Annotated in this window: 48 protein-coding genes and 2 pseudogenes (1 of these 50 running past the window's edge); 25 read left to right on the plus strand and 25 right to left on the minus strand. The window is 60.3% G+C overall.

Translation table 11 applies throughout. The features are described from left to right. Positions 1-85: 85 nt before the first annotated feature. From MFF62_RS26975 to MFF62_RS27005, 7 genes and pseudogenes are all read right to left on the minus strand, one after another. Positions 86-409, minus strand: coding sequence for a hypothetical protein (locus MFF62_RS26975; protein WP_238266279.1), 324 nt, complete (start codon positions 407-409; stop codon positions 86-88). Positions 410-541: 132 nt separating this feature from the next. Then, complete coding sequence (locus MFF62_RS26980) at positions 542-994, minus strand: hydroxyquinol 1,2-dioxygenase (protein WP_238266280.1); 453 nt, start codon at positions 992-994, stop codon at positions 542-544. 718 nt (positions 995-1,712) lie between these two features. Further along, the gene (locus MFF62_RS26985; RefSeq protein ID WP_238266282.1) at positions 1,713-2,633 is read right to left on the minus strand and encodes a fimbrial protein; all 921 of its coding nucleotides are present in this window, start codon (positions 2,631-2,633) and stop codon (positions 1,713-1,715) included. Positions 2,634-2,767: 134 nt separating this feature from the next. Next, positions 2,768-5,293 (minus strand): fimbria/pilus outer membrane usher protein, encoded by a 2,526-nt coding sequence (locus tag MFF62_RS26990; protein WP_238266284.1) that lies wholly within the window; start codon positions 5,291-5,293, stop codon positions 2,768-2,770. A gap of 181 nt (positions 5,294-5,474) precedes the next feature. Beyond that, a complete protein-coding gene (locus MFF62_RS26995; protein ID WP_238266285.1) occupies positions 5,475-6,212 on the minus strand; it encodes a fimbrial biogenesis chaperone in 738 nt (245 codons plus the stop codon). Positions 6,213-6,244: 32 nt separating this feature from the next. Next, positions 6,245-6,778: a fimbrial protein gene (locus MFF62_RS27000; protein WP_238266286.1), complete on the minus strand. Its 534-nt coding sequence runs from the start codon at positions 6,776-6,778 to the stop codon at positions 6,245-6,247. A 614-nt stretch (positions 6,779-7,392) separates the two neighbouring features. Continuing rightward, positions 7,393-7,635: pseudogene (locus MFF62_RS27005) on the minus strand (TolC family protein); the annotation flags it as partial. A 232-nt stretch (positions 7,636-7,867) separates the two neighbouring features. On the opposite strand from MFF62_RS27005, the gene MFF62_RS27010 reads away from it, so the two are divergent. Together MFF62_RS27010 and MFF62_RS27015 are read left to right on the plus strand one after the other, a co-directional pair. Further along, a complete protein-coding gene (locus MFF62_RS27010; RefSeq protein WP_404990843.1) occupies positions 7,868-9,847 on the plus strand; it encodes an acid phosphatase in 1,980 nt (659 codons plus the stop codon). 389 nt (positions 9,848-10,236) lie between these two features. After that, on the plus strand, positions 10,237-10,551 hold the full coding sequence (locus MFF62_RS27015; RefSeq protein ID WP_238266293.1) for a hypothetical protein: 315 nt from the start codon (positions 10,237-10,239) through the stop codon (positions 10,549-10,551). Positions 10,552-10,674: 123 nt separating this feature from the next. Here MFF62_RS27015 and MFF62_RS27020 read toward each other — a convergent pair whose 3' ends face one another. Together MFF62_RS27020 and MFF62_RS27025 are read right to left on the minus strand one after the other, a co-directional pair. After that, positions 10,675-10,941 carry a hypothetical protein gene (locus MFF62_RS27020; RefSeq protein ID WP_238266294.1) on the minus strand — a complete coding sequence of 89 codons (267 nt, stop codon included), beginning with the start codon at positions 10,939-10,941 and terminating at the stop codon, positions 10,675-10,677. Then, positions 10,902-11,312 (minus strand): hypothetical protein, encoded by a 411-nt coding sequence (locus MFF62_RS27025; protein WP_309295919.1) that lies wholly within the window; start codon positions 11,310-11,312, stop codon positions 10,902-10,904. Before MFF62_RS27025 ends, MFF62_RS27020 begins: the two co-directional genes overlap by 40 nt. A 724-nt stretch (positions 11,313-12,036) precedes the next feature. Between MFF62_RS27025 and MFF62_RS27030 the strand changes: the two genes are divergently transcribed. The 3 genes from MFF62_RS27030 to MFF62_RS27040 all read left to right on the plus strand — a co-directional run bounded on the left by MFF62_RS27030 (position 12,037) and on the right by MFF62_RS27040 (position 16,394). Next, positions 12,037-12,636 carry a transglutaminase-like domain-containing protein gene (locus tag MFF62_RS27030; protein ID WP_238266297.1) on the plus strand — a complete coding sequence of 200 codons (600 nt, stop codon included), beginning with the start codon at positions 12,037-12,039 and terminating at the stop codon, positions 12,634-12,636. A 459-nt stretch (positions 12,637-13,095) separates the two neighbouring features. Then, on the plus strand, positions 13,096-14,175 hold the full coding sequence (locus MFF62_RS27035) for a glycosyltransferase family 4 protein (RefSeq protein WP_238266298.1): 1,080 nt from the start codon (positions 13,096-13,098) through the stop codon (positions 14,173-14,175). Between the two features lie 11 nt (positions 14,176-14,186). Next, positions 14,187-16,394 (plus strand): amylo-alpha-1,6-glucosidase, encoded by a 2,208-nt coding sequence (locus tag MFF62_RS27040; RefSeq protein WP_238266299.1) that lies wholly within the window; start codon positions 14,187-14,189, stop codon positions 16,392-16,394. A 396-nt stretch (positions 16,395-16,790) separates the two neighbouring features. Here MFF62_RS27040 and MFF62_RS27045 read toward each other — a convergent pair whose 3' ends face one another. Then, entirely contained in the window at positions 16,791-17,075 is a 285-nt protein-coding gene (locus tag MFF62_RS27045) for a hypothetical protein (RefSeq protein WP_238266300.1), read from the minus strand. Between the two features lie 215 nt (positions 17,076-17,290). Between MFF62_RS27045 and MFF62_RS27050 the strand changes: the two genes are divergently transcribed. The 5 genes from MFF62_RS27050 to MFF62_RS27070 all read left to right on the plus strand — a co-directional run bounded on the left by MFF62_RS27050 (position 17,291) and on the right by MFF62_RS27070 (position 23,954). After that, entirely contained in the window at positions 17,291-17,551 is a 261-nt protein-coding gene (locus tag MFF62_RS27050) for a hypothetical protein (protein WP_238266302.1), read from the plus strand. 951 nt (positions 17,552-18,502) lie between these two features. Continuing rightward, on the plus strand, positions 18,503-19,435 hold the full coding sequence (locus MFF62_RS27055) for a helix-turn-helix domain-containing protein (RefSeq protein ID WP_238266303.1): 933 nt from the start codon (positions 18,503-18,505) through the stop codon (positions 19,433-19,435). 100 nt (positions 19,436-19,535) lie between these two features. Further along, positions 19,536-20,438 (plus strand): sensor histidine kinase, encoded by a 903-nt coding sequence (locus MFF62_RS27060; protein ID WP_238266312.1) that lies wholly within the window; start codon positions 19,536-19,538, stop codon positions 20,436-20,438. Between the two features lie 402 nt (positions 20,439-20,840). Beyond that, positions 20,841-22,379 carry a DUF1254 domain-containing protein gene (locus tag MFF62_RS27065; RefSeq protein WP_404990848.1) on the plus strand — a complete coding sequence of 513 codons (1,539 nt, stop codon included), beginning with the start codon at positions 20,841-20,843 and terminating at the stop codon, positions 22,377-22,379. A gap of 54 nt (positions 22,380-22,433) precedes the next feature. After that, positions 22,434-23,954: a DUF1254 domain-containing protein gene (locus tag MFF62_RS27070; RefSeq protein WP_238266316.1), complete on the plus strand. Its 1,521-nt coding sequence runs from the start codon at positions 22,434-22,436 to the stop codon at positions 23,952-23,954. Between the two features lie 1,473 nt (positions 23,955-25,427). Here MFF62_RS27070 and MFF62_RS27075 read toward each other — a convergent pair. The 3 genes from MFF62_RS27075 to MFF62_RS27085 form a co-directional block, all read right to left on the minus strand. Next, positions 25,428-25,670, minus strand: coding sequence for a hypothetical protein (locus MFF62_RS27075; RefSeq protein WP_238266317.1), 243 nt, complete (start codon positions 25,668-25,670; stop codon positions 25,428-25,430). A 657-nt stretch (positions 25,671-26,327) separates the two neighbouring features. Continuing rightward, positions 26,328-26,564, minus strand: coding sequence for a hypothetical protein (locus MFF62_RS27080; RefSeq protein WP_238266319.1), 237 nt, complete (start codon positions 26,562-26,564; stop codon positions 26,328-26,330). A gap of 1,551 nt (positions 26,565-28,115) precedes the next feature. Further along, positions 28,116-28,319 (minus strand): cold-shock protein, encoded by a 204-nt coding sequence (locus MFF62_RS27085; protein WP_238266321.1) that lies wholly within the window; start codon positions 28,317-28,319, stop codon positions 28,116-28,118. A 1,152-nt stretch (positions 28,320-29,471) separates the two neighbouring features. Between MFF62_RS27085 and infA the strand changes: the two are divergent. Continuing rightward, positions 29,472-29,693, plus strand: a pseudogene (gene infA, locus MFF62_RS27095) (translation initiation factor IF-1). 377 nt (positions 29,694-30,070) lie between these two features. Here infA and MFF62_RS27105 read toward each other — a convergent pair. The 4 genes from MFF62_RS27105 to MFF62_RS27125 all read right to left on the minus strand — a co-directional run bounded on the left by MFF62_RS27105 (position 30,071) and on the right by MFF62_RS27125 (position 34,400). Continuing rightward, positions 30,071-30,391, minus strand: coding sequence for a hypothetical protein (locus MFF62_RS27105; RefSeq protein WP_238266326.1), 321 nt, complete (start codon positions 30,389-30,391; stop codon positions 30,071-30,073). 1,367 nt (positions 30,392-31,758) lie between these two features. After that, positions 31,759-32,304, minus strand: a complete 546-nt coding sequence (locus MFF62_RS27115) for a hypothetical protein (protein ID WP_238266328.1) — start codon at positions 32,302-32,304, stop codon at positions 31,759-31,761. Between the two features lie 116 nt (positions 32,305-32,420). Then, complete coding sequence (locus MFF62_RS27120; RefSeq protein ID WP_238266330.1) at positions 32,421-33,404, minus strand: NAD(P)H-quinone oxidoreductase; 984 nt, start codon at positions 33,402-33,404, stop codon at positions 32,421-32,423. A gap of 120 nt (positions 33,405-33,524) precedes the next feature. Then, positions 33,525-34,400: a LysR family transcriptional regulator gene (locus MFF62_RS27125; RefSeq protein WP_238266333.1), complete on the minus strand. Its 876-nt coding sequence runs from the start codon at positions 34,398-34,400 to the stop codon at positions 33,525-33,527. Positions 34,401-35,204: 804 nt separating this feature from the next. Here MFF62_RS27125 and MFF62_RS27130 point away from each other — a divergent pair. The 4 genes from MFF62_RS27130 (at position 35,205) to MFF62_RS27145 (ending at position 37,320) form a co-directional block, all read left to right on the plus strand. Further along, positions 35,205-35,540, plus strand: coding sequence for a hypothetical protein (locus tag MFF62_RS27130; protein ID WP_238266336.1), 336 nt, complete (start codon positions 35,205-35,207; stop codon positions 35,538-35,540). A 455-nt stretch (positions 35,541-35,995) separates the two neighbouring features. Further along, a complete protein-coding gene (locus MFF62_RS27135) occupies positions 35,996-36,238 on the plus strand; it encodes a hypothetical protein (protein ID WP_238266339.1) in 243 nt (80 codons plus the stop codon). Between the two features lie 561 nt (positions 36,239-36,799). Beyond that, complete coding sequence (locus MFF62_RS27140) at positions 36,800-36,937, plus strand: hypothetical protein (RefSeq protein WP_238266341.1); 138 nt, start codon at positions 36,800-36,802, stop codon at positions 36,935-36,937. Between the two features lie 65 nt (positions 36,938-37,002). Then, positions 37,003-37,320: a hypothetical protein gene (locus MFF62_RS27145; protein ID WP_238266343.1), complete on the plus strand. Its 318-nt coding sequence runs from the start codon at positions 37,003-37,005 to the stop codon at positions 37,318-37,320. Between the two features lie 7 nt (positions 37,321-37,327). Here the strand turns inward: MFF62_RS27145 and MFF62_RS27150 are convergent, their stop codons facing one another. The 4 genes from MFF62_RS27150 to MFF62_RS27165 form a co-directional block, all read right to left on the minus strand. Next, positions 37,328-38,188, minus strand: coding sequence for a transglutaminase-like domain-containing protein (locus MFF62_RS27150; protein WP_238266345.1), 861 nt, complete (start codon positions 38,186-38,188; stop codon positions 37,328-37,330). Positions 38,189-38,582: 394 nt separating this feature from the next. Then, a complete protein-coding gene (locus MFF62_RS27155; protein ID WP_404990844.1) occupies positions 38,583-39,827 on the minus strand; it encodes a complex I 51 kDa subunit family protein in 1,245 nt (414 codons plus the stop codon). A gap of 19 nt (positions 39,828-39,846) precedes the next feature. Continuing rightward, positions 39,847-41,496 carry an FAD-binding protein gene (locus MFF62_RS27160; RefSeq protein WP_238266348.1) on the minus strand — a complete coding sequence of 550 codons (1,650 nt, stop codon included), beginning with the start codon at positions 41,494-41,496 and terminating at the stop codon, positions 39,847-39,849. Positions 41,497-41,510: 14 nt separating this feature from the next. Beyond that, a complete protein-coding gene (locus tag MFF62_RS27165; RefSeq protein WP_238266350.1) occupies positions 41,511-42,149 on the minus strand; it encodes a 2Fe-2S iron-sulfur cluster-binding protein in 639 nt (212 codons plus the stop codon). A gap of 294 nt (positions 42,150-42,443) precedes the next feature. Between MFF62_RS27165 and MFF62_RS27170 the strand changes: the two genes are divergently transcribed. The 8 genes from MFF62_RS27170 (at position 42,444) to MFF62_RS27205 (ending at position 51,317) form a co-directional block, all read left to right on the plus strand. After that, entirely contained in the window at positions 42,444-43,949 is a 1,506-nt protein-coding gene (locus MFF62_RS27170; RefSeq protein WP_238266351.1) for a DASS family sodium-coupled anion symporter, read from the plus strand. A gap of 308 nt (positions 43,950-44,257) precedes the next feature. Beyond that, entirely contained in the window at positions 44,258-45,205 is a 948-nt protein-coding gene (locus MFF62_RS27175; RefSeq protein ID WP_238266352.1) for a lactate/malate family dehydrogenase, read from the plus strand. Positions 45,206-45,934: 729 nt separating this feature from the next. Then, a complete protein-coding gene (locus tag MFF62_RS27180) occupies positions 45,935-46,993 on the plus strand; it encodes a helix-turn-helix transcriptional regulator (protein WP_238266353.1) in 1,059 nt (352 codons plus the stop codon). A gap of 138 nt (positions 46,994-47,131) precedes the next feature. Next, a complete protein-coding gene (locus tag MFF62_RS27185) occupies positions 47,132-49,477 on the plus strand; it encodes an MAP7 domain-containing protein (RefSeq protein ID WP_238266354.1) in 2,346 nt (781 codons plus the stop codon). Positions 49,478-49,490: 13 nt separating this feature from the next. Next, positions 49,491-49,652 carry a hypothetical protein gene (locus tag MFF62_RS27190; RefSeq protein WP_238266355.1) on the plus strand — a complete coding sequence of 54 codons (162 nt, stop codon included), beginning with the start codon at positions 49,491-49,493 and terminating at the stop codon, positions 49,650-49,652. A gap of 475 nt (positions 49,653-50,127) precedes the next feature. Continuing rightward, on the plus strand, positions 50,128-50,406 hold the full coding sequence (locus MFF62_RS27195; RefSeq protein WP_238266356.1) for a hypothetical protein: 279 nt from the start codon (positions 50,128-50,130) through the stop codon (positions 50,404-50,406). 290 nt (positions 50,407-50,696) lie between these two features. Beyond that, positions 50,697-51,077: a hypothetical protein gene (locus tag MFF62_RS27200; RefSeq protein WP_238266357.1), complete on the plus strand. Its 381-nt coding sequence runs from the start codon at positions 50,697-50,699 to the stop codon at positions 51,075-51,077. Positions 51,078-51,149: 72 nt separating this feature from the next. Beyond that, a complete protein-coding gene (locus MFF62_RS27205; protein WP_238266358.1) occupies positions 51,150-51,317 on the plus strand; it encodes a YMGG-like glycine zipper-containing protein in 168 nt (55 codons plus the stop codon). A 767-nt stretch (positions 51,318-52,084) separates the two neighbouring features. Here the strand turns inward: MFF62_RS27205 and MFF62_RS27210 are convergent. The 3 genes from MFF62_RS27210 to MFF62_RS27220 are packed head-to-tail and all read right to left on the minus strand — an operon-like array spanning position 52,085 to position 54,529. Next, positions 52,085-52,882 carry a carboxymuconolactone decarboxylase family protein gene (locus tag MFF62_RS27210; protein ID WP_473700887.1) on the minus strand — a complete coding sequence of 266 codons (798 nt, stop codon included), beginning with the start codon at positions 52,880-52,882 and terminating at the stop codon, positions 52,085-52,087. Continuing rightward, positions 52,860-53,354, minus strand: a complete 495-nt coding sequence (locus tag MFF62_RS27215) for a (R)-mandelonitrile lyase (RefSeq protein WP_404990845.1) — start codon at positions 53,352-53,354, stop codon at positions 52,860-52,862. The genes MFF62_RS27210 and MFF62_RS27215 overlap by 23 nt, the downstream gene beginning before the upstream one ends. Next, on the minus strand, positions 53,351-54,529 hold the full coding sequence (locus MFF62_RS27220) for an MFS transporter (protein WP_238266459.1): 1,179 nt from the start codon (positions 54,527-54,529) through the stop codon (positions 53,351-53,353). Before MFF62_RS27220 ends, MFF62_RS27215 begins: the two co-directional genes overlap by 4 nt. 275 nt (positions 54,530-54,804) lie before the next feature. Here MFF62_RS27220 and MFF62_RS27225 point away from each other — a divergent pair, with 275 nt between their 5' ends. Both MFF62_RS27225 and MFF62_RS27230 read left to right on the plus strand, forming a co-directional pair. Next, entirely contained in the window at positions 54,805-55,287 is a 483-nt protein-coding gene (locus MFF62_RS27225) for a (2Fe-2S)-binding protein (RefSeq protein WP_238266359.1), read from the plus strand. Then, positions 55,284-57,590 (plus strand): xanthine dehydrogenase family protein molybdopterin-binding subunit, encoded by a 2,307-nt coding sequence (locus MFF62_RS27230; protein WP_238266362.1) that lies wholly within the window; start codon positions 55,284-55,286, stop codon positions 57,588-57,590. The genes MFF62_RS27225 and MFF62_RS27230 overlap by 4 nt, the downstream gene beginning before the upstream one ends. A gap of 28 nt (positions 57,591-57,618) precedes the next feature. Here the strand turns inward: MFF62_RS27230 and MFF62_RS27235 are convergent, their stop codons facing one another. Beyond that, positions 57,619-57,671, minus strand: partial view of a LysR family transcriptional regulator gene (locus tag MFF62_RS27235; protein WP_238266367.1) — the 3' end only. 841 nt of this gene lie beyond the right edge of the window; the window shows 53 of its 894 coding nt (coding positions 842-894); the start codon falls outside the window, past its right edge; it ends in the stop codon at positions 57,619-57,621.

The following is a 57,671-nucleotide window of genomic DNA, read 5'->3' on the forward strand; positions in this document are numbered from 1 at the left end:
ACGCAAACCAACATGTTTTACTGTGCGAGCACTTGATACTTTTGAAGCAACACTGAAGACCCGAAGTCCTCAGCGGCGTTCGCCATCAAGCGCCCACACTTATCGGTTGTTTGTTTGTTAAAGAACTGCAGCGACCGGCTTTGCCGTTCGCTGTCGCTGCGTCGCTGACGTTGCCGTCATTTCGTTGCAGCGGAGAAACGAGATTATTAAGGGTTTTCCCTAATTCGTCAACCGTTTTCTCATCATTTCTTTTCTCGTCCCAAGCATTGCTTGGCGCGAAAAAATCTAGCGAAATAATGCTCGCCCCGCTTTCACCGAACGCTTGCTCGTTGCAGCGGGGAGCGAATACTAATGGTTTGCTCCGGCCTTGGCAAGTATTTTTCATATAGTACTCATAGATCACATCCATTTGGGATCTATGCGCTTCGGATGCCACCTTCCAACGGAAGCCCCGTCCCATACTGGGTTGGGTCTCTAACCCGGTACGCCCACTGGGGAACCGTGCCGTTTTGCACACGAGCAGGTTTCACCCGCCTTAAGTTCACGCGTAAGCCCCGTCCAGGTACGGATCGACACTGCGTTCCGGCGCTGCGGACACGCCGGTACGGTCCATGCCTGCCACCGTGTGCGCGCCGTCGTAATACGGGCTGCGAGGTTCCTGCACCGAGCGAGCGCCATCGTAGTACGGGCTACGCTGATCCAGCACGGCGCGCGCGCCATCCAGATACGGATCGGCCGAGCGGACGAGCGCTACTGTGCTTGCCGAACGGGCGCCGTCGGCGTAAGGGCTACGCGGCTCCTGCACCGAGCGGGCGCCGTCCAGGAACGGATCCGCCGACCGGGCACCTTCCGTATAGGGGTCGCGGGCTTCGGTGACGGAGCGGGCGCCATCGGTGTACGGGTCACGAGCACCCAGGACGGAGGCTTGTGCGCCAGCGGCGGCAGCAACGAGGGCAACGGCGAGAACAAGGCGCTTGGTGAAGGTGTTGGACATGATCGTTTTCCTTTGTCGGTAGGTGCGGTTCGGTTCCATTTCGCTGGATGTGGCGTAACGAGGCGGTACGCCTGAGCAGCTTGTTCGCTTGGTTCGTTGCGTCGCGCTGCCATGGAACCTATTTAACGCGGCTCACGTATCGCGCCCGTAGCCGAGTGGGGGCCGTTCTGTCAGGGCACGTATCGTCACGACGACTTGATACAGTCGTGTACAAAAAGGGCCGGAGAAGGCCACGGGAAGCGGGGGCACGAACCGCAGCGCAGTCGCAATGCGCCCCAGCGAGAGCGGGGGCTGAGGGCGGCGTGTTAGGTCCGGTGGGGTGTGGCCGGGTGCGGGCGGGGTACGTCGTGGCCGCGGGTCGCTACGACATTCCTACACTGGGCGTGAAAATGCCCATCGACCTACTCAGTTCCCAGATATTGACCCGCGGCAGGATGTGATCCATCAAAGGGCTTGCAACCCGGTGCGAACGGCATTGTTGATGCGAGCGGCTACGAGGCCAACGCCTTTAAGGGCCCTCACCTTTCCCAAAAAGGGATCACGTTCCTGAGGGAGGCTAAGTTGCTGCAGGCGGACGCACTTTCTGAGGGAAATCGGCCCGGCCGACCGGCGCTAACTCACGAGGGCTGGCTTTCGACAGGAGGCAATTGCCGCCACAAACGGATGCCCCGGGCCTCGGTGCGCCGAGCCTGCTAATGGATGCACGCCACGGAGGCTGTCAGTAGTATTCGACGTTGACGACCATCGTCGCGCTGAATGGGCCAATCGCCAACGGATTGGCCCGGCGGGACAGACGGGCCCGGTATTGCTTCGTGGCAGACGTCACCGTCATCAGATTCACGAAACTTGAGTAGGTCCCATCGAGCGGGACAGTCGCGCCCGATGCGGCATCGACAATGCTCAGCCCGACGCCATTCTCCAGCGCATACGTATCCGAGCCGGACACCGTGCCCGCCGGGGTACTGGTAGTGGGAACGAAAGCGATACTCAATTGGTACGGCGAGTTGCACCCGCGGGTCGCAGAGATGGAAAAGTTCCTCTCCGCCGCTACGATGCCTACAGTGCCTGCGGAAAGCATCCTCCCGAAATCGACGACACTGCTCGGACTGAACGCCAGATTAACAAAGCAGCCGACAAACCGGATATTGCCGCTCAGCACGTAGTTGATATTGTAGTCGGGCGTGATATTGAGTCCGGCCTGCCCGTCGATTTGGAAAACGCGGAAATTGCTAAACGTTGAGACCCCATTGCTTGGAGAGGCGCCCATCTTGAGCACCACGACCGAGAACGAAAGCGGAAACGTCACGGTTTGGCTGATACCCGCGGGGATTGTCTGGTCAAGCTGAATCCTGCCATTGGTCTGCGTATACAGTTGATTGCCCCGCCGAATGCCGACAGACGTGCCCGTGGCAGGTCCAGCATTGGAGGGGTTGACGTACAAGTACACGCTCTCGCTATTTGCCCCCCAATCATGGCTGCAGGTAACCCTGATCGTGCGGACCGACGATTCCCAAATCACGGCCCCGTCTGGGGCATCAGCAGGCACCGGAATATTCGTCGAAATCGTGTCAGTGACGAGGGCAGAGCCATCTGACGCGCTCACACACCTTAGCGCCCAAGCGGAGGTGGAACCGATCATCAAGACCAATCCGACCAATATCGAGATGAAATTTCGGTATGCCATCGTCTTGCATGTTGGATCCGAACGCCACAACGGCGCTCGCGTCTTCCGGAGGATGTTCATTTGTTTGCGAGTGGCGGGCGCAATACGGCTCACAGTACCGCTCCGCCCTGACCTTGACACACGGCGGTGGTCTGTCGAAACGGCATATCTGCAGCCTCGGGACCGGCGTCGGGGAAGTTGAACGAGAACCCACACCGCGACGCCTGTTCTTGTCCCCATTTGACGACGAGATCACCGGAGCTTTCACGCAGATTCGCCAGAATCTTGCTTCCCTGCCCCACCACGCCGATCTGCTGGCCATGAGCGTCGAGGACAATGGCGCCGAACGGAAGCGGCTTGCCGTTGACCAGGCTCGCGCGGATCAAGGTCGCCTGCCCGAGGTTCTCCGTTTCGAATTTCGCGCGGGTCACAGCGCCAGCCGTCGGATTTGTGAGCATGGTCGTCGACTTCAGTTGAACGCTCATCGGCAGACCTTTGGGATCGAGCTCAATCTGGTTGCGCGCGAATGGAATCATGTTTGCCGCGATAGCGCGTCCCCACGGATCGACCCGCAGGCCTGCGGCCGACAGTACTTGGGCGCCGGCCGCGTCCTTTGCTTCCACTACGGCGATGGTTTCACCCATCACCGGCGCAAAAACGACCCCGTCAGAGTAAGCCACCACACCACCGGCCAATCCGGCGCTCACCTGGGTGTAGTTGGTACCCGCACTCACACTGGCGTTCAACGTCGCAAGCCGCGACACATAGGTCGCATTTGCGCCGCCCGCAGTTGCCGCGTTGACACCCCCACCGAACGTCCTGGCCGCATTGATACCGTAGGTGAACCGGTTGTCTTCACCGAGGGTGCCCGAGACCGACTCGCGAAGGTTTGTGGCACCCGTCGCGATGCGCTCGAGAGAGGTGACCGCGTATGGCGCATGCGCGGCGCTACCCAACGGGAGGCCGGCAGTCAGCATCACGCGGTTCACCCACTTATTTTGGCCAAGGTTGTACTCGCGCGAGGCTGCAAGGCCGTAGCTGATACGCCTGTACGAGTTGTTGTAGCCAAGCGTGAACTGGGTATCCCGCCCGGACCGGTTCCAGTAGTCCTGGGTGGATCCGGAAAAGTAGAGGCTGCCCCACCCGAGAGGCAATGCTTGGTTCAATGTGAGTTGCAGTCGCCCGCGCTGAATCCCTGTCATTCCCTGGGCAAGGTGCTGGGAGTCCAGATCTCGCAAGGACATCGCATCGGCCAAACCAAGATACCCCTGCGTCGAATACCGGTATGCGGCGAGCGTCAAGTTAGTGTTCGTCGCGGGAACGAGCTTGGTGTAACTGATCCGATAGCTTTGACCGCTGCGATCCGGTTGATGAGCGAGATTCGCTCGGGCATAGGTAATGTCGGCGCCCACAGCGCCGATATCAGTATTCAATGCAATGCCGACCAACCCCGACGCGTAGTGCTCTGCCAAGGTCAAGCCGGCATACCCCGTGATGAGGTTGGAGAACCCGTGCTGGATAGTGGCCTGGACCAGAAACGGATGTATTGCAGTATTACTGTTGCGGTACTGACCGCCGGTCACGCTGAAGCGGGTGACACCAGGTCGCAGCGCATTGACTGCCGCGGCGTACGGCACCTTAGTGACGTGCACACTACCGTCCGCCTCGGTTACGAGCACTTCCAGGTCGCCACCGTAACCCGTTGCATACAGATCGTCGATCTCGAATGCGCCCGGCTGCACGGTGGTCTCATAGATGACGTTCCCATTCTGGCGAATCTGCACACGCGCTGTCGTCGACGCGATACCGCGCACCGTTGGGGCGTAGCCGCGCTGGGACTCGGGGTACATCCGGTCATCACTGGCAAGTTGCGCACCGCGAAAGCCAACGGAGTCGAACAACTGCCCGTCCGTGAAGCCGTCTCCGATAGTCAGTTGGCTCTTAAACGACGCGATAGAACGCTTCAGGTTCGTCTGTAGCGCCTGGTACGTACCGCCTAGCGTATCCACATGACTGTAACTTCCCATGTGATTAAACCGCCATGGACCGACGTTGAACCCTGCGTTCACGCTGACATAGCTCTGCATATAGCTGTTGCCGCTGTAGTCAGCGCGGTAAACGTTGGCGTTGTACTGCAGCCTTGCTGCGTTGATGCCATCGTCCCAAAATTTCGGGTCTACATAGCCACGCGCGTTGCGCAGCATGGCAGCCTGCGGCACCGATACGACGAGCCGCTGCTCGCCGTTGTCAAAGATCGCCGACGCGCCCGGAATAAGTCGAGCCACATCCAGACATTCCGTCGACTCGATCTCGGCTAGCGCCGCATCGTCGAGCTTTGTGAAGTCGACGCCAAACCGATCCAGCATGGCGCGATCCAGGCACGGCACCACGTTCGCCATATCGGCACCGTGCTGACGCAACAGTACGTCAACGTTGCCGATCCAAAGATCATTGACGAACACCTCCGCACGATATCGCCCCGGCGCCGCGATGTTCCCTTTGTTGAATCGGCTGATATCGAGGCTCAGCGAGGCATCCTTCTGCAGGAAGTCGTGATTGAACTGAACCTCCGCCACAAGCGGAGCGGTGTCCGCAGCCGGTGTCGCACAGAATGCCGGACCGCCTTCGGCAAGCATGAGAACTACCGCCGCAATTGGGCATAATTTCAGCTTTTGCAAAGAAAGGCGGCTATATTTCAGCATCTTGGTAGAGGGGAATACTATCGACGAGTCAAGTCCTGCCAACAGCTGGCCGAGTAAATTTCGAATTGGCGTATAAATCTATGAAAGACCGAACACGGGCTACCCGTAACGGTCCCTATTCCAATAGGACTTCATTGCGATGTGCGCCGCCATAATCATTAATGGCGTGGAATCGCACCTTGACCGCGGGCCCATCGGATATCACCCCTTCTAGCGGAAACACTTTTGTGCCGCCCGGGGGGACCATTCCACCATCGCGCGCCTTCATAATCCCATTCCCGCCGGCGACCTCAATTGCAGCGAACGAGACATGGTACGCAGACGGATTCTTGGCCTCTATCCCTCCGGGGACCAGCTTCCATTGGACTGTGTCGGGCGCATCAATTGACCTTCCCCTAATGGCGCTAGGTCGAAAGAAAAGTTTGATACGAGAACGGAACGCCAATTGAATCTTGTTAGCTCCATGGGCGCCCTCGTCCGACTTCGGCGGAATGTCCAACACGTTGAGCCAGAAGACTGTTTCAACCTCCTGGGCAAGCGCTTCACCGGTATAGGCGATCCGTAGCGTTTGGGCTGTCCCCGGATCGATACGTGCGATGGGCGGCGATACCATGAAGGGCGCATCGATGGAGGAAGGCGCCTCGTTCTCTTCGCCCTTGTCGATCCAAACCTGCGCCAGACTCGGCGACTTCCCCTCGTTCGTCAGCTTGATCGTTGTCTCGCGGTCCCCTGCGTTATATACGACCCTCGTCCCCGATATCACGATCGAGGCGTTGCCATACATCGGCACCGCAATGCCGATAGCAAGCCACGCCGCGCAGTATGCCGCTCGGTAAGGCTGTCGCGGGCTCATGAGCGTTTCCTAATCCTTCCTCGCACCCCTCATTACTGGTACGCCAACGAATAGGTGACGTAAGAGGTCACGGTTCCCGGCGTCACGGCATCAGTGGCGTAGTAGCGAGCGATGTAGGGCAGCGTCGCCGAGCCGGAGGCGATCGTCGCCGGTTTCGAGTTCTGCGAAGCGACAGCATCGCCCGCCTTGATGACAGTGCTATCGCCATTCAGCAGTTGGATCTCGACGTTGGTCGCCGTTCCCGCTTGTTGCATCAGCCGGCCCTCGGCATTGACCGTTGACCCCGCTTCAAAATGCGTACGCACGGGGCCGCTGTCAGGCGAACAGTTGGTCAAGATGATGGAAAAGGCTGTGTCCCCAGAAGTATCGCCGGTTGCACCCAGCGACGATGCGGAAACTCGTTGGAGCACGACGGTAAAATCCTTACCTCCCGCGCTACTTGAAATCGTGCAGGTTTGATCAGTGATTTCGCCTTGGAACGTGATGGTTCCCTCCGAAGCGAACGCGGCGCCCGAGGCGGTGGCTACAGCAGCAGCAACCATTGCGGAGAAGAATTTCATTTTCATGATGCTTATTCCTTTACAGTCAAACCAGGCAAGACGAGGAAAGAGTTAATACATTCGTTAAAGCGATGTTATGCACACAAAAACCCATTAGGTTTAGGCGGAATTCTGCAGATACTGGACGGCGATTAAAATCAGCCGAGCACTAAAACCTTCGGAATATATTTGAGCTGGGTCAATGTTAGCCTCAGTTAATCGAGTATTCGGCCTCTCCTTATGCGAAGCACCCACCCGCGTAGCGGCCAGCCGAGGGGAAATCGGCGCCTGCCGACTGTTATGCAGTCCACCAGCCAGCGACCCGGCGTCGGTGCGCACGAAGCCTTTTCCTGATACTGAGACTCCATGCAAAGGATGCAATGACGCGGCCTTCTGAAGCTCGCAACAGAGGTGGGCTTTACCACCCAACTCCCCGCTGCGCGATCTCTGGCGTGCTGCGCGAGCGTGACGTGTCTGAGCTGGCGTGGCCAGCGGCGTGCCGACGCCCGAAGGGGTCGTCCTATGGACACTTCTATTGAACGGAGTCGCCCCAGGCTCTGCTGAGGCGCGGCATAGCGGGCACCACAGCGGGAGCGCTGAGGTCATCTAGCCGTAGCGGGGACGAAGCCGGTACGCGACTCCTACCGATCCGCCGCTTGCGCGAGCGCGCGTTGTGACGCCTCGAGAGCCGACTCCTGACTCGATGCAGCCTCCTTCAGGCGTCGTGTGGCCGCATAGCTGTCCTCCACGTCTTGCACCGCCGTTAGCACGGTCTGCCGGTAATCCGCGGCTGCAGCATCGAACTGCGCATGGGCACTGTCCACGCCGGCTTGGCGTTTCCCTCCATCGAAAATTGTCGCAGCCAAGGCAGGCCCGACCGCCCAAAACCGACTTACTTGGAGCGGTAAGGAGTCCGGCCACCGCCCGAGGGCTCGACTTCACTCAAATTAATACCACATTAATCCACGATCTATGGCGCGGCTAACTTTGCGTAAGCCAATCAAGGTTCGAGGGATGCCTCTAGATTCACATAGCTGAAATACTTAAACAATAGCATTCGTCCTCTTTCGAAACGCGGCATCTGACACCGCGATACCGCCATACTGAGGACCGAATATGTCTTTCCCAAAAGCCGGTGTGCCATCGGCCATCGCAGCCGCTTGTGCAATCCTCTTGGTCAGCGCCTGTGGCGGTGGCGATAACAATCCTCAAGACACCGGCGCCGGTACCGGCACCACCACCCCGCTCTCCATTCCTGCCGCACCAGCTGATCCCGCCTTCGTTGACAGCGCTCCTGTCAAGGCGTCAGTACTGCCGTTTGTTGACAATATTGCGACAAATCAGCGAGGCGACGCGCGTTATGCGACCGCGAATACCAATGCTGGCGTGCGTGTGGTTCAGGGCTTTCTTGATGTCTGGGAGCCTCTGACGCGACTGGTTGATGCTGGCGCCCCCGCTGCAGCCAATGGGGCGTTCCCTGCCGTCGTGGCTTCTACATGGACTGGTATTCCGAACGACGGCAACCCTGGTGGCTCCGTTACCAATGCTGCTGTACACAATGCCAACGTTCAATACGTCATTGACGCAACCACTGCGCGTACCGCAGCACAGGCAGAAGCCGCATACTACGATGACCGTCGTGGCAAGAACTACAGTGTGACGGATGGCATGGGCCCGCTCACGGCCGCCTGGCGCACCGCTGCTCAGCAGACCACCACCATCACCAGCATTCCTGCCGACGCTACTACCGTCAAGTACGACGACGGCGGCAACAATACCGGCGTAGCCGGGGCAGCCAACGTGACGTTCGGCGACGTCATCACGATGGTCAACAAGGTTGGCGACAATGCGTCAACCGAACCGGCAAAGCGCTTCTATAAGTATGCCCGTCCGTTCCGCTGGAGTTCGAGCGTAGTCCTGGCGCCGACGCTTGTGCCTGCCATCAGCGCGACCCCTGTCACTGATGGTGGATTTATCAGCGGCCACACCGCCGAAGCCCTGCGCAATGCCGTGGTCATGGCTTACCTGGTACCGGAGCGGTTCCAGGAAATGCTCAGCCGTGGCATGGAACTGGGTGAAAACCGCATTCTGGCCGGTATGCATTCTCCGCTCGACGTGATTGGCGGACGCATGCTCGGCATTGCTTCGGCCGCGGCGAACCTTTATGAGCCGGCCAACGCCACGCTGAAGGCCTCGGCCTACAACCAGGCCCATACTGCGTTGATGGCGGCCACCGGCACCACGCCGGCCACGTTCCGCACCTTTGCGCAGTCGGGTACCGTCAGCAATGACCGCTTTACGGACTACGCCGCGAACAAGGCCAACTTCCTTCGCCGCATGACGTTCGGCTTCGCCCAGATTGGTTCGGCTACGGCCGACCCGGTGGTGCCTAAGGGGGCCGAGGTCATGCTCGAGACGCGCTTCCCGTACCTGAGCGCCGACCAGCGCCGCGTAGTACTGAAGACCACCGAGATCGCATCGGGCTATCCGGTCATGGATGACGCGGAAGGCTGGGGCCGCCTGAACTTGTTCGCCGCTGGCGACGGCTATGGAGCGTTCAATGGCAACGTCGTAGTGTCGATGGATGCCAGCAAGGGCGGCTTCAATGCCAGCGACATCTGGCGCAACGATATCGCTGGCACAGGCAAGTTCACGCTCAGCGGCACCGGCAACCTGAAGCTGGGTGGCACGAACACGTATTCTGGTGGCACGCAGGTGGCCGGCGGCGCACTGGAAGCGGTCTCGGCCAAGGCCTTCGGCACCGGCGACGTCTACCTAGGGGCGGGCTCGGTCATCATCAATGCACCGCAAAGCGTCGCGATTGCCGGCAAGTACACGCAACTGGCCAACACGACGCTGGATTTGCGCGTTGGACCCAACGGCCAAGGCCGTATGACCGTGGCAGGCATGACGACAATTGCTGGCGGCACCTTGCACATCGGGTTCGCGAACGGCTACGCGCCCAAGGCCGGCGACACGATTGCGGTCATTACCGGCAGCAGCATCAAGGGCCAGTTCGCCACAGTTGCTGTGGACGGCTACAAGGCCACGCCGGTCTACTCGTCGAACGGCGTGCAAATCCGCATCGTAGGCTAAGCAGGACTGACGACTAGCTAATGCCCTCCCTTCTTCGGGAGGGCAAGGCCCCGCGTCTAGCCCAGCAAGTCGACCTCCGAGATCCCCGAGTACGCCGAGGAAGCGCGCAAGACGCGGTCGGGATGCAACGGCAAAGAAGCGTGGCGTGCCTACTTCATTGAGCGGCATCAATCTCGCGACGCGGGCGGCTCAGGACACGCGAGAAGATCATTGAAAGCCAACCGCGGGAGAGAATTAGCAATGTCCGCGTTCTTGAACGTGCTAGCTGCCTGACGCTAGCGAGGCGAGGATGCCAGACTGGCGTCTGCTCGATCGTGGCCGCTCCACGTCAGACGCCACGCCATATTTGGGGTTTTTTCCACCAGTCCATGGTCCTGCAGGAGCAGGAGATGATGGGCAATTCTGGAAGGATCGACATTGCCAATAGCTTTGCCAAGCTGAAGATCGGTCATCGATGCCTGCATCTCGGCCCGCAGCGCCAAGAGGATTCTATCCAACAAAGATTTGTCTCGCTGCATTTTCACCTCGGACCTTATTGGCTTACGCCGGGCATTGTTTCCTGCTTCGTGGATTTGAATGCTATGTGGGATCCAAAGTTATATTCTCGCCCGGACTTGGACGAAGATGGCCTATTCCAAAATGGCGTCAACAATGACCGCTGTTTCAGGGAACGCGGAAACGTCGCATTCCCTGAAAGCTTGTGACGATAATTGATGCATGCACTTCCTCGATGTTGCCGCGTTCTTCGCTGCCACAAGGCTAGAACGGACTAGAGCTCTATTGCCATGAGGACCAAGCATACGCGGATATGCCGGAATGTGTCCGAATTACTTTCGCTGCAATGTAGCAACATCATCGCGAGCCTTTGCCTCTCCATAGTCAAGCGCCGCATCAACGCTACGAAAGTAGTTGACACCGTCGATGAGATCGTAGGAATGTACGCTGTGAAGATCGCCTCTGACGGGCTTGCAATCCGTACAGGCAAGCGAGTAGCGCACGACGTAGCCAACCGTTCCGGCCAACTGAGCGAGACCGTGGTGTTGCTCCGCTTCGATCAACACTTCATATTCACCAATTGTGGCGCGTCGTTGCATATCTGACCTCCGCTCTCGACCTCCGCTCTTTCATCCGGTCCAAGAATCACGTCCACCGCGGCCCGTCCCCCCAACTCCGCCACCAGGTAAGCCCAACGCCTGGAGTACGGCCCACCAAAGACTTTGATTCGCTTGCCAATCGCCGCAACGCCTGGCGGACTCATGGGCCCCTCAACCTGGAACCAGACGTCGAACGTGTCCACGGATGCCAGATTGAGATCAACATGGATATCGAAGCCACGGTACTCCGTCACGCGATCCATAGCCATCTTCAACCTTCCATTAAGTGTGGCGCCGGCGGCGGCAAGCGCGCCAACGAAAATTCCAGTGACCGCAACCTCTTCACGGTGCGCCGTCAGACTGACGTCCATCGTCGGCAATCTGTCGACGGGCTGATTGTGGCGTTGGACACCACGGCCCCGCGACGAGTGCAGGGCGCCGGCCAAATCGCCGGATTGCGCTTGTGCCAGTCGCGCCGAGGCAGTGTCTCTCAGACTGAAATATGGCGACGTCCGCGTGGACCATTTTTCAGCACTGCCGTCGCTAGGCCAGCCGAGCCGTCATGGGCACCGAGCTTCCATTGCCAGCAGGTAATCATTTCCACCACTATCGCATTGCTCAGAATTTTTACGGCATCCTCATCACGATGAGAGCACGGCTCCGCCCGCCTAAAGCGTGGAAGCGCAGCAACGATTGCAGAGACCAGCTTTGCGATTGGTCTTGCGGACAAGAGTCCTCCACGCCAGACATCGACTCCATCGATCCTGGAGAAAGACTGGCTTGCTTTACTGCTAGGGGACTGAGCGAACGGCGGTCGCCGCGTGGCATCTTGCATGAAATTTCCCGGGATCCCCATGAGTGACTTCAGGAGTCACCAGTCCTAAGACGTCATCGAGGGGGAAGGCCCGGAAACGAAGATAGGCGAACCAGAAGCACTTGGCTTCTGAAACACTTCACCTAGCAGTATAGGGGTGCGATGCACCCCGTCCTAACCCGCTTACAAATTGTGTCCTGCTCAGGCTACGTGCGAACAAGGGCCCTCTGGGCATCCATTATGAAACGTTGGTAGACATCGATCACCGTCTGGACGACGGCATGTCGCTAACCGTGGTACCCGTCGCCAAACTCCCCTTCGAGGTACTTTCGTACCTGGCGCCGAGCCAGTATTGCGAATCCGACCGCATGATGAAGTTCGCGATGTGCGAGTTTGGCCGCATGCGCCCGGGTCATTCGCGCGTTCATGCGATTCGAGAGTGGGTACGCAACCATGTGCGCTTTCTTTCGCGACCCACCAATGAGCGGACCTGGGCGATCGATACGATTGTCGAACGCACCGGCGAATGCCGGGACTTTTCCCACCTGATGATCGCAATCTGCCGGGCACTGAGTATTCCGGCCCGTATGTCCAGCAGCGTGGACTATGGCGCCGATCCTGCGCTGGGCGCGCCGGACTTTCACGCGGTGGTCGAGGTGTTCCTTTCAGGTGGGTGGTACCTCCTCGATCCTTCGGGGGTGTCCATTCCCACTGGCCTGCTGCGCATTGGCACCGGACGGGATGCTTCCGACATTCCGTTTGCCGCCATATTCGGCAAGGTTGAATCGAAGCGGCCCTTTGTCGCGATCCAACCTATATCTGACCCGGCTGACGGGATCGACCTGCCGCTCGCAACGACAAGCGCCATCTCCACCTGGTGACCGGCATTAGCGCGCTTCGCCTTTCATCCCCTCAACTTCCATGGTGGCATTCCAATCCTCGTAAGACGCAAGCAGAGGTTCGCCGACCGTCGTCGCCCTCCGTCGGACTCGACGGCTGTAGAGGCTCCCGGAGCAATCGCGAAGCCCAGTTGGCCGATACAACTTTCCGACGTTACACCGCAAGAACGAGGGCGCCTGAGCGCGCCGTCTCACGGGATTTTTGGCTGTTCGACCAGTACCCCAGTAGATTCGCCACATCACATCGGCGCGAGCCTGCTTGTCCGACAAAACATCCATTCATGAAACTACAAGGCGAATTTCAATCCGTATTGAGCTACTGTGGTAGAGGGCTAATGCTACGCAGGTGCTTGCCACTCGTTGATCGTCCTCGCTTCGTCGAACCTGGCCTGGCCTTGGTGATCTTGCTTGTGCAGATCGCTGTCAGATCAGGGGGAAGTCATGAGAATTGCACAGATTGCTCCGCTGGCGGAGCGGTGCCCACCCAGTCTATACGGTGGCACTGAGCGCATCGTTTCCTATTTAACGGAAGAACTGGTGCGCCAGGGTCACAATGTGACGTTGTTCGCTAGCGGCGACTCAGTGACTACAGCCAGGCTGATTCCGAGTTGCGAAGTCGCTTTGCGTCTCGGGGCGCAGATGCGCGACCCGTTGCCCTATTACATGATGATGCTCGACGACGTACTGGTACGGGCGTGCGAGTTCGATGTGCTGCATTTTCATATTGACATGTTGCACTATCCGTCGTTGCGGCATTTGCAACCCCGTGTTATCACGACATTGCATGGACGACTGGACCTCGCGGATCTTCTTCCGTTCTACACGCGCTTCCCGCAATTTCCCCTTGTGTCTGTCTCGACCGCTCAGCGAGCCCCCATGCCTGCCGTCAATTGGGCCGGCACGGTCCTGCACGGTTTGCCTGCGGGGTTGCTGGCCTACCGCGCGAAGCCTGTCGGCGGTTATCTCGCATTCCTCGGGCGCATTTCGCCGGAGAAGCGCCCGGATCATGCCATCAACATTGCCGTACGGGCAGGACTTCCACTTAAGCTTGCCGCCAAGATTGATGAGGTCGACCGGGCCTACTGGGAGGGTATTGTGCAGCCACTGCTGGCACAAAGTCCCGGGTGCGAGTACATCGGCGAGATCGGCGAGCATGAGAAATCCGAGTTCCTGGGCAACGCTACGGCCCTCCTGTTCCCCATAGCGTGGCCGGAGCCCTTCGGCCTGGTCATGATCGAGGCCATGGCCTGCGGCACCCCGGTAGTCGCATTCCGGTGCGGATCGGTATGCGAGGTCATTGACCCCGGCGTGAGCGGCTACGTCGTCGAGACCGTCGATGACGCCGTCGCCGCCGTGCAGCGGATTACCGAGTTGCCACGTGCGGGCGTACGCGCCGCATTCGATGCGCGCTTCACCGTGGAACGCATGGCGCGCGACTACGTGCGGATCTACCAGAATCTGGCTCACCGCCACACGCGCGCCGTCCCACGCGACGAGCCCGACGAGCTCGAGTTAGCCTAACCGAGGATGCCATGCCACTCGATCCGTATCCAAGCGGAGATGCGATGCTGGTCGCAGGCTCACTTCATGTCGCCCAGTTCTATATTCCTACCAACGCCTCCCTGCAGGAGCGTCGGCCGCGCACACTCAAGCATGGCGACACCTTCGGTTTGTTCGATCACAATGGCGATGCTATTGGCGCGGCCGGAAGCCCGGAGGGGCTTTACCACCTCGACACCCGCCATCTCTCGTTTCTGCAGTTGAGCATCGATGGCGCTCGTCCAATGCTGTTGTCTTCCACACTGAGCGACGACAATTCTGCATTGACGTGCGATCTGACCAATCCGGATCTGTCCGACCACGACGGCAATTTGCGGATGGAACGCGATCTGATCCACATACGACGCACCAGATTCTTGTGGAATGGTACGTGCTACGAACGACTGGTAGTACACAGCTTCGACGAATCTCCCCGGCGACTGCGCATCGACATTAGTTTTGCGGCCGACTTCGCCGACCTATTCGAGGTGCGCGGTGCCACGCGCGCGCGCCGTGGCACCTTGGAGAATACCATCGTGTCATCAGATGCCGTTGCCTTGAGCTATATGGGCCTGGACAACGTCCTGCGGACCACGCAACTGAGCTTTCATCCGACACCGGACAACCTGACAGAAAACTGCGCGAGCTTCGAGTTGACGCTCGACCCCATGTCGTTGCAGCGGTTGACTGTCGAGATTCGTTGCATTTCGCTGCCCGAAGCCTCCGCCGGGCGCACGACATTCCTTTCCGCGCTGCGGCGATCTAGGCGGGAGTTGCAGCACATGGCGCGCCGCGAAGCGTCCATCGCGACGTCCAACGAATCGTTCAATGAGCTGGTGCGTCGCAGCGTGTCCGATCTGCGCATGCTGCTGACTAACACGCCGCATGGCCCCTACCCTTATGCCGGCATCCCGTGGTTCAGCACCGCCTTCGGGCGCGACGCGATCATCACCGCGTTGCAGACTCTATGGCTCGATCCACAGATTGCCCGCGGTGTGCTGCAATACCTCGCGGCATGGCAGGCGACCTCGATCGATGCCAGCTCGGATGCCGAGCCAGGCAAGATCCTTCACGAGACACGGCATGGCGAGATGGCCCGGCTCGGAGAGGTTCCCTTCGGGCTCTACTACGGCAGCGTCGACGCAACGCCGTTATATGTGGTCCTCGCTGGCGCTTATCTCCAGCGTACCGGCGACATCGAGACGATTCGTGCGCTATGGCCGAAAATTCGCGCCGCACTTGACTGGATCCACACGTATGGCGACCGGGATGGTGATCTGTTCGTCGAGTACGGCAGGCAATCGCCGGAGGGTCTGATCAATCAGGGTTGGAAGGATAGTCGCGATTCCGTCTTTCACGCCGATGGCCGTCTCGCGCCAGGCCCCATCGCGCTGGTCGAGGTCCAAGCCTATACGTATGGCGCATGGCAGGCCGGTGCTGCGATCTGCGCGGCATTCGGCGACACAGCCGGCGCCGCGGCGTATGCCGCCAGGGCAGAAGCGCTGCGCGACGCATTTGACGCGCGATTCTACGATGAGGGGCTGGGTACATATGCCATGGCGCTCGATGGCGACAAAGAACTCTGCAGGGTGCGGAGCTCCAACGCCGGCCATACACTTTTCACCGGCATCGCAAGACCGGAACGTGCAGAGTCAGTGGTTGCGAAGCTGATGGACAGCACCGCGTTCTGCGGATGGGGCGTCCGCACTGTCTCGTCCGACGCCGCGCGCTTCAATCCCATGAGCTACCACAATGGCTCCGTCTGGCCTCACGACAACGCGCTGATCGCGGCAGGTATGGCTCGTTATGGCCATCATGCCGAGGCCATCCGAATCTTCGAAGGGCTGTTCTCGGCATCGAACTACATCGATCAACGCCGGCTTCCAGAGTTGTTCTGCGGATTTCCGCGGCAGCGTAGTCAGGGGCCAACGTTCTACCCAGTCGCCTGCTCACCTCAGGCATGGGCTGCCGCAGCGCCGCTACTGCTTCTCCAAGCCTGCCTCGGTCTGGATTTCGATCCGACAGAGCCCGCCATCACATTCGATACACCAACGCTGCCATCATTCCTTGACGAGGTGTTGCTGAGCGACTTGACGGCAGGCGACGGTAGCGTGGACGTAGCAGTCCGACGGTTGGGCAAGCGAGTGGTCGTCGACGTTGTCGAGCGGCGGGGTTCCGCCCGGATACTGACCAGAGCTTAGCCAAGACGTCGCTTTCGGCCCGGCGCGACACATCACGCGCCATGCGCACTGCTGCAGGGGGGCACAAGCGCTTTCGGATTTTCTTTCCGTTGATCGCAATTCCGAATTGGCACGGAAGTCCCGGTAAGTTCAGCGTGCTTGTAGAGCAGGCGGCCTTTCACTATGGCAAGTTCGCTGTCGACGTTATTCAGGGACTGGCTTAGCCCAAGATCGTAAAGATGCGCCATCGCACGCAAGGGGGTTACATGTCGCAAATGCCGGAAAACAAGTTATCGTCAACGACAGCGAACAAATCAACGACGACCGGGCAGCAGCGATTGCTGATGGACCTTGATATATATTGAGCGCACTACGATCGGAGGGGCCAGGCCATTTAGCGCTTGTACGCCGCCCGTCTCACAGGCCGACGATGGACCCGCCCGTGATCCGCCCTTCGATGATGTCTTCCCCGTGCTGAACGGCAGCGCGCTTGGCCGACCCGATGTCTGCCCACTGCGCATCCGGTACCTGGAACACGCGCCCGCTCTGCGCCGACGGCTCTATCCCCTCGCGACAAATCACGACCGAGGCGCTGTAGCTGCGGTCCGGACGTCGCTCATGCCATTCGCGCGGCGGATCGTACTTGTAGACGAGCGGGTACAGGTCAAAACCGTTGCTGTTTGCTGCTGGATAAGTGTCCATGAAACGCTCCCGTTGGGTAGGATACCCACTCTACGCTGATTCTCCGTCGGCGCCGGCTTTTATTTGCGCATGCAGGTCCCGCGCAAATAAACACGCGTGGTATAGGACAACGGCTGACATCCCTGCCTTTCTTTCGGGCGCAGGCTGAAGTTGCCTCGCCACCTACCGGCGGCGCCGGCCAGCCGCCGCTTCGGCCAAAATTTCCGGAGAGGCAAGTGAACGACGCAACCAATACGACCATGCAAACCTATCGCGGTCTCGTGATGCGCGTGCGCGTTTTTATCGAGGGCACTGAGGCGACGCCATCGGCCGGCCCTTGGGGCTATGAAGTCAGTATCCACGCCGGGTCAGGCGACACACGTCTCTCGGGACTACTGCACCATGTCAGTCCCTACGGTTCGCGTGAGGCGGCCGAACGCGCCGGGGTACAACGGGGTCAATTAACCATCGACCTATTGCGCGGTCCACTCGCCTGAGGTCCACTCGACCTGAGCCAGCAGCCTCCCTGGCGCCGCCCATGCGGACCACATCGGCGTGAACGTGCCCTCAGAGGCATCGCTCATGCAGCGATGGGTGGTCGCGTGCGCCCTGCATGCTTCAACTGGGCGTAGGCTCTGAAATCGTTGTAGGCCATATCCCGGCTCGACCACGGACGCGGTGAACAGGTGACGGGCGTAGCGCACGTACCATTTTCGTGTCGCGTTGTCAGATACTACTGATAGGCGCATTCCTGGCCCCGTCGGCTGCAGTGCAAGCTTCCAGGGGAGTGCTGTGGTACTCCGACAGTCATAGCGCCTTTGGCACCAATGGCGCTTTCAATCGCCAGATTGCCACGGTACAGGCCATCGGCTGACTCCGCTGCGGCGGTCAGAAGGACACGCCCACGCTCGTCCGTCGCCAGGTAGTGCGAGCAGTCACGCCGGGCGGCCACGTGATCGTCGCAACCTTTGCTTCTGACGAACCCGCTCAGTGCAGCGGTCTTCCCGTAGTCTAGTACGATGCGGATTCCCTACACGGTGCATTCGGTCCGGCATTCGAGCTGGTCGAACACGACGAAGAAACCCACGTCACGCCGGCAGGGCGCGTCCAGCATTTCATCTATGGTCACTGCGTTAGAACGCATTGAACTGAGTCTGTGCGCCCCGTCGGGAAGCCACGAGTGAATTCGATAAATGTGTGCTTACGTTCGGTCGAGCGCATAAGCGCTAGCGCGCTAAAGCGGATGTGCTTCCTGAATGTCGCTTGCTGGCAGTAAAAGCGGCCCGCCGTCACACTCCGTCCACTGTCCCTTGTGGGTCGACTAGCGCTCTTCAAGCGACCGAATGGAGGGCCGACTGTTTCAACCAAATGTGCAGCATGCGACGCGCACGGGTCATCAGGTCAAATTTATAATGACCGGCCTTAAAAGATAAGCGTCGAGAGTCCCGGTGGCAGATGATCCAGAGCAGTCCGCATCCGAAAGTGATGAGTCGATATGGGACTCGTCGCATATGCGTGCGGACTACAAGCAGACCATCATCAGCCGCGCTCTTACGTATTCACCTATTGGCATTTCGCGCGTTCGCAGCGATCGCCGGAACAGTGGATTGACTGATCCCTATGAACGGCAGCCAGCATATCTCGTCGTTCTTCAGTTGCGACCCTTTGGCGAACAGAATCTTTGGGTGGCAGGACGGCCCACTTCGCATGCCCCCTTCGGCGCCGGGTATCTCGCGGTCTATGATCTCGAGCGCGCGTGGCAGTCGGATCTGATCGGTGAATACGACTGCATGCAGTATTTCATTTCTCAGGCGGCGCTTGATGAAACGGCGGCCGATCTCGGCGTCAGGCCAATCCCTCGCCTGTATTGCCCGCCTCATCTGACCGTCGCAGATCCGGTTGTTCACCATATGAGTCAAGCGCTGTTGCCAGCGTTGGAGAATCCGGAGCGGGCGTCGCCCCTTTTTGTCGATCACATGGCCTTGGCGCTGCGTGCTCACCTCGTCCAGGCCTATGGCGGCGTACGGGTTCCCACGCGGCGCATTCAGACGCCGCTCGCTCCCTGGCAGGAGGCCCGCGCGAAAGAACTCATTGTGGCGCATCTGGATGGCGAGATCTCCCTGGAGGCCCTTGCCGAGGCATGCAGACTGTCCCGGGCTCATTTCGCCAAAGCGTTCCGCGCCACCGTTGGCATGCCACCGCACCGCTGGATGGTGCTTCAGCGCATTGAGCGGGCAAAGCAGTACCTGCTCAAGAGCGACATGGCGCTTGGCGCGATCGCCCACGCCTGTGGATTTGCGGACCAAAGCCATTTCACCCGGGCGTTCGCCCAGACGGTCGGTCACAGTCCCGGCCGCTGGAAGAAGGCACACCGAAGATAGGCGGCGCTGCCACACGATTGTACAAAAAGCGGACTTTTATCCTATCCATGACGTGGCGGAGGTCGATACGCTCCCACATCGCAACGATTTGGACAAGCAAATGACGGACACCGCAATCGACACCGGCTGCTGCGCCGATTCACCGGCCGCGGAGACAGACACAGCTAACCGCGACGCTGTCAGGCTAGTTCGTGAGATCGCACATGCGATGGAATGTCGAATCCTGTCGCATGCGAGCACCGGCACTTCCCCTCCACAAGTGAACACCGCGCCGACCCCGAATCCGTGGGTAGATCAACTCGTGCATCTTGCTCGCGTAGCGGCCCTTGGCACGCTGGCCGCCTCCATCGCACACGAACTCCGACAGCCCCTGACGAGCATCCGTGTCGAGACCTATGCGATGCAGCGTTGGGTGAACCGTCCCGAGCCGAACGTGGCGGAGGTCACAGAGGGGATTCAACGCATTCAGGAAAGCTCTGAGCGAGCGGAACAAGTGATCCGGAGCCTGCGGGCCCTGATGCGTCGCGAACCGCCTTCCTATCACGCCATCTCACTTGATCAGGCTATCCTAGACGTCCTGCCTTTGGTTGAAGTTCGTCTTCACGAGACCGATGTCATCCTGCGGCTCCATCTCGACGCTGGAGTGCCGCCCGTCTACGGCGATCGCGTTCAGATCCAACAGATCGTCCTGAATCTCCTGCTCAATGCGATCGACGCGTTGGGATCGAGGTCTCATGGCGCCGGTGCAAGGATAGACCTTCATGTGAGGGTGAATCACCGGGGCCTGGCTTGCATCGAGGTGGTCGACAACGGCGACGGTATCGCCCCTGACAAGCTCCGGCAGATCTTTGACCTCTTTGTGAGTACGAAGCAGGACGGGATGGGAATCGGCCTGGCCATTTGTCGGATGATTGCCGAAGCCCACGGCGGCTCCATTCGTGCGGAATCCGGAGAAGGCAAGACAACCTTCGCGGTCACCTTGCCGATCGCCAGCGAGCAGTAGCGCCGCGCGCGTATGGATTGGCACGATATGGTCATGGCGATTTCGCAAAACGACTAGTTCCCTGCTTCGCAAGATCTATTCTGGATCCAGAACAGCCATCCCATGATTCCGGCTCCGATGGGCGAGATGGGTTGGCTACAGCCCGCCGCAGCCGGCTTCTCCGGCTGCCTAATCATCGGGCTCTTCCCGGCCATGAGCTGACATCCACTGCTGGCAAACACCGTCGAACAGTTCAGCCACCTAGCGCCCGCATTGCCGAAACTATTCATATCTATCGCAAGAAACTTTTACTTCTGACCCTTCGCCAACCTGTGCAGTATTGGAGGCTCTGCTGGGCAGATGATCTGCGGTTGCATGTTTGACGTCATCACTCCCGGCCCCCCCTGCTAGATGAGGCTGATGATGGCGAACTCCGATAAAGTTGATAGCACGCGCAGGCTACTCACAGTACTTGGCGGGACGGCACCGCTGGCCTTGGCATCGTTGGCGACAGTGGCGCCGACCGCGGGCGCGGCGGAATCCAAGGACGGTGCCCAGGCGAACCCCGGCTCGGCGGGAACACCAGCCGCAAAGGTGATGCAGCCGCCTGCCGGCTTGCCAATGCACACCGGCTATGCGCAAGTCATCGCACGCATGGCCTACGTGTGGGGCTGGCCGATGGTCAACATGCTTAACCGCTTCGCGCGCATCACACAGGCACCGCATCCAGGTTTGCTGAACGGCGTTTTGCCGGCTGCGCCACGTGGGCAGATGGGCATGCTGCATGACTACATTGATCCAGCGGAAACCTTCGTCACTTGTCCGAACCAGGACGTCGTCTACGGTCTGGGATTTTTCCACCTCGACGAAGAGCCGGTCGTGGCTCAGGTTCCCAATTTTGGCGACCGATTCTGGGTCTATGCCCTGTATGACGCGCGCACCAACCAGTTCGGCCAGGTCGGCAAGCCTTACAAGACCAAGCCCGGCTTCTACTTGCTGGCGGGGCCGAATTGGAAAGGCAGAACGCCCGCCGGCATCAACTCGGTGATCCGCTGTCCGACGTCACTGGCCAATGCCATTCCGCGCGTCTTCATGAACGATACGGCAGAGGATCGCAAAGCAATCCAGCCGGTCATCAACCAGATCGTCTTCTATCCGCTGAAGCAGTTCGACGGCCGTATGAAGACCATCGACTGGGCGAAGGCGCCCGAGATTCCCGGCCCCAAATCCGATGCCGGCGCCAGCGATGGCGAGACCAAGTGGGTCATCCCGGAAAAGTTTTTCGACCAATTCGGAGAGGTGCTGGACACCGTGCCGCCCCTACCGGGCGAGGAAGCTTTGTACGCGCAGTTCCGCTCACTAATGGAGGTCGCCAGCCGCGATGCGGATATCAAGAAGCTGCTCGTATCCACCGCCGTCGAGACAGAACACGATGCCATCGGTCCATTCTTCGAGTGGCGTCGAAATGGCCTGCCAGCGGGTAATGGCTGGAACCGCTCGACCAACAACGCGCAGACCGGATTTGACTACTTCGACCGTACTGGCACGGCCAAGTCGAACATGTTCGACAACCGGCCCACCGAGACTCAGTATTTCTATACCGACTTCGACGCGTCCGGCGTCGCGCTGACTGGCGCCAGCAACTACGAGATCGTCTTCCCGGCTGGGCAGGAACCACCGGTCAACGGCTTCTGGTCGCTGACGCTATACAACGAGAAGCATCTATTCCATCCGAACAACCTCAAGCGCTATTCGCTCGGCACCAAGAACGCCGCGCTAAAGCGCAATGCCGATGGGTCGCTGACACTGCATGCCGGCGCAAAATCCCCCGGCGCCGAACGCGAATCAAACTGGCTGCCGGCACCGAACGGCGCCTTCTCGCTCTATATCCGGGCCTATTGGGGCAAGCAGCCAATCCTCGATGGGTCGTGGAAGCCACCGGTGATCCGCAAGGTGGCCTGAGGTTCGGCAAGCGCCGGAAGACTGAGAATCCAATGCAAATATCCAGGGGATGAAATGAAAGCACCACGCTCGATTCCGATCGCAATGGGCGCGCTTGCGTTGTGCCTTTCCGGCGCCACGATTGCACAGGGCTCTCGCTACGACGCCCTCGCCAACGCGCCGTTCGTGAAGGACTATCCCACGCCAGAAACCTCGCGCATGCTGCAGGACGAATTGCTTTTCCAGCGTGCGACGCAAGCCTATCTGTGGGCGCTGCCCGCCATCAATATGTGGGCGATGAAGGAAGGCTCGGAGAAGGTCTTTGGGGCGGGCTACAACGTGCTGCCGGTGTGGAAGGAGCGGATCAAGGCTTCTACACTGGTGACAACGCCGAACTCCGACGTGGTCTATGCGATGGGCTATCTGGACCTCAAAAAGGATGGCCCGCTGGTCGTTGAGGCACCCGAGGGCGTGCAGGGCATCATCGACGACTTCTTCCAGCGTCCGCTCGTGGGCCCGACCACCGACGGGCGCACCTGGACCGGCGATGTTGGCCTAGCAGGCCCGGACAAGGGAAAGGGCGGGACGTACGTGCTGCTTCCGCCCGACTATAAGGGCGAGCCGCCAAAGGGATCGCTGCCCAAGGGCGCCTTCGTCTATCGGTCCCGGACATACAACGTATTCCTCTTCTGGCGCACGTTCTTTACCGATCCGAAGGATCTCTCGAAGCCGAATGCGCAGATCGCGGCCACGCGCATTTATCCATTGGGCCAGAAGGCCTCAGCCCGACCGATGCAATTCCCCGATGCCAACAGCAAACCAGCCAATCTGCTGTTTCCGCGCGATGCAAGCTACTTCGACATGATGTCCCGCTTTATCGACAGCGAGTACGTGGACCCATCGGATCTGGATATGCGGGGGTTCCTGCATACGATCGGCATAGAGAAGGGGAAGCCTTTCTCGCCGACCCCGGAAATGCGCAACCTGCTGGAGCGGGCCGCGCAGACCGGCTTCAAGATCAGCAAGGTCGTGATCGCCGACATGGTCGCCAAGGAGCCCGGTGGCAAGTACTACCCCGACCGGCAATGGGTCAACGTGTTTGCCGGCGAGGATACCTCGTTCCAGTCGGCGCGCACTTATACCAACTTCGAGCAGCGTTCAGGGTATTTCACCAGCGCGTACTCGGCCAGTCCGGGCATGGTGAAGAACATCGTGAATGCAGGCGCGAAATACCCGGTCACGTCACGTGACAAGGACGGCAACTTTCTCGACGGCGGCCAATCTTACGCCCTGCACCTGCCCCCAAACATTCCGGCAAAGAACTTCTGGTCGGCCACGGTCTACGATGGCACCACCGCGTCGGGGCTCGACAATGGCCAGTCGCACCCGTCGCTCAACCAGATGGACAAGCCGGTGCGGAACCCCGACGGCTCGACCGATCTCTATTTCGGGCCCACCGCGCCGGCCGGCAAGGAGAAAAACTGGCTGCGGACCCTCCCCGGAAAGGGCTACTTCGTCATCCTTCGGTTGTACTCACCGGAGCAGGCGTTCTTCGACCAAACGTGGAAGCCCGGCGATATCGAGAAAGTCAAATGATCACGCCATGACCGTCGGAAAAGCACACGACAACAGCCAGTCAGTTAGCGTTTCCATCTGACCGAGACGGGTCGGCTGCGGAAGCCGGCGTGCCAGATGTTCAAATTGGACACCTGCACAACCTAGTGGCCGCGTCGTCTACACTGGTCGCCGTCCCAGTGCGATGGGACCGCGCCACCGTTTGCACGGGGATAAGCCGGGCTGGCAGGTGCCAGGCTTTTTCTTGCTATGGTTGACTGAAATCCCGTGGCCTAGCTGTCTTCGGGATACACGTGCGGAATCGTGGGAATGTCTATCGCGCAGTAGCCCTGTGCAGCGATGTCAGCAAGCACACCTACTGCGCTCAGTCCCAGCATTGGTGTTGATTCGGTTAGTACGCCGTGGTCTTCGCGCTCGACGGCTCCGAATCACTGCAGCACAGCAGCGGGCAGGTCTTCGAGTCTACGTTCTCGCGTAACGAAAATCGCCTTGGCGCCGCTGCGATAGAGCGTGATTTGCACGGATGGTCCATACCGCTTGTGGGCAGCGGCCATCCTAGCACGCTAGCGCCTATCCGAAAAAGAAAAGCCCCAGCGGGCCGGGAGGTTCGCTGGGGCGCAAAAGTTTCGGCCGATGTCGCGGAACATGACCGGACGCTGATTGCAGCGCGCCTGCCTTCCACCCGCAATACCCCATCTGCGGTATCTGTTGATGGCACTACCCTGCAATAGCGCGAGCGCGACCCTGCCGGCGAACGCCTAGCACCGCGCCTCATGCAAGGCTTGGGTGCCGCTGATTCCGCCGATGACGCCGCGATCACTCGCGTTTGCGCCTTTGCTGCCTAACGTACTGCGCGATCGGCAGAGATGCCCGAAGTTCGACGCACATTCCTGCGGCGCCGTAAGTCCGATACGTCTCATTTCTATCGCGCCCCTTTCCATCAAAACTCCTGAGATCGCGGCGGTGCCTAGCCAGCCGGCGCAGTCAGGCTAGAAACCCTCAGTTGACTGCTTCTGCGTTAGGGTCCGCCGTTCAGAAACGGGATCATGAATGGCTCCGACGGGTCGTCTTCCGCGACCTGTGGCCAGGGTGGTCGGCGCCTCCGGCCACAGGCCGACAACGCAAACATTCCTTATCAAGGACTATTGTCGAGGCAATAGCACTCATTGACCGTGCGGTGACAGCCTCCGCAAAAGGCAGCAATCCGCCATCAACGATCGAGGGGTTGAGACAGGGATGGCAAGCAATATCAACTCTGAGGAAACGACGCGGATGACATCGCCGAGCAGTAGGTCGTCTAGATAATTTTTCTACTGCCGGTGCAATTGCCCCAACCTACCGATAACGTCCAGGGAGAGACAGCTTCCGCGCAGGCTCTTCGAACGCAGCTACGGCCAGCCAGGAACTTCGTCGGTTCCATACCCCGCGCTCGCACCGCCCTGCGTGCGAGACATCCCAAGGTCATAACTCTCTGCTCGTATGGCGGCCAGTGCGTTAGGTCCCCTCGTCCGGTACGTTGTACAGATCGCGCAGCCGATTCGTAAACGGGCGGATCGCCTCCAGGCATGCAGTGCTGTTGCCACCTTCCATGGTCGACAGACTCCAGTTGCAACCACCTGCGTCCGCGGAATGCCATAACACGTCGCCAAAGCAGGCGCCTTCGCATTCCAAAAACTTTGCCTGTTCTGCACGAAGCATGGCGCGCAATTCAGCCTTGTGCTTGATCTGTCTCGACATGATATTTCCCTTCTCCTCGATCAGAGCCTATCGTATGGCCGGCGGGGACTACCTCGTCTTGACGAAGGTAGATATTCCGTCGATCGCGTTCCGCGCCGATGACAAGGCCAGCGCTATAGCAGCATGCCGCCCGCTGGCGAAATGCTGGACCATGGAAGGAAGCAGTCTGCGGGAACCCATGCTTGCACTGACTGGCGTAATGGTCACGGTCGCTAGAAAGCTGGGCTGAACCAAGTCCCCGGCGGGGACTGCATCGGGAGCACGACCCACCTTCGCCGATATCCTGAATCCTTTGTAAATTGCGTTGTTCGGATACATGTCTGTTCCTTTCATGACCAAGCACACTCAGATATGCCGGGATGTGTCTGATTTGCTTCTTGCGACAAGATAGGGGCGTCATCGCGAACATTTGGCTTTCCGTAGATAAGCGCGGCGTCGACAGTAGTCGCTGCTGTCCATGAGATCACAGGAATGCACGTTAAAAAGATCGTCTCGGTGAGCCTGCTTTACGGGCGAAGCGATCGAGTACCGTACTACATAGCTGAACTCCACGGTCAATCGAGGGGAACCCAAGTTTTGCGCAGTTCGATCAATACTTCTTACTCACCAATGACAGTCCGACTTTCACTATGATCTCCCCTCCATGCATGCCTCTGGTCATTCATCCGGCCCAAGAATAAGGTCCACGGCAGCGCGCGCCGCCAGTTCCGCCACGAGGTAAGCCCAACGTCTAGAGTACGGCCCGCCAAAGACTTTGATTCTCTTGCCAATTGCTGCAACACACGGCGGCCTCATTGGCCCCTCAACTTGGAACCAGACGTCGAACATGTCCTTGGACACCAGACTGAGATCGACATGGATATCGAACCCCCGGTACTCCGTGACGCGATCCATCACAGAACTCCACTGCAAACGGCGGCAAAAATAGAAGCCATTTTCTAGCCGGAAGATGCGGCTCTCCAGACCGGCCTTCGACTCTATCGGTCCTCGGGAAGTATTGGCTTGTTTCAGCGCGGGATTGATTAAACGAAAATCATCGCGAGGCCTCGAATTTTCAGGAATTCCCGCGAGTGACTTCAGGGGTCATCTGCACGTCGCAACTTCCAATGCGCTTTGCTATCAGTATAGGGAGACGATACGTATTGTCCTACTCACCTTACAAATTGCCGCTGCCCCACAGATTTACAATGCTGGTAACGCGGCACGCGACGGGGCACACCGAATTCAATAGATAGACTCCTTTTCATCGCTCCCGCCTCCACATCGACATGAGGTGCGAAATGCCTCATCCACCGGGGGTCAGGAATCGGCGCAAATCAAACATTCATCCCTCCGTTGCCTTGACGGCATTCCAACTGTCGTATGCCGCAATCGACTTCCAAGGTGTCGTCGACTATCGCTGCTGTGCATGCTGGCGCAGCCCCTGCCCCAGAACGACATCGTCCCCGCCATCGCTCTCGCTCTCGCTCTCGCTCTCGGCCTTCGCAGCCAGCACGATGCGTTCGATAAGCACGCGTAGCTCGCGGGTATCCCCTTGGCTTGCCAAGCCTCGTATTTCTGCACTGGTAGTGCGGACTTTGGTCAGCACGTGCTCGGAGGAACTTCCGAGAAGTCTATACGTCATGCATGGCGTCACCCATAGCGGCGAATGTGAGACGCATCTGAACTAACTTGTAAGTGACCTGTGACGCAAAGCAACGGCCACCTACAATTCGAGGAGATGCAGCCATTGTGACTCTGATTGCCGACATAGCGAGGCGCCAAGGTTCAAAGCCTTTCTCTCCGCCGGGTTCCAGACCAATGCGATGCACGACTCATACGGCTCCCTGGAGCCGTGGAGTTTGAACGCATACGCTGGCCGTAAATTCTCTGCCCAGGCCAGCACCCGTTCCCGTTCGTATTCGACAACCCGTGAGACGGTGGGACCCGATAGTACGACCGAATCACGCGACCTCGTCACTGAAGCTGCGCGCCAACAATGAAGGATTTGCGATGCCCAGCCGCGCGATTGCTTTCAACTATCAACGCGTAACACGTGTGTCACTGATGCGATCCCGCGCAAGCTGCATGTCGATGAAGAAGCACGCAGGAACTCGATTCGCCCTCATCCGTCTTGCGGCAACGCACCTTCACAGTGCTGTGACTACGCTCTTCGACTCGCATAGCAGTGTCAATGCGGAGTGGCCTGAGCTTCAATCGCCGTCCGTTCCAATGGTCAATCAATTTCGCCGCTCAAAGGGAAAGCGGCGTGCCGGATTTCCGCGCCTTCAAAGGTTGCTCGCGTGATAACAAGCGTAGCTAGTCCTTCTACGGACTAACAATTCATTCGATCCCACGCAGTGCAAAAAGAGAGCCGTTCACCTGACCGTTGTTTGTACTCAGGACATGGAAATAAAAAACCCCGTCACTGCTGGCGGGGTTTTTTTATAAATCTAGGAAACTCGATTAGACCGGCTCGATTTTCGTCGCAGCGGGACCCTTCTGACCCCTGCCCGCCACGAAACGAACCTTCTGTCCTTCCTGGAGGCTCTTGAAACCGCCACCCTGAATTTCCGAAAAATGTGCGAAGAGATCTTCGCCCCCAGCATCAGGGGAAATAAAGCCGAAGCCTTTCGAATCGTTGAACCACTTTACAGTACCGGTTTCCATGAGAGGACTCCTTAGAGATTCTCGCCGGCGAAGAATGCAGACGAGGCACGACGATCAAGGAAGATACATGGAGAGAAAGTGGCCCGAAAGGGGTGTAACTGACGCTGCGAGACTAGCTTGAAGATCCTGCGAGGTCGGTTATACAGGTGCAGTCGTACGCGGTCAATCAAAAACTCTAGCCGCATCTGTCGTTCCTGCTGCCATTGAGGACGGGATGCCTCTGCAAAAATCCGCTACGTGCTGAAGAACGAAGGTGCTTTTCGGCGGGTGGTTGCGGACACGGTTCCATAGAAGTGCGGCACCGTCCGGTCGCGCTCGTTCGCTCCAAAATCGGTGGACGCTGTACGGTAAAGCTTGCTTTGCCGCTGCGACTAGTGTGCATTGCAGCCGTTGGTGCCCGGTAAGATGCGCAACTGCTCCAGTGAGACGCTAGCCATGATCATGTAGTCGGGAAAAGCTCGACACGCCCTCACGCGAACGGCGTCCAACGCGTCGCAGCAGATATCGATTAAAGATGCTACGATGCCCGTGTTGTCAACAAAGTTCGACAGCTGCGCGCCGAAGCGACATCATGACTAGAAGAGCGTTATCGGCCACTCCGGTGTACACCGGATTCTGTGGGTAGCCTCTCACCCTAACCTTTCCGACCAGCGGCAGAGCCGCACCGCAGCCAGCGTATGTACAGAAAGCGTTGACTCGCGAAAGTACGGTCTCGATTGCGTCTTTGCACCTCTCTGCTTCCACTAAACGAAGCTTCGACGGCGCCATCCGTTTTTCACTACAAGCACCACGGCATCAGTGGCGGTCAACATGACCCGGCACGTTAGTACACGTTTGCCGTGTCGCAGAACAGAGAACAATTTGAGTAACGCATACACCCCCTTCACCGTTTCCGTCTTCCCAATTCAGCAAGAACCAGGTCTGTGGTTCGCGAACTACACGATTTCGGAGTATCGAGATGGCGCTGAACGCGTCGTCGCAAACGTTTCGATGCGTCATACCATCTATGGCTCAGAGTCAAAGGCCAAGCAGGCGGCTCGCTACGCCGGCAACCGAGCGGTCGCGCATTTGCAACCGCAATCCTATGGGCTGCGCCGCGCGTACCTCTCCACACCGCACGCGTAAGAAAACGTAGCATTCATCGAGGCGTACATGGCGAAAGAAGAACTGGTGGAATTTGGTGGCAGGGTCTCGGAAGTGCTTCCGGACAACCGCTTTCGCGTCATACTCGAAAACGGCTTCACGGTCTGAGCCTACTCCTCAGGTCGGCTAAAAAAGAACCGCATACGTGTGCTCGCCGGAGATCGTGTCACATTGGAAATGTCGCCATATGACCTTACAAAGGGACGCATCAACTATCGCCACAAGTCATGATTTTTAAGGGAGACACTAAGATGTCAATCAACGACAAGTGGGAAGAGATGCATCTCACGCCCGCTGGCTGAACTACTGGCGGCTAGCGCCATTCGCCATGGCCTGCAGTCGACGGCCGCTACCTGGTGCTGTTGTCCCGACGGCTCGGCGACATGTCACCGCGATTTGCGACGGTCCTTCGCGAGTTGTCGAAGAACGCAATCCACTCACCGCGGACACATCGCAGATCGAAGCTCTCTTCATGAAGTATGGTGACCCGGACTTCGGGATCTAACAGCCCGATGCCTGCTTCGCAAGCGACACCGTTTGCATTACGAGTGCGCGTCGTGACGGGTGGCTAGTGTAAAGAGAGCGTCGCCACTGAGTCGCCCGCAGCGTCAGGGCAGACCAGATACCAAATCGATGGCGACTCTTCCGTAATAAAGCGCAGCTTGCGAAGCCGCATCCTCCGTAAAATAGTCATCTTCGTCTACAGCACAATCGCAATACATCCGTTCGTCGACTACCGCGCTGTAGCGGATTGCCATCATGTACTTCCATTTCGGACCTGGGGCGTTGCAGCTAGCCGCTGCCGTAGCAACCTCGAACACCGCGGTGTGCACGAACATTTCGCGGTATGCAGCGCATTGCCGATTCACTCTCGATTTCATGTAGATTCTCTCTCCGGCGGCAAGCTGTGGATTAGCGATTTCCGGCATTTACTTTGGCCCCGCCTGTGGCTCGCGGGAGCGAGTGTCACAACTCACGTGCTGGCACCAAGTTCCTATGAAACGACGACCGACTGTATTGCCGCCAACGCCTCAAGTTCGGAGAACGATGAGATCAGATGCCAGCAAGCGTCGCGCCAGCTACAAGGCCCGCGATGATGTCTTCGCCTCGCCGCACAGCAGCCCTCTTTGCCGCGCCCATCTCCGTCCAGTTCTCGTCGGGCACATGAAAAACCCTGCTAACGAGCTCAGTTGGCTTCTCCCCCTCCCGACAGATCACTACCGAAGCGCCATAGGCACGCTCGGGCCGACGTTGGTGCCACACGCGAGGGTGTTGCCTGTTGTAGACCAAGGGGTAAATGTCGAAGCCCTTACTGCTCGCCGCCGGATAGCTGTCCACTTCCTACTCCCACTAGTTAGCCTCCCACTCTACGCGGGTTGAACATCAACAGTCAGTTATTTTTTTAGGCACGCTTCACATCAGACTTGGCAGCGACGCCTCCAAGCACAGTTTTTCCTATGGCCGGTGTCGTTCCTGGGGCGCCCCCGCGGCTCGTAAGCGAGGCAGATGCAAAGCCCGGCCTGCATCTGTGGGCGCGGATGGACACCGAAGCCGACCACGCAGGCGCTCCCCACCCGGATTTACGGCGTATCGGACTTCCGAGCCCTCCTTTGGGGCGAGGAACGGCGCGCCGCCCGCCAACGTGGCGTGTTCTTGCTATCCGTCGGAGGCGTACTGTCCATGCTAGCCGAGATCGAAGAGGCTACGCGGCACGCACACAAGCTGCTTCACTGTTTCAGATTCGGACGACCGTGCTCCATGACCAGTCCTGATCGTACGTTGAACCGTGGCATTCCTCCATCACCAGAGAAGAAGACCCACGCCTTGCCGCTTAGTCAGCCTTTGGTTTGGCGCGGTCTCGGGACTTGCTGGGACAGTCCCGACTCGTAAAACAACGAGTCACTGTAGGGAGCTAACTGCAAAGTGGTCGTCGGGTCGTGGAGACTGACTGTCTCGGATGGGGCGACGTCCAGACGTACCGTTCGAACGATAAACCTGGGACCCACGGCACTCAGGCCTCTCCCTCGGCGCATCGGCATCTATCTTTTGATGTGGGAGCGGCAATGTGTCCACCGTCAAGCGCCTTGCGCCATGGTCGGCTTCTCAACCGGCGAGGGTGGCGTGCTGACATGAAGTGCTCCGCCCCCGTCGCCAAGTCGAATACATCGGCCATCGTCTGAGCGCGGACTTGCAGAAAGCCCGGCAACTGCAAAGAAACGCTGATCGCTTCCTGCAGCCTAAGATCCGACGATCGTCGGAAGCTCGCTAGAGCAATCCGACGCCACTGAGACTTACATTATGCGGCTTTGCGCAGGGCGGCGCGGGCAATGCTCTCCGCGAACAGGGGAGTCTCGCGGCGATTGTGATCGCCTGAGGCGGCCTGGCGATCGCGCGCGGCCTGCTCGAAGGACAGACCATTCTTCTCAATGAAAGCGAGGAACTCGTCAGTCGGGTGCGACGTGACGGCGTTCGTGTACTCGGTCTTCCCGTCCGCCGTACGCTTGGCGCTCAACTCCCAAATCACCTGCACCTTGGTACGACCATGCGGCGTGAAGACATCCGAGATAGACACCATCTTGCAGTAGGCAGGCTCGGTGACTTCGCCCACGTAGTGCTGCACCACGAGGCCATTGCCGATCATCTCGACGTTGATGGACATGCGCTTACCATCGTCGGTCCAGGTGGCACCCGCAGCAATGTGGTCGGGCGGCGCGCAGCGCTGGTACTCCGCATCGGGCAGACCGAACAGCCATTGTGCAATGTCGATCGAGTCGAGATCGACATCCACGACGTGGCTGAAGGCGCTTTGCGAGAGAATGAGGTCTTTGCGAACGGTGGTCATGTCATGGCTCCGGTTGGTTGGGGAAGCATTGCTGCATGTCAAAAGTGTCTCGCATCCTCTCTCCTCTCTGATTCTCTAGAGCTCGAAAGACTTTATTGTTTGCACACTATGGTTTTTCAGGTCGTCAGGATGATCTTGCCGACGTTCTCGGCGGATTCCATGCGGCGATGCGCGTCAGCTGCACGCCCGAGCGGGAACGTGCTGTCGATGAGCGGCCTCAGACTCGTACCGGCATTGAAGTGCTCCAGCCAGTGATCGCGGAAGCGTCGCGTCATCGCTTGCTTCTCGACCTGGGTGCGGGACTTCATCACGGTGCCGATGATTTGCAGGTGGCGGTACAGAATCTGCGAAAGCTCGACCTTGATCTCACCGCCGCCTGCAAGCATACCCACCTGTATGAGCCGGCCGCCATTGACCAGCGATGCGATGTTTCTCTGAAAGTACGGTGCGCCGATGAAATCGACCACGACATCGACGCCCCGTTTGTCCGTGTTCGCGGCGACAATCTCTGCGAAGTCTTGGTTCTGATAATCGATGACGTGATCAGCGCCGAGTTGCAGCACTGCGTCACGCTTGGACGACACAGTCGTGGCAAACACGGTGGCGCCCGTTGCATGCGCGAGCTGTACCACGGCCGAGCCAACGCCCCCTGCAGCCGCGTGTACGAGCACCGCATCACCCTCCTTCAGTCGCCCGAGGTGCAGCAGCGCTTCGTGGGCGGTGACGAAGACCTCGGGAATGGCGGCCGCATGGACGTAATCGAGTCGGGCCGGGATCGGCATGGCCATGCGCCAATCCATACGGGCGACCTCGGCATAGCCTCCTCCCCCGACAACGCCCATGACGCGGTCACCGACGCGGTAGCCTTTGACTTCAGAACCGACCTTGATGACTTCGCCTGCGATCTCCAGCCCCATCAGGGCCGAGTCACCGAAGTCGGCACGTCCGTAGCCCCCGCGGCGGTGCGTGAGATCAGCGCGATTGACGCCTGCAGCGTGGACGCGGACCAGGAGGTCATGCGGGCGAACTTCCGGCGCGGGGAATTCTTCCAGTTTAAGCACGTCGGCATTGCCGAACGTATTGAAGACGATGGCTTTCATCGTGTGCTCGCTTCGTTGTTGATGTCGACCGATATTAATGCAGCAGACATTCAATACGATGATGCAAAAATGCATCACGACGAAGGTACAGTTCAGGCGCGAAGGCGCGCCGATTCCGCGTTAGACTTCTTGGTCCTTGAAGACGTCCACGATCTTGTCGATCATGGCGCGGACTCGTGCAGTGTGTCGCAGGTCCTGATGGGTCACCAGCCAGACCTCATAGTGTCGCGCACGCTCGCGGTCGGGCCAGATGCGCACGAGGCCGTCGCGTTCGGCCAGGGGTACTGGCACCTCCCCGATCGCCCTGCCCATACGGATCATCGCGCGCAGCATCAGGCTGGAGTTGACGGACGCGACCACACGGCCCGAGTCAATCGGCAGGCCCACCAGCGTTGGCACGACATGAGATGTCAGGAATGGCTCCCACATGACAAGATCGTGGCCAGTAAAGCCATCCATCGGGCGCGGTTCGCCGCGCTGCGCCAGATACGTGGGCGAGGCGTACAGGCCTACCGACCACCGTGCCAGCCGGCGGGCGACCAGATCGGGGTTTTCAGGCTTCTGGTTGCGGATCGCGATATCTGCTTCGCGCCGCGCGAGGTTGAGCAACTGCGTGGATGTGTTAAGAGTGACCTGCACGTCGGAATGCTCGGCGTGCAGCCGTGCAATCGCCGGGATGACGAACTCCAGCGCAAGCGTGTCGGTGGTTGTCACCTTCACCTCGCCCGCCAGACGCGCGTCGGTACCCTGTGCCTGCCTCACCAGATCATTGGCGAACCGCTCCATCTTCTCCGCCGACCGCAGTGCATTTTCGCCAGCGGGTGTAAGAACGTAGCCCTGCGACGTGCGCAAAAATAGCGTGGCGCCCAACGAATGTTCGAGGGCTGCCACACGGCGGCCCACCGTGGCCTGATCGACGCCAGCAGCGCGCGCGGCACTGCGTAGCGTCCCTTCACGCTGGAGCGCGAGAAAAATGCGAGTATCGTCCCAGTTCATGAGTCCGGATTATGTAGCATTAGAGGAAATGGGGGCCACCCAAATTCTACTCACGCGGTAGCGCCCCCCTAATCCGACATTTGATACGACGACCTGTCGCTTAAACGGCCTAGCAACTGTGGATGTCTCTTGTCCGTGCTGTAACTCTTGGCTCGGCAAGGTGGGAGGTGGAGACGGAGTTGCTTGGCGGGCGCGGGCGCACGTATCCCGAACAATCCGATTGCGGACGGCCCTGCTGCAAAGAAAACCCGATGTTGGAGGAGTCGCGTTGACCGAATGCGTCCGCGGCGAGCGGATTCGCTTGCGACCGCCGCGGTCCCGTCGTCGTGGCCCCTTGCTTTCACCGCGGCAAATATCCCGCGTAATTCCAGTGCCGCCAGCGCGTCGCGCATGGGTGGTTGTGTTGGCGGTGCGCGTTGTTAAAGCAAATCTGGGGCGTCTCCGCATCGTCGCTTCATTCGGCTGCGATCGGTCGGTCTCTAATATGCCTGTGAGCTCTACGTTGCTTGCGGTCCGACGATTCCGTCAATGGCCGCTCGTGCCGCCACCTCCGCCAAGAGATACGCCCAACGCCGGGGTATAGCCCGCTCAAAACCTTGGTGCCGCCCCAACGCGGCAATGCCAGCGGAGCGCAAGGGACCTTCCACCCGAAACCACACATCGAACATGCCTTGCGAGGACATTGAGGACGACATGGATATGAAACCTAGGGTACTCGGTAATTCGCTCCATATGCGATCCAAGTAACAGACGGCAAACCGCCGCCACGAGCAGTGGCGGCGGCGTTGACTTCACGAAGTGGGTGTGGCCGCTACGAAATCAGCGACGTCCTTCGCCGCCCTGCTGCCCCTGCTGACTCTCGCCTTGCTGGCCGGCCTGTTGGCCCCCCTTTTGCCTTTCCTGGTCACCCTGTTGACCGCGTTGGCCGCCTTGTTGTTCGCGTTGACCGCCGCGCTCATCCTGATCCCCGGACTGGCTGCCTTGCCGACCGCCCGAATCGCCCTGTTGCCCTCCTTGTTGGCCACTCTCTTGCGACTGTTGCTCATTGGGCCGTTGCTGGCCCTGTCCCGGTTGCTGTTGCGGTTGCGGTTGCTGTGCCATGCTCAACTCCGATCGCGGCTGAATTGCCACCTCTCATAGCGCAAGTGCCGTACCACGGATTGGTAGCATCGTGCCTGGGGTCGTTCAGAGCCGGGCTTGTCGACCCGCAAGACACGGCCAAGGCAGCAGCAGCCCATTTTGGCGGAGCAAGAATGCAAACCAGGAAGAGGGCTCTTACGTCGCTAGTCGCACGCAACAGGCGCTCCGATGATTCATCACTTTGTACAAATACCGTCAGAATTACCGGAACGTATCACTGATTGCTGCCGATTTATGCGTCGACTGCTTTCGGCTGCCGGCACGCGGTGCCGGGAAACAGCTGAGCCTGAGCCTGAGAACAACGACATGGGATAACGACCGACCTCCTTCGCAGGCACCCTACGTGGGCATCGCACTTGCGTATTACAGAAGCTAGTCACATTGGCCGACGTCGCCGGGGGGGTATTTTGAATGAAGCAGCCGAGTCTGTTCTGCGCAGCCATCGTGGACTGTTGATGCGCGTGCGGGTATATCGCGAGGACATCGGCGTGGCGATGCGCGGCGGTGCGCGCTGGGGCTACGAGGTCTGTGTAGAGGAGGCGCAGCAAGGCACGCGTGTCTGGGGACCGCTCCACTCTGTCGCCCCATATGGTTCGCATGACGGCGCCCAACACGCCGGCGTGCAACGGGGCCGGCTCGCCATCGACCTGCTGCTGGGGCTGCTGCAGGCATCGTGGCGCGGACCTGGGAGTCGTTAGCGACTTGGCTCAGCCAGGAAGTCCAGATTTTCAAGGACTGATAACCCATCGGCTGGAAGCCCTTTAGTTCAGAATGGTGGAATTCGGACGTCTGTGACAACAGGAAACAGCCAGAATTTCCACTCCTAGACACTTGGTGCCGCTATGATGAATGGCGGCCTCCGGCCTTGGTGGCCGCTCTAGGACGGCCCGTCGCTCCTCTGAAGAACGTGACGGGCCTTTTTTCCCGTCCATGGTCTTGCGATTCGCCGGTCCTGTTCTGGTATCCACCATGCTCATCGATCTGCGAGGCTTCTCCTCATCACTCGATCGCTTGCACGCTCGACAGCTTCAGTTGACTCATCAGGGCGCGACCTACACCTCTTCCTGATGTTCCAGCAAATGCGACTAGATCATCGGTGCAGAGAAGCCTTCGCGCACTATTTGCTGCGCGAGCGCTGGATGCGTTCAGGTCACCTCTGCTAGCTGGTTCCAGCCGACTCCCAGTGATATGTCCCTTTTCGCCCAGTAAGCGCGTATGCTGGGACTGCCAATCGGCAAACAGTGCATTAGGAGTCCATCATGGCGAAAAGCCAACTGCGCGGAAATCGCGAAGTAAAGAAGCCGAAACAACCCAAAAAGCCGGCCATCCCCGCAATCCCATTCGGCACCGTTCACTCGCGGATCGGGAACGCCGGTGTCGGCAAGCGGAAGTCGTAATCCGGGGCTAGCCGCTGATGCGGCACGGTCTTTTGCAATAGGCCGACCGACAAGGGAGGCACATCATGATTCATCAAGACTTCGGCTCGACCTTCCAAGGGCTGCCACTTACTTCTGAGCAGCAATCGGAGGTTCGTCACTATCTGAAAAGGAAGGCCCGAATGGGTCAGCCATGGAATACCTCGGAATTGCGCGGGATGCTGGAGGATATGTTGGTGCCCCCCGTCACCGAGGATGGCGATGCGGGGGATACTCCGTTGGAACGCGCCGCCGCAGCGGAACGGGCTGCAGCGTTTGTAGATGAAGCCATGGAACCGATCGAAGCGTACGAGGAATGGAACGCCGCGATGGAAACCGAGAGTATGAAAGGCGGCCGGCGCTGAGCGCCGATTACCAGGTCGAGATGGCCCGGGTCGTGGCGAGCGGCATGCCAATGCCGGCGGCAGAATCGGTCAGCGCCTCGATTTCGATGTAGGGCCGCTCCGACTCGACCTTGCCGAATATCGCGGCGAAGGGAACATCGGCGGCATCCCGGCCGGTGCCAATGCGCAGTAGGCCGGTCGGAATGGACACCCCCGACGGATCGAGCAGATACCAGCCGTTCGAGAGATAGACCTCGACCACCGCATGGAAATCGGGTGGACCCATCGCCGGATCCGCGCCATAGTCCAGGCTGCTGGAAATACGGGCCGGGATGCTCAGCGCGCGACAGATGGCGATCATCAAATGAGCGAAATCCCGGCACACCCCCGTACGCTCCACGATCGTATCGATCGCCGACGTCCGCTCGTTGGTCGACCGTGAAAGAAAGCGCACATGGTTGCGCACCCACTCCCGTATCGCATACACGCGCGGGTAGCCCTGCCGCATGCCGCCAAACTCGCGCATCGCAAATTCCATCATGCGGTCAGATTCGCAATAGCGGCTCGGGGCCAGGTAGGGCAGCACTTCGAAGGGCAGGTCGGCGACCGCGACCTGCGATAGCGTTTCGCCATCATCGAGCCGATGGTCGATCTCCACCACGGCCTCATACCGAATTCCCAAGCGGCCCTTGTTCCCCCGAATGCGCAGCATACGGTTGCACAGGACGGGGTCGGTGTAGCGCGTGGCGGGTATCTCTGGCGAGATCACGAGGTGTTCGGAGACTATCGACTGGCGGCATGTCCTCGCCGCTTCGATGCACAAAAGGAAGTCGGCCGTGGGATCCGTGATCTCGTAGGACAGGTTCACCAAGTACCGTATGCGGTTCATCGTTGACCTTGCGTTCCAGGGGAGCGTAGAGCGTCTCGCCGCAGAGCGTATCGAGACGGTCAAGACAGTGTACCGCTACGGTGCGGCGTTTGCCTTCCTCCGATTCGATCTCGCTGGCGTTTTCGTGCTCGGCGGCGAATTCGGGAATAAGATCTTGGCGCTGTTCAGGTGGCTGCTCGTGATTGCCACATGCCCCCAACTAAAGGCATCAACAAGAATCGCGCAAAAGGTGCAACGAAGTATATCGTTGACTCCGTGATCGATTCGAGGGCGTGTGCAAAGTTATATACCGCCGCCGCGCAGAATCCGCCAGGCGGTGATACATGACTGCATATGGATCGTACGCGCGCTCACACGCCCCGAAGGCTCGCATATCGGACGTTCGTTGGTGGAACTACGCCATCAGGAGCGCCTCGTATTCCTCCCGGAAATGATTGAGGGAACTGTCTACCACCGTCACGGCGCCATCGATCAGGCCGCAGCGACCGCTGCCGGGAAGGATGCGGCACAGGTTTTCCAGCGATTCCAAGTCCGCGCGCACGCCGCGGCCCGTATCGATCCGGTTGAGCATGCGCATCAGTTGGAAGGTTCCCCCCTTGCACGGCGGACACTGGCCGCACGAGCCTTGGGCAAAAAAGCTGACGTACTCGGCCACCTTGCGGACGATGCTGGTCCCTTCCGATACCACGATCATCGCGCCGGTACCCAGTCGCGAGCGCCGTTGCCGCACGGAATCGAAATCCAGCGCCACATCGAGGTCGCGCTTGGTCAGCAGCGTGTTGGAGGGGCCGCCCGTGAAGACCGCCTTGAATTCCCTTCCCTGCAGCATTCCGCCGCCATACTGGAATACCAGCGTCTCCAGGCTCGTGCCCATCGGCAATTCATAGAGGCCGGGCCGCAAGACGTCGCCCGAGAGCGAGTACAGCTTGGTTCCCGCGGCGTGGCCGACCCCCAGGCTGCGATACCACTGGGCACCGTTGCGCAGGATGCCCGGGACGTGGGCCAGCGTCTCGGTGTTGTTGACGACGGTCGGTGCGCCAAGCACGCCGTGCTCGGCGGGAAACGGCGGCTTGCGGCGCGGAAACGGGAACCCGCCTTCGACGCTGGCAATGACCGCGGTTTCCTCGCCGCCGATATACAAGCCTGAGCTCGGTACCACGCGCAGCGATACCGGCCCGCCGACCAGCACTGCCAGCTCGGCGAATTGCGGCTGTGCCAGCCATTGCTGCACTGCCTCGCGCGTACTCGCCAGCGACAGCGGCTGATGGGGATTCACGTATAGCACCACATGGTTGGCACGCGTGGCGGCCGCGGCGATCAGCGCGCCCTCGATCACCTGGTGCGGCGTGTGTTCTAGCAGGAAGCGGTCCTTGAAAGTCCCCGGCTCATCTTCATTGCCATTGCAGATGATGTACTTGTCGCGAGTTGCCGCAGCCGCTACCGGCGCCCATTTGCGATGCGTCGCGAAACCGGCGCCTCCCATCCCGCGCAAATCCGCCCGTTCGATCTCGGCAATGACCGCGTCCGGCTCGCGCAGGGCGTGCGCCAGCCCTTCTCCGCCGCCGCGCGCCAGCCAGGCATCCAGGTTGGCGCCGACGCGGATGTCCTTGTTGATCAAAACCTGGTTGAGCTGTTCCATGGCGCGCTCCATGCTCCGCCTACCTGATGCCGCCGACCGCCCGGCCCCACGCCCCCGTGCCCAACCCCGCATCGACGCGCAGATCGAAGTTCGCGTAGCCAGGGAAGAGCTGGGGTGCCTTGACATGAAGCGGCAGTCGGGCCAGCGTCAGTTCGCGCTGCCAGGCGTGCACGTGGCCGATGCCCGCACGCGCGGCCATGGCGCCGCGCCCGGCTTGCGCCGCGCTGGCCCCGGCGCGCCTGCCCATGCTCAGGATATCGAGCAGTGCGTTGCCCATCAGCCGGTTGCGCCCGTGAATCCCGCCCGTGATCTCGCCCACGCAGTACAGTCCTGGCACGTTCGTCATGCCGTTCTTGTCGATGGCAACACCACCGTTCTGGTAGTGCAGGGTCGGATAGACCAGGAAAGGCTCCTGTGCCGCATCCTGTCCGCACTTGTGCGCGAGATGGCGCAGCGTCACGAGCCGGCTGGCAAGGATGCCGGGGTTCTCCATTTCCAGCGTCGGCGTGTCAAGGAAGACGCCAACCTGGCCGCCCCGCTCGATTCCGCGCCCCTGCGCGCATTCGCGCAGGATCGCCGAGGCCACGATGTCCCTCGGCTTGAGTTCCTCGACAAACCGTTCGCCCTCACCATTGATCAGCCTTGCTCCGGCCGAGCGGGCAGCTTCCGATATCAGGCCGCCCGCCAGGTGCGGCGGGTAGGCAATGCCGGTGGGATGGTACTGGAACGAATCGAGCTCGCGCAGCCGCGCGCCGATGCGATAGGCAAGCACCAGGCCATCCGCAGTGGCACCGTAGTGATTGGACGTGGGGAACGCATTCAGGTGCAGACGCCCCGCCCCCCCGGTGGCAAGAATTACGGCACGCGCGCGTACCAGGACGAAGGTGCGCCATTCGAGGTTGTAGATCACCGCGCCGGCGCAGCGCCCCCGTTCGTCGGATAGCAATTCGACCGCAGGGCAGCGGTTCCACACCGCGATGCCGGGTTCCAGGTCCACCGCCTCGCGCAACACGCGCATCATCTCCAGCCCGGTGTAGTCCCGGTAGGAGAGGATGCGCGCGGCCGACGCCCCGCCTGGCTTCTTGCGCAGCAGGTTGCCGCCCAGCGGCCGGTCCTCCTCCTGGTCGAACATCATTCCCAGCCGAATCAGCCAGCGAATCACGTCGGGCCCGTCCATCACCATCTGCGCGACCAGTTCGGGCTCGCCGCAGAAATGCCCGGCGCGCAAGGTGTCCTCAAAGTGCAATTGAGGACTGTCGTCTTCGCCGATGGCCGCCTGGATGCCGCCTTCGGCCATCACAGTATTGCTGTCACCCAGGCGCAGCTTGGTGGCGAGAATCACCTGCGCGCCTTGCGCAGCCGCGGTCAGTGCCGCCGCACAGCCACCACCGCCCCCGCCGATGATCAGCACATTGGTGGAGACAAGTTGCGCTCCAGCAATGTCGACGTCGTCGATCAGCGCGTTGGCTTGCAGATATCGGGCGAGATCGGGCTGACAGGGTTCACCGCGGTTGACGCCTGCGCCCAGCAATACACGCGCATTGGGGCCGTGGTCGGGGTGATAGCCCTTGAGCAGTGCCTCGACGGGGGTGTCGTCGCCGCGCATCGCCAGCGCCGAACCGGGGCGGTAGCGCTTGCGCGCGTCTACGTAAGGAATGCCAGCCGGCATGATGATTGGTCTGGTCAGCGCGGCGGCTGCGCGCCGGCCGCGTCGAAATCGATCTTCATCGCCCCGCTCTCGATTTGCTGCAATCGCAGCATGAGATTGGCCGGCCGCAGCGTTTGCGCCGCGATCATCCGCCGCACGAACAGGCCAAGATGATTGGGCCGGATGTGCTCGGGGCAGGCCAGCGTGCAGAGGTTGCACATGACACACTCGTCGAAGACCTGGGCCGATGCTGTCAGCTTGCCCTCGACTGCGAACTTCACCCCGTCCTGGACATCGAGCCCCTTCGGGCAGGCGCGGTCGCATCCATTGCAGTGGCGGCAATGGGCAGCTTCGGGGAACACTTCGGAAATGGTCCGCAACGCTTCCCAGCTGTCGCCAATCTCCTCGATCCGATAGACATGCCGCTCCGAGGCTGTGAAGTAGTCCAGAAATGCGACCTGCATACCGTCCTCGACCAACGTCTCACAGGCAAGAGCCGTGCGCACATCCCGTTCGCCGCTGCGCTGCACCATGACACGGCACGAGCCGCATACCCCTTGGCCCATGCAGCCCACACCCTCGACAAGCGTCTCTCCTGCCTGCAGAAAAGCCTGCAGGATGGAGCAGTTTGCCGGCGCTTCAAGCTGCCGTCCTTCGATGCTAAGACGCACCATTGCGCACTTTTTAGTAGCGGCGGCGGCCAACGCACACTGGCGCCCTGGCCGAAAAGGTCATATAAAACCATAGCACACCGATGGTCTTTGCCTAGGGGAAGCCGCATGAAGACGCGATGGAACCCGTTTGCGCAGGCTCGGCGCGATCTTTCGGCGTCATCTCTACGATATTCCCGATGATCGCCGCGCCGCTTCTGCCTTGACCCGAAGCGCCCAACCCATGCTGGCCCACACCTTGCGCCGCCGCAAGCCGGCTGCAGCCGTTGCACCAACTCTTTCGGGAGGGATCGCAAGATGCTCACAAAACTAAAAGCAACGTTCCGCTACTTCAATAGTGTGGTTCCATTCCGACTGGGCCCCGCCCTGATCACCACGGTCGTGCTGATCACCCTTCTGCTGCTGCCAGTGCCGGAGGGGCTCACGTCCAAGGCCTGGGGCCTGGTTGCGATCTTTCTCACAACGATCGTTGCGATCATCCTGAAGGTCATGCCAATCGGGGTGATGGCGATGATGGCCATCGTGGTTCTCTCGCTGTCGCAGGTCACCTCGACCTCGTCAAAGGGAGCGATCGCCGATGCGCTGACCGCCTTCGATAATCCGCTAATCTGGTTGATCGTGGTGGCCATCCTGATCTCCCGCGGCGTAAAGAAGACCGGCCTGGGCACCCGTGTCGGTCTGATGTTTATCTCCCTGATGGGGAAGCGAACGATTGGCATCGGCTATGGCCTGGCCACCTGCGAGCTGGTGCTGGCGCCGTTCACACCAAGCAATACCGCGCGCGGTGGCGGCATCGTGCACCCGATCATGAAGTCGATCGCCAATGCGTTCGACTCGGACCCGGCCAAGGGCACCGAGGGCAAAGTCGGCACCTACCTGGCGTTGGTCAACTATCACGCCAACCCTATCTCATCGGCGATGTTCGTGACCGCCACCGCCCCGAACCCGCTCGTAGTGGACTACATCGCCAAGGCGAGCAATCAGAATTTGCATCTGAGCTGGACGAGCTGGGCGCTGTGCATGTTGCTGCCCGGTCTGCTATGCATGCTGGCGATGCCGCTGGTGATCTTTGTGTTGTCGCCGCCGCAGCTCAAGGCCACGCCCAACGCGGTGGAATATGCGCACGCCGAAATGGCGAAGATGGGCCCAGTGTCGCCGAAGGAATGGGTCATGATATTCACCTTCGCGCTGTTGCTTCTGCTGTGGGCCAATGTTCCGGCGATGGTGTTCGGTCCATCCCTCACGCTGGATCCAACGGTGGTCGCCCTCGTCGGCCTGTTCGTGCTGATCATCACTGGCACCCTCGACTGGGATGACGTGCTGTCTGAGAAGAGCGCCTGGGACACGCTGATATGGTTCGGAGCGCTGATCATGCTGGCCGAGCAACTGAACAAGCAAGGGGTGATCGGGTGGTTCTCGAAGGACATGAGCGACGCGATCGTGGCCAGCGGCATTGGCTGGGGCGGCACAGCCGCGATCCTGGTAGCGGTCTTCGTTTTTTCGCACTACTTGTTCGCCAGCACGACGGCGCACATCAGCGCGATGATGCTCGCCTTCCTGACGGTCGGCGTCAATCTGATACCGCCAGCGTATGTGGTGCCGTTCATGCTGCTTATGGCGGCCGGCTCGGCGATCATGATGACGTTGACCCACTATGCGACAGGCACCTCCCCGATCATCTTCGGCAGCGGATATGTCTCGATGGGAACCTGGTGGCGCGTCGGTTTTGTGATGTGCGTGGTGGAACTGCTGATCTTCGCCGTAGTCGGGAGTGTCTGGTGGAAGGTGCTTGGCTTCTGGTGAACACAATCGTACGACGCCCGACGAACCGCTCTTGATCACGCATGCATGTCCGCGGTGCCTCTCGGCGTCGCCACGATCCGCTTACCGAGACGCCGACGTAATTCCGTTCAGCCGGACGTGGCCGCAGTAGGCCCTCCTTCGGTGGCGCCGGCACGACGGTGGCGCTTCTACCAGAAAGGCCTATGAAACGATAGAAAATGTACAAGTTAATCGCCTGATCTCGCGCTTAATCACGCCACATCTGCTTGGCGGCCACGGACTGGCGCCTGGTTCAGGTGTTCGACTATCCACACATAGGAGAGGACGTTATGCGTCAGCCCAAGATCGTCGTAGTCGGCGCGGGACTGGTTGGCGGCTCTGCGGCCCTGTTTGCGGCGGTGGCCATCCCGAGCGCGGAAGTTGTCATCATAGACCTGGAGCGAATCCGGGCCGAAGGGCAGGCGCTGGACCTCGCCCACTCCGCGGCATTCTGGGGAAACAATCGCTTCTATGCGGGCAATTATGAAGACGCGCAAGATGCGGACGTAGTCGTCATTACCGCAGGCGCCGGCGTGAAGCCAGGACAGACCCGCCTGGACCTGGCCAAGACCAATGCCGCCATCGCGACAGAAATCGTCGACCGCATCGCCCCGCTGGCCCCGGAGGCAATCTACGTCATCGCGACCAACCCCTGCGATGTGTTGGCTGGTGTCGTCTTTGACCGCCTACGCTGCGCGCGGGAGCGCATCATCAGCACCGGCACGTCGCTCGACACCGGACGCCTGCGGTCACTGCTCTCTGAGCGTCTTGGCATCGTGGCACCCGGCATTCACGCCTACGTTATCGGTGAACACGGCGAATCCGCAGTGATCGTGTGGTCCGGCGCAACGGTCTCCGGCATGCCCCTCGAAACGTTTCTCTCAAGGACCGGCAAGGAGTTAGGGCCTGCCAGCCGCGACCTCATCCTGCGCTCCGTGCATGAGGCCGCCAAGCTCATCAAGGAAGGCAAGGGCGCCACCCACTATGGCATCGCCAGTGCGATTGGGCGGATTTGCCAAGCCATCGTCCACAACACCGACCTCATCCTCACGGTCGGCACTGTGCATCCCGAAGTCGAAGGCGTACCGGAGGTATGCCTGTCGCTGCCGATGGTGGTCAATGGCAGCGGAGCGCAGCTACTGGCTTATCCGGAACTCAATCCAGCCGAGCGCGAAGGCCTGCGGCGCAGTGCGCGCATCGTCAAGGAGGCAACCGACAGCGTACTTATAAACCGATAACGCAGGCTCAAGGCTCTCTTTGCTCGCCCCCTCGTCGTCGCGGCCGGCATGTACCCCGGTCGCGCTTGACCGATTTCGTCAGCCTCGTGCGTCCAGAATGGTCCGGACTTCCGGCGTTCACACATTCTCGCTGAATGGCTGCAAAGGGTCGGAGGCAGCCAACCCAACAACACCTCTAATCACGATATTGGATGCGGCGCAGTTTCGTTTCTGCTTTCCGTTGGCCCGATCGTACAAAAGTCCCGAGACGCTCCCTAGGAATAACAGCGATCTGATCGCAAGCACCGCGCTTTCATGTAGGCAGAAATGCTTGGTCTGTCGACCAGCCATCTCCAATTCGCGCGCCAAGGGCGATCTGAGCTGCAAAGTCGTGACGCGCGGCGCCATGCCCCGCTAGGCCAACTTCAAAACACCAAGAGCTCACTGATCCTGCCAACTGGGCACGCGATCCGCTTCAGAAGAGCCTTAAACGTCTCCTTGCGACTTAGAATTGAATACGTTCTTCAGTCCCGCCCTCAACATGTTGCATGGACACAACCGAACAGATCCCCTGTAAGCGGGGGCTGTGAGTCGAGGCACGCGGGGTTCTGCTACGCTTGCCTGACTGCCACGGGCTAGCAAAGATGGCAGACGCATCTGGCCAGGGAAAGCCTCTTCATATTTGCTTTCGAAGCGGGTATCAGTCACACGGGGAGCGTGACGTTGTCATCGATATCGTTTGGCCGCGCCATGGACGCGGTGGCCTCTATTGGCGAAGAGAATCCGCCGTGGGCCGACATTCTCCATGCCTCTCGCGACCTCGTGGGAGCAGATTCCGGATCGCTGATCATGTTTGACGGCGAAGGCGACCTCCTGCATGTCGCCCAGGTCGGCTTGGCGCAGGATACGGTCACCGCCTATTCGACGCACTATCACCGGCTCGACATGCTGGCACACGTCGCCATGCGGCAGGACGCCGGCAACTGGCTGGACAGCGACGAAGCGCTGCCACGGCAGGCGCTGCTGCGTTCCGAGTTTTATTCGGACTACCTGGCGCCGCACCGGCAGGCGCAGATTCTCGCACTGATGATCGAGCGGAACGAGCGCGGCCTATGCGCCATGAGCTTCCAGCGTTCAAGCGTTGAGCAAGGTGCCCGCCAACGTCTGGCTTCCGGCGAAGCAGGTATTTTCGTCGGCGCCTTCCAGCAAGCACTGGCAGCTAGGCAAAGGGACCAGACGACGGCGCTGCACGCGCTGGACAACACCTTTGGTGCCATGGGCGAAGGCGTCTGCCTGGTGAATGCCCAGGGCATGGTCGCCCACCAGTCCGCGTCCTGCGCCGGACTGCTCGACGATCGACAGGGCCTGCACGTTCGGCATGGCCACCTTCATCATCGCAATGCGATGATCCGCTGCTACCTGCTACGCCAGATCGAAAGCACGTTGTGCACGGGCGAGCGGACGAAATGCATCGTCAAGCTGGGCTGGGGCGAGGCGCTTGCGCTGGATATCACCCGTGCGTCTCGCCAGTGGACCCTCGTCGGGTCGCCGCTCGCGCTGGTCAGGATGACCCACAAGACCGTCGACACCGCCGTGGACACGGATGCGCTGATGTCCGCCTTCTCACTCACGCCCGCCGAAGCACGCGTACTGGCCGGCCTGGCCGCCGGCCATTCGCCGACCGAGTATGCCGAGACTAACGGCGTCGCGGAAAGCACCGTGCGCAAGCAGGTGGCCACCTTGAAAGACAAGCTCGACTGCCGTCGCACGGTCGACCTGGTTCGCCTGGCGCTTCTGGCACAACGCTAACGCTTCAGGGCACCGCCGGCATCCTCAGAATTGAGGATGCGCGAGCAACGCGACCTCGATACAGTCCGGCCGATCCGCGCCTGCCCTCAGAGGCAGCGCGTCACAAAAACGATCGGGTCGGCAGGTAGCGAGGAAAAAATGAAGCAGAAAGTGCATTTCGGGAAGTCGGGGGGGAAGACGGTACTAATGTGTCTGCCGGTTGTCGTCGCCAGTACGGTGATGTCGCCTGCCGGCGCCACGGATTGGGCGGCGCTGCAACGCGGGTTCGAAGCGCTACGACCGCTGGCCCAGCAGATGGATCGCGACAGCGAGAACCGTCGCCGGCAACAGGAGCAGGAGGAGGCCCGCAAGGAGGCCGAGCGCCAGCGCAAACTCGCGTCAGAGGCCCAGGCAAAGTCTGCCGAGGCGCAAAGGGTGCGGGAGGATCTTGCCAGGCGAGAGGCCGCCACCCAGCGCGAGAATGCCCTGCTCTCGCCGCCGCCGGAATGGGCGCCCTACCCCGTCCTCAATCGCCGGGTGTTCGAGCGCAAGGCAACGCTTGGCCCGAATGCTGCGATTCAGGTTACCGCGAGATCCCAGGTGGCATTTTCCGACGATGGTTCGCTCGCCGCGTATGTCAATGGTCGCGGCGAGTTCGTCTTGCGGAAGCTCGCCAACGGGGAAGAACAGGTGCTCCGATCCGACTTTCCGCTGGACGACATCTATTTCTTTCAGATCCTCGGCAACCGGTTCATTGCCACCTCCGGTACGAATCCCGAGGTCTTTGACCTGACCGGCAAGTCGCTCGCAGCCTCGTACCGGCAGAGCGCAGCAATGGTCGGCAACCGCCTGGTGGTGGTGGACTATGCAAACACGGGCGGCCTGACGTCCGCATGCAAATCCGTGTCGGAATTCGATGCCAGCGGGGCGCTGCTCTCACGCGTCGATGTGTCCGCCGAAGGTTACGCCGCTTGCCACGTGAGCACGGAAAGTACTTCCCAAGTCCAATTCATCGCGCAAAGCAAGGACAGTGGTGCCATTCATTACTACGTTGGCGGTGTCAAGGTATCGGCCGTCAACACCGCTGGCACCCACATCAGCCCGCTTGCCGATGGAATGGCTGCAGCCTACCGGTACAAGGACGCCACGTCGGAAGGCGGCGAACTCTGGGATCTTCGCGCCGCGAAGAAGCTGTGCGATCTGCCGAAGGACACCATCCTTTGGGGAAGGAAGGGGCGTCTCCTCCAGTGGAAGCCAGCGGCGGTCCTTGATCCGGCCAGTTGTGGCCTCACGAGCCTGCGCAGCGGCAATGTGACGAGCATCGATGACGACTACGTCACCACCTTCGACGAAGATGCTGCGGCCGTCAGCATCTTCGACACCAAGGCGATGCAACTCGTCAAGCGCATCACCGTCCCGAAATCGGGCAAGATGGCGGCCCGGCGTCTCAAGGGGACCAGCACTGTCGCGGTCGGCCCCGCATATTTCGGCAACGAGAGCGGGGGCGTGACGCAGGTCTATGACATCAAGACCGGCAATCTGCTCCAGGAAGCGCCGGGCTGGTTGAACCACACTGGCGCCGTCACGTCGGACGATATCAAGGCCGACAAGAACACGGCGCGCACGACGAAAATCTGGCGGCTACAGACGCAGACGGCCAATGCGGACTTCACGAAGTTCGTAGAGTCGCTCAAGCGGGACAAGTACGAAACGTCCGCCGAGTATCGCAAGCGCGCGGAAAAGGCTTCCTTCCCGTACCAGCTCGATATTGACGTGAAGGACTACCACGCCGACGGTTCCTACTTTGAAGCGGTATACCAGGGCGTGTCCTTCGGCGTGCCAATGCCGCCGGCCCAGGCGCGGAAGCTCGATGGCCAGGCCAGATTGACGGTGTCCGGACAGTTGCGCATGCTCGACGACGAGTTCGTTATCATGCGAAACGCGACGATTAGGACGGCGGACGGGACGACCGTCGCGGTGCCGGAGACAAAGGTACCTGCGCGACGCACGCCCTCTGGCGCCGGCGAAGCGACGCTGAAAGGCGGCATGCAGCTTGCCAGCGCGGGAGCGAATGGCGGTGCCGGGGGTGCCATGGCTGTCAAGACTGGCGGCAAGGCGGCAGGCTCATGCACCGGCGACTTCGGCTATATGGCCTCCCAATTGCCGGCCTACACCGACAGCAACCTGGCGACAATCCGGAGCTCGCTGCTATCGCAGAACGTCATGAGCCTAGCGGCGGAACTCAAGGGGCAGGGGCGGACGGTATCGGCACTCGATGAGCCGATCGCCGAGGGAGAGCGCGTAGCCGCTGAGGCCGAGCAGACGGCCAACCAGACCCACGGCGGCAGCGGGCCGTCAAGCATCCAGCAGGCCAGGAACGGCACCCTGCCGCTGTCGTTCCAATGCACCGGCATCCACAACAGCGCGGTCTGCGCCTACATCATCAACAAGTGGTCGGCCCAGTTCTATCGCGAGGCGAAGGCCCGGCTGAGCCAGTGTGCCTGATCAAGGACAGTCGATGATCCACAACCTGCTATCGATCGGACGGCGCGTTTCGTCGCTGGTGTGCTGCGCGGCCTACTGCCTCGCTGCCAATGAAACCTTGACGCCAATCTCGGGCGATTTGCTCGTCGGCGCGGGGCCAGTGCGTATGACGACGTCGTACGCGCTCGCGCCGTAAGCTTCGGCTCGCCGAGCGTCGTTCGCTAACGCGCCGGCGCCAGTCGGCGCCCACCAGAGCAAACGCCCGCTGAACGCGGGCGTTGTTGTTTTCGCCATCCGGCACCGGTGTCACCCGGCGCCGCTTTATCCGCGCGGGCCACGAAGCCGAACACGATGAGGTGGATCGTGGCGGGAAGCTCTCTATCGTTGCACGAGCAGCAGTGCGAATCGTTGGTTGTGGGTCACCGGATACGCAAGAACAAGAGATGCTTCAACGCGTCACCAATGCCTGGAACCGCCGGATGAGGCGTTGATCAGGAAGGAAGTCGATGGCATGCCATCGATATGGGTCGGACCTCGGCGTCAAGTCGCTCGTGTCCGCTACCCAGGTGGTGGACAAGGCTTCTGGCGGCGGCCGACGATAGGACCTTGGTCCAATGGCAGTCGAGCACTGATCGGACTACCGTTTCCGAGGTCAACTATGGAGCAATGACATGAAGCCTGTTGCCATCTTGGCCGCCGTGATGTTTGCAGTGTCCGCACCAGTAGCCATCGGGCAGACCACTACCTCAGCGACTACCTCGGCGAAATCGCAGCCGCCCACCGATGAAATTGTCCACATGCGCCAGGAGATCTCTGCCGCGCGGAAGGCCTACAACACCAAGGTTTCGGAGGCAAAGAAGGTGTACGACGAGGCAAAGGCCGCCGCGGCGAAGGAGCGCGATGCAGCGATCTCAGCCGCACGTGCGAACGCGAACCAGAAGAAGTCGTAGAGATCCCCGCCTTGCAGGCGGCGTGCCGAACACGCTGCCTGGGCAACCGGAACTTCCTGCTCACCGCGATTCGGATACCGCTATGCGGTAACTTCTCTGCGGTCGCGTCTGAAAAATTTGCTGCCTCGATTCGATTTTCCCGCCGTGAACGCGCTGTTAATGTCAGTCTGCCATGGCTTGGGAGGGCGACACCGCCCCAACATTCACAGAGGTCGCATAGGCGGGAATAGAGACTACTATTAACAACCGCACTGCTGCGTGGGATAACAGCAACGCTGAGGGTGACCAAAATGGCGAGAAGACTGAACCAACTCGCAGTGACGGCTGCGGCACTGATAGCACTGTCATTGGCGACTAACTCCCGCGCCGATGAAGTCCCGCTGATTACCGGCAAGCAGTGGACCGACTCGTCTGAACAGACAAAAAAGGCTTACCTTGTCGGTATTGCCAACGTGGTTCAGGTTGATATCGCCTATCACGAGGGCAAGCCGCCGCCCGACGGGCAAAGCATCGTTCCTCGCTTTGCAAGGGGGCTCAGGGGCCAGTCGCTCGACTCTGTGCGCCAGGGCGTGGATCGCTGGTACGCGGCGCATCCTGACCAGTTGCAGCGGCCGGTCATTGAAACGATCTGGTTCGAAATGGTTGTTCCAGGTCTGCAAACCAAGAAGTAAGGTGACGTCATGAAACGACTCCAACTGATTGGTGCAATGCTAGTGGCCGCCGGCGCAGCAGGATGCACGAATATGACTCCGCAGCAGCAAGGCACCGTGACCGGTGCGGGCATTGGTGCCGCAGCGGGTGCGGGCATCGCGGCCATTGCTGGGGGTAGTGGCTGGACTGGCGCCGCGATCGGCGCCGTAGCCGGCGGCGTAGCGGGCAACATCAAGGGAAACAAGCAGCAGCAGTGGTAGATTGCCCTGCCGGGTGGGCTACTACGACCTTCGCGCCTGCACGCAGTGGACTAGTCGCGGTCGGAGCCAAATATTGTGGACGGGTTCATTGGTGTTCATGGGCGAATACGCGTTGGACGCAATAACAGATGGAATGTGCCGTATTACCTCGACGTCGGGACCGGTTCTTCCCGATATGCGGCGCAAGCGTCTGGAGGCGCCGCAAATGCGGCAAAGTGGGGGGATGTGCAACTGAATTATCGCTACCTGACTTACCAACTCGGTAGTGGCGAACTGGTTCAAAGGCTTACCTTAAAGGGCCCCATGCTGAGTTGTCGCGCTTCGCTTCTGAATTCCCCCACGCCATAACTTGAGCGAGCACTTCAACTCCCAGGAAAACTGCCCCTGGCGCTACCACTACAGATCGAGTGGCGTAACGTACGCGCCATTGCGAGCGCCCTCGAACCCGGCCCAGTCCGGTGTTGCTCGTACACCGGGCATGCAACCTGTCGGTGGCGAACGACCGAGGAGGGTCGGCTACGGCCTCCTGGCTCTGACGTAGCGGCACTCGGGGCTGCCGTTGGCCGCACAGCTTTGCGTCCAATACGTCGCCTCGCAATTGATCCTATCCCTAGATTTGGGCGCATGATGTATCGAATAACACCCGTCCCGAACGGCGCAAATCGTGGTCGCTATACCCGTCGCTTCGGCTGTCACGACCAGCATGGCTGGAACGAAACGGCCGGCGTCTTTATCCGAAGTCCACGGTGTGCGGCGATGTGGGCAGATCACCGGCGGTCAGTTTCGGCCACCATTTGCCGATCCAGCGCCTCACGCGCACGAAGACCGTTGTCTGCGCCGACACGATCCGTCAAAACCTGAGTGACCTTCAGCAACTGCGCCGCACTTAGGCCCACGTTCATGCTTATACGCATATGCGCCCGCAACTGTGGCTCGACGCCCGCAAGGGAAGACAGCATGCCGAGGGTGGCCAGTTCCCGGCTCTGCCAGTCGAGCGTGTTGCGTTCGAAGATATCGCCGAAGAGGTGCGTCTTGAGATATTCGTCAATAGCCGGCGCGAACTCGAAGAGTGCGCCTTTGACCGGCGCACCCGACAGCTTTGTCTGATTTGCCGTGCCGGCGGCCAGTAACGCATCGCCCTTGGGAACGGGTGCGCTCGGATCATTGCCCTCTGCGTCGCGAAGTCCGCGCTGTTTGCGGGCTTGGACCACCTGCATCATTTCGCTCAGAGCGTTAAGGCTCCGAGGAAATCCGGCATAGGCGTACAGCTGAACCAGAATCTCCTTGGCATCACTGATCGTCAGACCCGCGTCCAGCCCCTCGTTCAGGACGGTATTGAGCCGCGCGATATCGCCTGCCGCCGCAAAGGCGGCGATCGGGAGGATCGCTTGCTGGCGAGCCGTCAGGCCTGCAGACGCCGTGTTCCGGCCAGTGTTGGATGGTGTCTCGTTCATGCCCCGGGATTCCTGAGCTTGGGCAGCGCCCAGTGATACGCAAAGCGCAACCGCCAGCGCCATGACCTTGAATTGCCGGACGGAAGGCTTACCTCGCGTGGTATTGAGCATCGGTGACCTTCTCCATCCATATGACGTTTCTTCCCTCGACACTGCCAGTGACGGCAAGATGGCTCATGGCTGTGTCCGCCGACGCGCCATGCCAATGCTTGACACCGGGCGGGCACCAGACCACGTCACCGGCCCGAATTTCGCGGACGGGTTTTCCCCACTCCTGTGTCAGGCCTACCCCGGACAACACCACCAGGCGTTGACCTGCTGGATGGGTGTGCCAATCAGACCGGGCCGAAGGCTCAAAGGTGACGACGACGCCAGAGGCGTTGATGTGTTTGTCTGCGGGCCAGACCGGCACGACCTGCACACGACCGGTAAAGAAATCGGGAGATCCGGCCGTGGGTCGTTGCGTGCCGGCTGGCACGATCTGCTGAGCCTCGACTTGCTCGCCTGCAAACGTCGGCGTCATGACTGAGGCGGTGACCACTACGGCCACGTTCATCACCATCACTCTCTGAAGGAGCTTCATCGTAACTCCTGCGGTTGCATATGAGTGGGCAGATTGTCGGATTTCGCGGCGCCATCTGTCCTCGCCGCGCGTGCCGCCATGCCTGCAAAAACGGCACCGATAAGCAGCAGCGACGCGCTCCCTATCAGGGTGCTACAGTAGCCATGCGTATCGAACAGGATGCCACCGACCGTAGAGCCCAAGGCAATCGACAGTTGGACAACGGCTACCATCAAGCCGCCACCTGCCTCGGCATGGTGCGGGAAAGTGCGGGTGATCCAGTTCCACCATGCCACGGGCGCCGCCGTTGCCACCAATCCCCACAGCGCCAGCACCATCGCGACACTGATGATGTGATGGCCCAGGCCGATCAGCGCAAGTGCAATAGCAGCCATGATTGTCGGGATTGCTACGAGCGTGGCATAGAAGGCCCGTTTCAGCACCGTGCCGATCGCCATGGTTCCAAAGAATCCCGCCACACCAATGGCTAGCAGAATCAGCGACAGGCTCGACGCCTTAACATGCGTAACGGTTTCCAGAAACGGTCGCACATAGGTGAACAGCATGAACTGCCCAGAGAAGAATGCGCCGGCCGCAAGCATGCCTAGCGCAACGACCGAGCGCTTCAAATGTATGAACACATTCTGTCTGCCTTCTGGGCGGGATGGCACCGGCATCGCGGGAAGGCTGAACCACTGCCAGGCGAGCGCGATCACCGCAATCGGTACCAGACAATAGAATGCCCCACGCCAGCCAAAGACAGCACCGAGGTAGCTACCAAGGGGTGCCGCGATGACGGTCGCCAAGGCGTTGCCGCTGTTAAAGATGGCCAGCGCACGCGGCACATGGTGCGCCGGGACCAAGCGGATGGCTGTCGCCGCCGACATCGACCAGAAGCCGCCCACGACGACGCCAATCAACGCGCGGCCGATCAAGTAGGCAAGGTAGTTCGGCGCGACCGCGATGATGGTGCCCGATGCCGCCATGACCGCCGTCAGACCGAGTAACAGCAGCTTGCGGTCCATGCTTCCAGCGACGGCGGAGATGAACAGACTCGTGAACACGGCGAAGGCACCGGAAATGGCGATGCCCTGCCCGGCCATCCCTTCGGTGACCCGCAGGTCCGCGGACATCGGCGTCAACAGGCTCACCGGCATAAACTCCGATGCGATCAGCGCGAAAACGCAGAGCGTCATCGCAAAGACGCCGCTCCAGTAGGCGGGCGGCTGTGATGCGCGATACGCCGAGTCCTGATGTGGGGATAAAGCCTGAGGCGGTGCAGTATTTTCCATCGGCCGTATCATCGCAAGACAGGCTCCGCGCGACTAGCTGCCCAATACTTCTTGCCTTGATGAGCCAATCTCATGAAATGCATTGATGAACGTGCTTTATGATGCTAATGAACCAGCTCGCATAATCGGATCTGTCCGTATCCGATACTATTCCGCGATTCCCACCTCTTATCCGCCCCATGACTACCATCAACATCAACGGCCAGGTTCATGAGGTCGACCTCTCCCCCGACACCCCGCTTCTGTGGACGCTTCGTGATGCCCTCGGCTTTACGGGAACAAAGTTTGGCTGCGGCATGGCGCTGTGCGGCGCGTGTACCGTCCATGTCGACGGGCAACCGGTCCGCTCCTGCGTCACCCCGATCTCGGGTATCGGCACCAAGGCAGTGCGCACGATCGAATCGATGGATTCGGATTCCGTAGGCCGAGCCGTACAGGACGCGTGGGTCGAGTTGGGGGTAGCCCAGTGCGGCTACTGTCAGGCAGGACAGATCATGACCGCCACCGCACTACTGAAGTCAAATCCGAAGCCCTCCGATGAGCAGATCGTCGCGGGAATGAGCGGCAATCTTTGCCGGTGCGGCACGTACACGCGCATCAACGCCGCTGTGAAACTGGCGTCCTCCCGCCTTGCGGCAAGCAAAACGGGAGCCAAGGCATGACGCGCACCGACCTTGAAACGCTTGAACAACCAGCGCGCCGCCGCATCCTGCAGGCAGGCGCGGTATTCGCGCTGTCGCTCCAGTTCGGGGGCCTGATCACCAAGGCGGTGGCTGCCGACGTCGGCAAGAAGTACGGCGGTGCAGCGATGCCGGGCGGCGTCGTGGACGATCCGCTGGTGTTCGTCTCGATTTCTCAGGATGGCACAGTGACCATCGTGGCACATCGCGCTGAAATGGGAACGGGCGTACGAACCAGCCTGCCGATGGTCGTGGCCGATGAGATGGAAGCGGACTGGAGCCGCGTGAGGATCGTACAGGCCGATGCCAACGAGGCGCGCTATGGCAGCCAGAACGTGGACGGATCGCGCAGCATGCGCCATTTCCTCGCACCGATGCGTCGGGTGGGAGCATCTGCCCGGCAAATGCTTGAAGCCGCTGCCGCGGCACACTGGAAGGTCCCGGCTGCCGAGGTGCAGGCACGCAACCACGAAGTCATTCATGCGGCAACCGGTCGGCGACTCGGATATGGCGATCTCGCCGAAGCCGCGATGCGGCAGCCGGTGCCGAAGCACGATCAATTGCGCCTCAAGCGACCGGATGCCTTCCGCTATATCGGCAAGGGCAATATCATGCCAGCCGACGGTCGGGACATTGCGCAAGGCAAGGCAACCTACGGTATCGACGTGCGGCTGCCGGGCATGGTATACGCCGTCATCGCTCGCCCGCCCGTCTATGGTGGAAAGCTGCGCAAGGTCGATAGCACCGACGCCCTGAAAGTTCCTGGTGTCTTGCGCGTCATCGAACTGAAGGGATTCGACGGTCCCCCACTGTTCAATCCCGTTGGCGGTGTGGCCGTGGTGGCGACCAACACGTGGGCGGCAATGCAGGGCCGCGCGGCGCTCAAGCCGGAATGGGACGATGGTGCCAATTCGAACTATGACTCCACTGCGTTCCGCACCACGCTGGAAGCCGCAGTGCGCCGCCCCGGCAAGCCGTTGCGCAATGATGGCGATGCCGTGGCGGCGCTGTCGGCCGCCAATGGCCAGCGCAAGGCCTCGGCCGAGTACTACATCCCACATCTTGCGCATGCCTCGATGGAAACGCCCGTAGCGACCGCTCGCTTTGTCGGCGGGAAGTGCGAGATCTGGGCGCCATCGCAGGCCCCCCAGGGCGCCTTGGAAAGCGTGGCGAAGCACGTCGGACTCGATGCGAAGGACGTCACGTTGCATCTGACGCTGCTGGGCGGCGGCTTTGGCCGCAAGTCAATGGCCGACTTCATTTCCGAAGCTGCGCTGGTGTCAAAGGCGATGGACGGTAAGCCGGTCAAGCTGCAATGGACGCGCGACGACGATATCCATCACGACTACTACCACACGGTATCGGTCGAGCGCATGGAGGCTGTGGTGGATGCCAAGGGCAAGCCGACCGTATGGCTGCATCGATCGGCCGCACCCACAATTGCCTCGACGTTCCAGGTGGGCGCACAAGGCAAGGCGCCCTTTGAAGCCGGGATGACAGCCATCAACATCCCGTACCAGATTCCGTCGATCCGACTGGAATCGGCCGACGTGCCGGCTCATACCCGCATCGGCTGGTTTCGTTCGGTGTCCAACATCCCGCATGCATTCGCGGTACAGAGCTTTGTCGCCGAACTGGCCCATCGGGCGCATCGCGATCCAAAGGATTACCTGCTCGAACTCATTGGACCGGCGCGCCAGATTGATCCTGCCACGCTTTCGGATAGCTGGAACTATAACGAATCGCCTGAGCTATATCCGCTCGACACCGGCCGCATGCGCCGCGTGATCGAGGAAGCCGCGCGGAGGGCGAACTGGGGCCGCAAGCTGCCAAAGGGCCACGGGCTGGGCATAGCCATGGCGTACAGCTTCGTAACCTATGTGGCCACCGTGGTGGAAGTGGCCGTGGATGCAAAGGGCCAGATCACCATTCCACGCGTCGATGTAGCGATCGATTGCGGGCCGCAGGTCAACCCCGAGCGCATCCGTTCGCAAGTCGAAGGTGGATGTGTGATGGGAATCAGCCTTGCGATGCTGGGGGAGATCTCGTTCAAGGATGGCCGCGTCCAGCAAAGCAATTTCCACGACTTTGAGATCCTGCGCTCGCACATGGCACCACGGGCCATCCATACGTGGATGGTGGGTGGTGATTTCGGGGTGCCTCCCGGTGGGGTGGGCGAGCCGCCCGTGCCGCCCATCGCGCCCGCCCTCTGCAACGCGATATTTGCCGCGACGGGCACACGGATTCGATCGCTGCCTATCCGTGACCAGCTTTCGCAGACTTAGCCGCAGCAACGCCATCCGCTCAAGATCGTCATGGCCGGTGCCGGATGGCGTCGATGACGATCTTGAGCGCTCGTGACGACT

This window comes from Cupriavidus pauculus, assembly GCF_022179805.1.
Taxonomy (GTDB): Bacteria; Pseudomonadota; Gammaproteobacteria; order Burkholderiales; family Burkholderiaceae; genus Cupriavidus; species Cupriavidus pauculus_E.

Excerpts from the sequence above, each read along its gene's own strand:
- MFF62_RS26975 (WP_238266279.1), bottom strand. The coding sequence starts at position 409 with ATGGATGTGATCTATGAGTACTATATGAAAAATACTTGCCAAGGCCGG.
- MFF62_RS26980 (WP_238266280.1), bottom strand. The coding sequence starts at position 994 with ATGTCCAACACCTTCACCAAGCGCCTTGTTCTCGCCGTTGCCCTCGTT.
- MFF62_RS26985 (WP_238266282.1), bottom strand. The coding sequence starts at position 2,633 with ATGATCGGTTCCACCTCCGCTTGGGCGCTAAGGTGTGTGAGCGCGTCA.
- MFF62_RS26990 (WP_238266284.1), bottom strand. The coding sequence starts at position 5,293 with ATGCTTGCCGAAGGCGGTCCGGCATTCTGTGCGACACCGGCTGCGGAC.
- MFF62_RS26995 (WP_238266285.1), bottom strand. The coding sequence starts at position 6,212 with ATGAGCCCGCGACAGCCTTACCGAGCGGCATACTGCGCGGCGTGGCTT.
- MFF62_RS27000 (WP_238266286.1), bottom strand. The coding sequence starts at position 6,778 with ATGAAAATGAAATTCTTCTCCGCAATGGTTGCTGCTGCTGTAGCCACC.
- MFF62_RS27010 (WP_404990843.1), top strand. The coding sequence starts at position 7,868 with ATGTCTTTCCCAAAAGCCGGTGTGCCATCGGCCATCGCAGCCGCTTGT.
- MFF62_RS27015 (WP_238266293.1), top strand. The coding sequence starts at position 10,237 with ATGATGGGCAATTCTGGAAGGATCGACATTGCCAATAGCTTTGCCAAG.
- MFF62_RS27020 (WP_238266294.1), bottom strand. The coding sequence starts at position 10,941 with ATGCAACGACGCGCCACAATTGGTGAATATGAAGTGTTGATCGAAGCG.
- MFF62_RS27025 (WP_309295919.1), bottom strand. The coding sequence starts at position 11,312 with ATGGACGTCAGTCTGACGGCGCACCGTGAAGAGGTTGCGGTCACTGGA.
- MFF62_RS27030 (WP_238266297.1), top strand. The coding sequence starts at position 12,037 with ATGTCGCTAACCGTGGTACCCGTCGCCAAACTCCCCTTCGAGGTACTT.
- MFF62_RS27035 (WP_238266298.1), top strand. The coding sequence starts at position 13,096 with ATGAGAATTGCACAGATTGCTCCGCTGGCGGAGCGGTGCCCACCCAGT.
- MFF62_RS27040 (WP_238266299.1), top strand. The coding sequence starts at position 14,187 with ATGCCACTCGATCCGTATCCAAGCGGAGATGCGATGCTGGTCGCAGGC.
- MFF62_RS27045 (WP_238266300.1), bottom strand. The coding sequence starts at position 17,075 with ATGGACACTTATCCAGCAGCAAACAGCAACGGTTTTGACCTGTACCCG.
- MFF62_RS27060 (WP_238266312.1), top strand. The coding sequence starts at position 19,536 with ATGACGGACACCGCAATCGACACCGGCTGCTGCGCCGATTCACCGGCC.
- MFF62_RS27065 (WP_404990848.1), top strand. The coding sequence starts at position 20,841 with ATGGCGAACTCCGATAAAGTTGATAGCACGCGCAGGCTACTCACAGTA.
- MFF62_RS27070 (WP_238266316.1), top strand. The coding sequence starts at position 22,434 with ATGAAAGCACCACGCTCGATTCCGATCGCAATGGGCGCGCTTGCGTTG.
- MFF62_RS27075 (WP_238266317.1), bottom strand. The coding sequence starts at position 25,670 with ATGTCGAGACAGATCAAGCACAAGGCTGAATTGCGCGCCATGCTTCGT.
- MFF62_RS27080 (WP_238266319.1), bottom strand. The coding sequence starts at position 26,564 with ATGGATCGCGTCACGGAGTACCGGGGGTTCGATATCCATGTCGATCTC.
- MFF62_RS27085 (WP_238266321.1), bottom strand. The coding sequence starts at position 28,319 with ATGGAAACCGGTACTGTAAAGTGGTTCAACGATTCGAAAGGCTTCGGC.
- MFF62_RS27105 (WP_238266326.1), bottom strand. The coding sequence starts at position 30,391 with ATGCCGGAAATCGCTAATCCACAGCTTGCCGCCGGAGAGAGAATCTAC.
- MFF62_RS27115 (WP_238266328.1), bottom strand. The coding sequence starts at position 32,304 with ATGACCACCGTTCGCAAAGACCTCATTCTCTCGCAAAGCGCCTTCAGC.
- MFF62_RS27120 (WP_238266330.1), bottom strand. The coding sequence starts at position 33,404 with ATGAAAGCCATCGTCTTCAATACGTTCGGCAATGCCGACGTGCTTAAA.
- MFF62_RS27125 (WP_238266333.1), bottom strand. The coding sequence starts at position 34,400 with ATGAACTGGGACGATACTCGCATTTTTCTCGCGCTCCAGCGTGAAGGG.
- MFF62_RS27135 (WP_238266339.1), top strand. The coding sequence starts at position 35,996 with ATGCGCGTGCGGGTATATCGCGAGGACATCGGCGTGGCGATGCGCGGC.
- MFF62_RS27140 (WP_238266341.1), top strand. The coding sequence starts at position 36,800 with ATGGCGAAAAGCCAACTGCGCGGAAATCGCGAAGTAAAGAAGCCGAAA.
- MFF62_RS27145 (WP_238266343.1), top strand. The coding sequence starts at position 37,003 with ATGATTCATCAAGACTTCGGCTCGACCTTCCAAGGGCTGCCACTTACT.
- MFF62_RS27150 (WP_238266345.1), bottom strand. The coding sequence starts at position 38,188 with ATGAACCGCATACGGTACTTGGTGAACCTGTCCTACGAGATCACGGAT.
- MFF62_RS27155 (WP_404990844.1), bottom strand. The coding sequence starts at position 39,827 with ATGGAACAGCTCAACCAGGTTTTGATCAACAAGGACATCCGCGTCGGC.
- MFF62_RS27160 (WP_238266348.1), bottom strand. The coding sequence starts at position 41,496 with ATGCCGGCTGGCATTCCTTACGTAGACGCGCGCAAGCGCTACCGCCCC.
- MFF62_RS27165 (WP_238266350.1), bottom strand. The coding sequence starts at position 42,149 with ATGGTGCGTCTTAGCATCGAAGGACGGCAGCTTGAAGCGCCGGCAAAC.
- MFF62_RS27170 (WP_238266351.1), top strand. The coding sequence starts at position 42,444 with ATGCTCACAAAACTAAAAGCAACGTTCCGCTACTTCAATAGTGTGGTT.
- MFF62_RS27175 (WP_238266352.1), top strand. The coding sequence starts at position 44,258 with ATGCGTCAGCCCAAGATCGTCGTAGTCGGCGCGGGACTGGTTGGCGGC.
- MFF62_RS27180 (WP_238266353.1), top strand. The coding sequence starts at position 45,935 with ATGGACGCGGTGGCCTCTATTGGCGAAGAGAATCCGCCGTGGGCCGAC.
- MFF62_RS27185 (WP_238266354.1), top strand. The coding sequence starts at position 47,132 with ATGAAGCAGAAAGTGCATTTCGGGAAGTCGGGGGGGAAGACGGTACTA.
- MFF62_RS27190 (WP_238266355.1), top strand. The coding sequence starts at position 49,491 with ATGATCCACAACCTGCTATCGATCGGACGGCGCGTTTCGTCGCTGGTG.
- MFF62_RS27195 (WP_238266356.1), top strand. The coding sequence starts at position 50,128 with ATGAAGCCTGTTGCCATCTTGGCCGCCGTGATGTTTGCAGTGTCCGCA.
- MFF62_RS27200 (WP_238266357.1), top strand. The coding sequence starts at position 50,697 with ATGGCGAGAAGACTGAACCAACTCGCAGTGACGGCTGCGGCACTGATA.
- MFF62_RS27205 (WP_238266358.1), top strand. The coding sequence starts at position 51,150 with ATGACTCCGCAGCAGCAAGGCACCGTGACCGGTGCGGGCATTGGTGCC.
- MFF62_RS27210 (WP_473700887.1), bottom strand. The coding sequence starts at position 52,882 with ATGCTCAATACCACGCGAGGTAAGCCTTCCGTCCGGCAATTCAAGGTC.
- MFF62_RS27215 (WP_404990845.1), bottom strand. The coding sequence starts at position 53,354 with ATGAAGCTCCTTCAGAGAGTGATGGTGATGAACGTGGCCGTAGTGGTC.
- MFF62_RS27220 (WP_238266459.1), bottom strand. The coding sequence starts at position 54,529 with ATGACGCTCTGCGTTTTCGCGCTGATCGCATCGGAGTTTATGCCGGTG.
- MFF62_RS27225 (WP_238266359.1), top strand. The coding sequence starts at position 54,805 with ATGACTACCATCAACATCAACGGCCAGGTTCATGAGGTCGACCTCTCC.
- MFF62_RS27230 (WP_238266362.1), top strand. The coding sequence starts at position 55,284 with ATGACGCGCACCGACCTTGAAACGCTTGAACAACCAGCGCGCCGCCGC.